Here is a 49,565-nt window from a genome sequence, read left to right on the forward strand (position 1 = left end):
CGCCCCGGCCGCGCCGCCGTACGCGGCCGTCCCGGCGCAGCCCGCGCCGGTGGCGCCGCCCGCCGGCCCGCGCGGCCGGACCGGTTCGCCGATCATCGATCCGGGCCTGCAGCCCGCGCTGATCACCGCCGGCGTGGCCGCGCTGCTGGCCGGCGGCGCCGCGCTCGGGCAGGTGGCGCTGGCACTGGTGGTGGCGCTGCTCCAGGTGCTGACGGCGGCCGGCTGGTTCCGGCTGAACGGGATGTGGCCGGCCCGCCAGGGCATCGCGCTCGCCGCGCTGGCTGGGCTGACCGCGGACGCGGCGGTGCTGCTGGCGGACTCCGAGGGCAGCGTGGCGGCGGTGGTCGGCACGCTGGGCGGGTTCTTCCTGTTGGTCCTGGTGCTGCAGACGTTCCGCCCCTCGGACCCGAAGGAGCGGTTCTACGCGCTGACGGTGCTCGGCTCGGCCACGGTGGTGACGGCGCTGTGCACCTCGCTGCTGGTGGCCGACTGGGTGCCGGCCGGGGTGGGCGCGGTCGCGCTGGCCACCGTGCTGGCCGCGGCGCCGCTGCCCGGTCCGAAGCTGCTGGGCCCGGTGCTGGGCCTGGCGGCGGCGGTGCTGCTGGGTCTGCTGGTGGGCGCGCCGCCGGCGCTGGGGGTGCTGGCGGGGCTGGGTGCGCTGGTCGGCCGACGCGTCGCGGCGTACGACTTCCCGTCCCGGTTCGTGCACATGACGGCGGGTGTGGCGTTGCCGCTGGCGGTGGCCTCGCCGCTGATCTGGATCGCCACGGACCTGCTGGCCGGCTGACACCCGGTCGACGACCGCGCGTCCCGCTCCGGAACCATGCTCCGGGGCGGGACGTCGTACGGTCGGGCGGGAACGGCCTCGGCCGGGGGCCGCCATGGAACACCGGGCAGGGAACGCCGGCGGGGAACGCCGGGCGAGGAACACCGAACGAGGACAGCGAACGACAAGGGCGACCGGCGACGACGGGGAGTGCGATGCGCGGATGGCTGAAGGCGACGATCGGCCTGGTGGTGCTCGCCGGCCTGCTGGTCGGCGCCGACCGGATCGCGGTCGGGGTGGCCGAGGACCAGGCCGCCGACCGGATGGTGAGCAGCGGCCGGATGAGCCAGCGGCCGGACATCTCGATCGAGGGCTTCCCGTTCCTCACCCAGGCGCTGTCGATGAAGCTGGACGACGTCCGGATCTCCTCCGACGGCCTGACCGTCGGCGACGGCGGCCGCCAGGTGGCGCTGCGCTCCTTCAAGGCCCGGCTGTCCGGCGTCACGGTGAGCGACAGCCTGAAGAGCGCCACGGTGGACAGCGGCACCGGCAGCGGCCTGATCTCGTACGCGGACCTCGCGCAGCTGCTGCCGCCGGCCTCCCAGCTGATGTCGGGGGCGGGCAAGCTGCCGGTGGGCGGCAACACCCGGCTGGCCCTGTCGTACGGCGGGCCGGGCAAGATCAAGGCCGCGCTGGGGCCGATCGCGGTCGGCGAGGGTTCGCTGCACAACAGCGGGAGCACCGTCACGGTGGACGGCTTCCAGCTCAGCGCGCTGGCCGGGATGTTCGCCGGGGTCACCGACCAGCGGCTGGCGCCGATGAGCTTCACCCTCGACTCGCTCCCGGCCGGGCTGAAGCTGGCCGACAAGGACGGGGCGACGCCGCTGCCGGAGGGCGTGCAGCTGACCTTCGAGGGCAAGGGCGTCAAGCTGCTGGGCTGACCGGCCGGTCACTTCCACTCCCGTGCCGTCCCCTCCGTCCGCCCCCTCCCTCCGTTCCTTCCGTTTCTTCCGTCTCCTGCGTTCCGCTCCGCGAGACGCGCCGTCCGGCGCGGATCGCGGAGCGGTGTCGTTTCCGCCCGTTGTGGGCCGCCCGGGGCCGCCGGTCCGGGGCGGGACGGCCGCCCCGCAGGCCATGAAAGAGTCAAATCTCGGCATTCGGGCTATTCAGTCTCGACATTCGGTACGCTGATGACAGCGGGCCTTCGGTGTCCCTAGCATCGTCGACATGAAGCGACAGACGGATCTCACGAAGCGGCGGGCGGTCGACCTGTGCCGCGTGGCCGCCTGTCTGTGTCGAATGCGCTAACTCGGCGTTTTGGCTGGGCAGTTGAAGCCCGCCGCCGATTTTCCCGGTGACCTTGCCCGGCCACCCCGGCCGGCCGTCGCCGCCGCACCCCGCAGCTCCCCGCCCGGTCGGCCCGGACCACCACCCTCGTCCCAGTATTCGGACAGGAATTCGGACCGCAGTCGCCCGGGTACCCAGCAGCACCTCCCGAGCAGAACCTTCCGCACACCGCCCTCGGATGGAGAACACCACCATGAGCCGCAGCGACGTCCTGGTCGACGCCGACTGGGTCCAGGCCCACCTGGACGACCCGAAGGTCGTCATCGTCGAGGTCGACGAGGACACCTCCGCGTACGACAAGAACCACATCCGCAACGCCGTCCGGATCGACTGGAAGCAGGACCTCCAGGACCCGGTCCGCCGCGACTTCATCGACCAGGCCGGCTTCGACGCGCTGCTCAGCGCCAAGGGCATCGCCAACGACGACACCGTCGTGCTCTACGGCGGCAACAACAACTGGTTCGCCTCGTACGCCTACTGGTACTTCAAGCTGTACGGCCACGGTGACGTCCGCCTGCTGGACGGCGGCCGCAAGAAGTGGGAGCTGGACTCCCGCGACCTGGTCGCCGAGGTGCCGGCCCGCGAGGCCACCGAGTACCGGGCGCAGGCCGTCGACTCCTCGATCCGCGCCTTCCGCGACGACGTGCTCGCGGCCATCGGCCAGCTCAACCTGGTCGACGTCCGTTCGCCCGACGAGTTCTCCGGCAAGCTGCTCGCCCCGGCGCACCTCCCGCAGGAGCAGTCGCAGCGCCCCGGCCACGTGCCGAGCGCCCGCAACATCCCGTGGGCCAAGAACGCCAACGACGACGGCACCTTCAAGAGCGACGACGAGCTCAAGGCGCTGTACGAGGCCGAGGGCATCGACCTGGCGAAGGACACCATCGCCTACTGCCGCATCGGCGAGCGCTCCGCGCTCACCTGGTTCGTCCTGCACGAGCTGCTCGGCCAGGAGAACGTCAAGAACTACGACGGTTCGTGGACCGAGTACGGCAGCCTCGTCGGCGTGCCGATCGAGCTCGGCAGCAACTGAGCCCGCGGCTCGACCGTCGTCAGAAGGGAAGACAAGACATGTGCGGTGCGAAGGCCGGCGGCCCGGACCTGGCAGGAGTTGACGTGGCGAACGAAACGATCATCCAGGGTTCGGTGACCCGCGACGGTGAGCCGGTCAACGGCTACGTCCGGCTGCTCGACGAGGGGGGCGAGTTCACGGCCGAGGTGCCCACCTCGGCGACCGGCCAGTTCCGGTTCTTCGCCCGCCCGGGCAAGTGGACCCTGCGCGCGCTGGTGCCGGGCCAGACCGTGGACCGTCAGGTGGTGGCCTCCCAGGGCACCGCCGTCGAGGTCGCGATCGCGGTCTGATCGGCGCCCGATCGACCCGATCCACCTGATCCGCCCGATCCACCAGATCCGCGGACGAAGTACACCGAGGGCCCTGCCGCGGCAGGGCCCTCGGTCGTACCGTGGAGGCGTGCAGACAAGGCGGCGGCGGCACTACTACTTCGCCCTGATGGGCGTCTGCCTGGGCCTGTTCGTGCTGGCCTGGGGCGTGGTGAGGTTCTTCTCCGTGCCCGCCGCGATCGGCATGTGCGTGGTCGCGATGGTGATCCCGCCGGCCGCCGCGGTGTTCGCCAACAAGCGGGACCCGGACGACGACTGGTGGAACGACCCGCGCTGGGACGACCCGAAGTGGGACGATCCCGGACACGACCGGGACCGCCCCGACCACGAGGAGCACCCGTAGGCGTCAGTAGACGAGTGCCTGGACGTTGTCCGCCATGATCTCGCTGACGAAGACCTGCGCGCCCGCGATCCGGACGCCCTCGACGGTGTCCTGCTGCACGATCCCCCGGCGGGCCGCACACTGGGTGCACAGCGTCACCGAGCCGCTCGCGAGGATCGCCTCCAGCAGGTCCGGAAGCGGTGCCGCGTGCGGCAGTTCGAACTCCGCCGCCCGCCCCGGCAGGGCGAACCAGGAGGACTCCCCGGTCAGCCAGAGCGAGACCTCGATCCCGCTGGCGACGGCCACCGCCGCGACGGTGAACGCCTGCGAACACCGCTCCGGCGCATCGGCCCCGGCGGTGACCTTGATGACGAGTTTCTTCGACATGGCGCCACCTTAGAGGGCTCGCGGCCCCCGCTCGCCGTCATCCCAGGATCCCTTGGGGAAACCTTGGACGGCGGGGGAGAGTCGGCGCGAACGATGACGTGGTGGGGCTCACCGCGACCGGCCGATGACCGGCGGATAGAGTGAGCGGCAGCAAAATCCACCACACTGTCGCCGCCTGGGAGCCACCCGTGTCCGGTCTGGAAATCTTCTTCGACGGTCTGCTGGCCCTCATGGCCGTGCTGATCACCTGGTTCGCCATCTTCTCGGTGATGAAGCTCTACCAGGGCCAGCGCTGATCCTGCCGTACGGTTGAGGCAGCCCACACCGACGACGACAGCGACCAGGAACATGATCGAGATCCCCTCTGACCTCCACAAGGACGTCGTCCCGCTCGCCTTCCTCCTCGGCACCTGGGAGGGCGCGGGCGTTTACGCCCCGTTGCCAGATGAAGAGGGCCCTGGCGCCGAGAAGTGCAACTTCGGCCAGGAGATCGTGATCCGGCACGACGGCCGGCCCTTCCTGGAGTTCCGCTCCCGCACCTGGGTGCTGGACAACGAGGGCGAGAAGGTCCGTCCGCTGGAGAACGAGCACGCGTTCTGGCGCATCACCAGCAACCACGACGGCACCAGCGGCGTCCGCGGGATCGAGATCTCCTCCGTCCGCGACGACGGCACCGTGGAGATCTGGTACGGCGAGCTGGCCGACGGCAAGCCGCAGATCGACGTCTCCACGGACGCGGTCGCCCGGATCGAGGGCTCGCCGGAGTACTCGGGCGGCAAGCGGCTGTACGGCTTCGTCAACGAGGAGCTGCTCTGGGTCGGCGAGAAGGCCGCCCCGAACGTGCCGCTGCGCCCGTACATGTCGGCCCAGCTGAAGAAGGTGCTCAGCCCGGCCCAGCTGATCAAGGACATCAACGACCTGCCGGACGACGGCATCGCGTTCTTCAAGTGAGCCCGGCGCTCCGCTGAGCGGTACGGCTTTCGCGTGAGGTAGGGACCGGCCGCCGGCCGGTCCCTACACTTGCCTCAGGACCCCCGACCTTGGCAGGGACAGCACCGTGGCGGACACCGGCACCACCGACTGGCAGCTCTCCGGCGACTGGAAGGCCGACCTGCGCGAACGCGGCTACCGGCTGACCCCGCAGCGGCAGCTCGTACTCGAAGCCGTCGACCGCCTCGACCACGCCACCCCCGACGAGATCCTCTGCCACGTCCGGCAGACCGCGAGCGGCGTCAACATCTCCACCGTCTACCGGACCCTGGAGCTGCTGGAGGAACTCGGCCTGGTCTCGCACGCCCACCTCGGCCACGGCGCCCCGACCTACCACCTGGCCGGCCGCCACCACCACCTGCACCTGGTCTGCCGGGACTGCGACAAGGTCTCCGAGACCGGCACCGAGATCGCCGAGCCGCTGATCAGCAGCCTGCGCGAACAGCACGGATTCGACACCGACCTCAAGCACTTCGCCATCTTCGGCCGCTGCGCCGACTGCACCGCCAAGCTCGCGGACGGCCGGTCGTAAGCTGGCCGGTATGAAGAGCCCGCTGCTGAGCCTGCCCGGAGCCGTCCCCGCCGAAGGCGCCGACGAGGGCGTCGCCGCCCACTACGGCGACATCTTCCGCGAGCAACGCAACCTCGCGCAGGGCACCGGCTTCGTCGACCTCTCGCACCGCGGCGTGCTCACCGTCACCGGCCAGGACCGCCTGGCCTGGCTGCACCTGCTGCTCACCCAGCACGTCAGCGCGCTGGCGCCGCAGGAGGCCACCGAGGCGCTGGTGCTCTCCCCGAACGGGCACGTCGAGCACGCGCTCTACCTGGTCGACGACGGCACCACCACCTGGGCGCACGTCGAGCCGGGCACCCAGGAGGCGCTGCTGGGCTACCTGGAGAGCATGAAGTTCTTCTACCGGGTGGAGGTCGCCGACGCGACCGCCGAGTACGCCGTGGTGTACCTGCCGGCGGGCTCCACCGCCTCCGTCGAGGGCGTCGCGGCGGTGCGTGAACTCCCGTACGGGCGCGACCTGTTCGTGCCGCGCGCCGAGTTGGCGAAGCTGACCGCCGGGTACGGCCCGGCGGCGGGGGTCTGGGCGTACGAGGCGCTGCGGATCGAGGGCCACCGGCCGCGGCTGGGCTTCGAGACCGACCACCGGACCATCCCGCACGAGGTGGACTGGCTGCGCACCGCCGTCCACCTGCAGAAGGGCTGCTACCGCGGACAGGAGACCGTCGCCCGGGTGCACAACCTGGGCCGGCCGCCGCGCCGCCTGGTCTTCCTGCACCTGGACGGCACCGAGGAGACGCTGCCCCCGCACGGGACGCAGGTGCGGCTGGCCGCGGAGCCGGACGGGCGCCCGCTCGGCTTCGTCACCTCCTCGGCCCGCCACCACGAGCTGGGGCCGATCGCGCTGGCGATCGTCAAGCGGAACGTCCCGGTGGACGCGGTGCTGCTGGCCGGGACGGTGCCGGGCACCCAGGACGTGATCGTCCCGCAGTAGCCCGTGCGCCCGGCTGCGGTCAGACCTCCACGAGGACGGTGAACGGGCCGTCGTTCACCAGCGCCACCTGCATGTCGGCGCCGAACCGGCCCGTCTCCACCTTGGCGCCGAGCGCGCGCAGTTGGGCGACCACCTCGTCCACCAGGGGCTCGGCGACCGGGCCGGGGGCGGCGGCGTTCCAGGTCGGGCGGCGGCCCTTGCGGGCGTCGCCGTAGAGGGTGAACTGGCTGATCACCAGCAGCGGGGCCCCGAGGTCGGAGCAGGACTGCTCGACGCCCTCGTCGTCGGCGGGCAGCAGCCGCAGCGTCCACAGCTTGCGGGCCAGTTGGGCCGCCTTGGCCGGGGTGTCCTCGTGGGTGACGCCGACCAGGACGCAGAGCCCGGGCCCCTCGATCGCGCCGACGGTCTCTCCGGCCACGGTCACCCTGGCCTCGGTCACTCGCTGCACCACTGCTCGCGTGCCGCCATTGTGCCGGAGGCCCGGGGCGTGCCCGCCGGGCACCCGGTGCCGTGCCCGGCGGCACCCCGGGGCGTGCGGGAGGGGCGCGTGTGCAGGTGGTGCACGCTGGGTGGTGCACGCCTGCGCGGGGTCGGGCGCCGCTCTTCCTGCGGAAAGGTCCGGTCATATCAGCCACCCCCGTTCGCCAGGGGGCCGTTCGGGTGCACGGGCGGTGCGCCCGCGCCGGGCGGGGTGGCACGCTGGTGGACCGTACGGAGGGCCCGGCGCGCCATATGGTCCGCCGCACCGGGCCGGGCTCGGCCGGGAGGTCGAGCCGGTAGGTCAGGCGTTCTGGCGGCATCGCCCCGGTGGGTGGTTGCGGCCGGGAACCGGAACCTTCGGGGGTGGCCGGGCGTGCCAACGGACGGGACGCGTGAGCCCGTCGGGGGACGGGCCGGACCGGCGGCAGGGACGCAGTGCCGCGAGCGGGCGGGATCGGACGACGGCAGGTGGGTTGGTTGATGGACGCGAGCAGCGCGGCGTGGGACCGGTCCGGGCACGTGGCGGAGGTCGCCGGGGGCGCCGGGGCCCTGGGCACGGCGATAGAGCCCGACCTGGAGCGGCTGGGCCTGGACCAGCTGCGGATCCTGCGCCGGGAGACCCTGGAGCAGGAGGCCGACCTCTCCTACCTGCGGCGGCTGCTGCACGGGCGGATGGACATCCTGCGCGCCGAACTCGACCGCCGGCCCGGCGGCCCGCCCCGGCCGGCCGGACCGCCCGGGGCAGGCGGCGCCGACGGGCCCCCCGGCGACCTGCTGGACCGCCTCCCGGCCATCCTGACCGACGCGCCCTCCACCGTGCGGCGCTCGGCCCGGCACGTCACGCTCGGGCCGCCGCGCGGCCACGAGTCCCAGCTGGAGGCGGCCGAGCTGATGGGGGACGTCCAGCTCGCCGACCTGGCCGCGCACCCGGCGGAGGAGCTGCTGGCCGCGCTGGAGCGGCTGCGCGCGCACGAGCGCGAGGTGTCCGGGCGGCGGCAGCGGCTGCTGCGGACGGCCGACGGTTGCAGCGCGGAGATCACCCGCAGGTACCGTGATGGGGAAGCACGGGTCGAGGACCTGCTCGCAGGGGGGCCGCTCTGACCGGGTGAGGTACCACGGGCGGGCGGGGCCCGGTCCACCCTCACCCCCGGAAGGCTCCCGCCATGTCCCAGTCCGCCACCCCGCCCGTCGTCCTCGCCGAGGTCATACGCTCGGGCTTCACCGAGGGCCGCCACCACGGCTCCCTGGTGCTGCTCGCCGCCGACGGCTCGGTGGAGTTCGCGCTCGGCGACCCCGACGCTCCGGTCTTCCCCCGGTCGACCGCCAAGCCGTTCCAGGCGGTGGCCACGCTGCGGGCCGGGCTGGCGATCGAGGGCGAGCTGCTGGCGCTGGCCGCCTCCAGCCACTCCGCAGAATCGTTTCATCTCGATGCTGTCCGGGCCATCCTGAGCTCCGCCGGGCTCGACGAGTCCGCCCTGCGCACCCCGGCCGACCTCCCGCTGGACGAGACCGAGGCGGAATTGCTGCTCGGCTCCGGCGGCCGCCGCGCCCCCGTCCTGATGGACTGCTCCGGCAAGCACGCCGGCTGGCTCGCCGCCTGCGTCGCCAACGGCTGGGACACCGCGAGCTACCTCGACCCCGGGCACCCGATCCAGCTGCTGGCCCGCGAGGCCTTGGAGGAGGGCACCGGCGAGACCGCCACGCACGCCGGGGTGGACGGCTGCGGCGCGCCGCTGCTGGCCGTCACGCTGACCGGCCTGGCACGCGGCTACCGCGGCCTGGTGCTGGCCGCCGAGGGCACGGCGCCCCGCCGGGTGGCCGACGCGATGCGCGCCCACCCCGAGTACGTGGCCGGCACCCGCCGGGCCGACACCTGGCTGATGCGGGCCGTCCCCGGCGCGCTGTCCAAGATGGGCGCCGAGGCCGTCCAGGTGGTGGCGCTGCCGGACGGGCGGGCGCTCGCCTTCAAGATCGACGACGGCGGCGAGCGGGCCCGCGGCCCGGTGCTGGCGGCCGCACTGCGCCGGCTCGGGGTGACCGGCGCGGACGAGACCGTCGAGCGGATCGGGGCGGCCCCGCTGCTGGGCGGCGGCGTCCCGGTCGGGCAGGTGCGGGCGGCCTTCTAGCGGCCTCCCACGGCCTCCCGGGGGCCTGCAAGGGGCCTCCCCGGGGCCTGTCGCGGCCTGCAAGGGGCCTGGCAGCGGCCTTCCAGGGGATGCGGGGCGGCCGGAGGCGGCCGTCGGCGTGCGGGCGGAGCGGCGGCGGTGCACGGTGGACCGGGGGCCGTCGCACAGCTGAGGGAGTCCGCCATGACTGACCACGTGTACCGGGTGACCGAGATCGTCGGATCCTCGACCGAGAGCGTCGACGCCGCGATCCGCAACGGGGTGGAGCGGGCCTCCCGGACGCTGCGCAACCTCGACTGGTTCGAGGTGACGCAGGTCCGGGGCCACCTGGAGGACGGCGGGGTGAAGCACTACCAGGTCGGACTGAAGCTCGGCTTCCGGCTGGAGGACTGAGCCCGCTTCCGCGGCCCGGCCCAGGCCCGCTCGCAGCCCGTCCCGCAGCCCCGCTCCACAGCCCCGCCGTCGGCCCCGGCCGCCCGGTCAGCGTTCGGGCAGCACCAGCGGCACCCCGGTGCGCGGGTGCGCCAGCACCTCGACCGGGTGGCCGTACACCTCGCTGAGCAGCGGGGCGCGCAGCACCTCGGCGACCGGCCCGTCGGCGACCGTCGACCCGGCGTTCAGCAGCACCACCCGGTCCGCGTAGGCCGCCGCCAGGGACAGGTCGTGCAGCACCACGACCACGCCGTCCCCGGCGGCGGCTCGCTCCCGGGCGACCCGCAGCACCAGCTCCTGGTGGCGCAGGTCGAGGGCGGCGGTCGGCTCGTCCAGCAGCAGCAGCGGGGCGCGCTGGGCCAGCACCCGGGCCAGCGCCACCCGGGCCCGCTCGCCGCCGGACAGGGCGGTGAACGGGCGCCCGGCGAAGGCGGCGGACTCGGTGGCGGCCATCGCCTCGGCGACCACGGCCTCGTCCTCGGCGGCGGCGGCCGTGCCGGTCCAGGGGGCGCGGCCCATCCGGACCACCTCGTCGGCGGGGAACGGGAAGGACAGCGCGGCGGACTGCGGCAGCAGCGCGCGGTGCAGGGCGAGCTCGGCGGCGCCGTAGCCGGCCAGCGGGCGGCCGCGCAGCCGGACCTCGCCGCCGTCCGGCCGGACGTCGCCGGCCAGGACGGACAGCAGGGTGGACTTGCCGGCGCCGTTCGGTCCGAGCAGCGCGACCACCTCTCCGGCGGCGACCCGCACCGACGCGCCGTCCAGCAGGGCGCGCCCGCCGATGGTCAGCCGGACGGTCTCGGCGGTCAGCAACTCGCTTCCGGGCAGGGGCCGTTCGGGCACCTCCCGGGGGGTTCGCAATCTCATGCCCAGCCTCCCTGCCTGGTCCTGGTGCGGCGCAGCAGCCAGAAGAAGAACGGACTGCCGATCAGTGCGGTGAGCACCCCGAGCGGCAGCTCGGCCGGCTCGGCGACGGTGCGGGCGGCGAGGTCGGCGGCCACCAGGACCAGCGCGCCGCCGAGCGCCGAGGCGGGCAGCAGGAAGCGGTGGCCGGGCCCGGCCAGCATCCGCAGCAGGTGCGGGACGACCAGCCCGACGAAGCCGATGATGCCGCTGACCGCGACGGCCGCGGCGGTGAGCAGCGCGACGACGGTGATCAGCACCAGCCGCATCCGTTCGACGTCCACCCCGAGGTGGCGGGCCGGGCGTTCGCCGAGGGCCAGCAGGTCCAGCTTGCGGGCGTACAGCGGGGCGACGGCCAGGCCGACGGCGGCGAACGGCAGGACGGCGAGCACCTTGCCCCAGGTGGCCTGGGAGAGCGAGCCGAGCTGCCAGAAGGTGACCTGGCTGATCGCGGCGGAGTCGGCGGTGAACAGGAAGATCCCGATCAGCGCGCCGCAGAAGGCGTTCACGGCGACCCCGGTGAGGATCAGCGTGACCACCTCGGTGCGTCCGCCGGAGCGGGCCATCAGGTACACGGCGAAGACGGTCAGCAGGCCGCTGGCGAAGGCGAAGGCGGTGATCGTCCAGCTGCCGAGGGCGTCCAGGCCGAGCACGATGCAGGCCACCGCGCCGACCGCGCCGCCCGAGGAGACGCCGATCACGGCGGGCTCGGCCAGCGGGTTGCCGAACACGCCCTGCATCAGCGCCCCGGCGCAGCCGAGCGAGCCGCCGACCAGCAGGGCGAGCACCACCCGGGGGAGCCGGACGTTCCACAGCACCGACTCGGGCACCCGGTCCAGGGCGTGCCCGCCGAGGCCGAGCCGGTGGGCGGCGGAGGCCAGGATGTCGCCGAGCGGGATGCGGTAGGCGCCGATGCCGGCGGCGAGCAGGGCGCAGAGCACCAGGGCGGCGGCGAGCCCGGCGGTGATCAGGGTGGTCCTGCTGACGGCGGGCGCGGTCTTCGCCCGTACGGCGGTGGTCACTTGGCGTCCGCCGGGTAGAGCTGGGCGGCGATCTCGCGGAGCACCTGGGGGGTGCGCGGGCCGTAGCTGAGCAGTTGGCCGTCCTCGATCGAGACGATCCGGCGGTCGAGGCCGGCCGGGGTCTGGGCGACGCCGGGCAGCTTGAGCAGGCCGTCGACGCCGCCGACCGAGTCCAGGCCCTTGCTCATCACCAGGATGGCGTCGGGCGCGGCCTTGACCAGGGCCTCGCTGGTGAGCGGGGTGAAGTCGCCGGTGAGGCCGGCGGCGGTGCCGGCGTCCTGGCCGCCGACCGCCTCGATCAGCGAGCCGGCGCCGGAGGCGGGCCCGCCGAGCAGGTAGACGGAGGCGCTGCCGCGCAGGTAGAGGAAGGCGACCTTGGGGTGGCGGGCGGCGGCCGGGGCGGCGGCCCTGGCCTCGTCGATCCGCTGTTCGGTGCGCTCCTTCAACTGCCGTCCGGCGTCCGGGACTCCGAGGGCGGCGGCGACGGTGTCGATGCGCGGGCCGACGTCGGCGAGCCGCTTGGCGTCGTCCAGGACGAGCAGCGGGACGCCGGCCGCGCGGATCTGCGCGATGGCCTCGGCCGGGCCGGTGGAGCGGTCGGCGAGGACGACGGTGGGGTGCAGCGACAGCACGCCCTCGGCGGACACGTCGTGGGCCTGGGTGATCACCGGCAGGGCGGTGGCCTGCTGGAAGGTGGTGGAGACGTCCCGGGCGACCACCTTGGGGCCGAGGCCGAGGCTGAACACCAGCTCGGAGAGGCTGCCGTTGAGCGGGATGATCCGCTCGGCGCTGGTGACGGTGACCTGGCGGCCGTCGACGGAGGCGGTGGTGGCCGGGAGCTGCGGGACGGGTTCGACGGGCAGCGGCTCGACCGCGTCGGGGGCCCGGGAGGAGCTCGCCGCGGCCGCTCCGGTGGTGGTGCCGGACGGGCCGCAGGCGGTGAGGGCGAGCAGCAGGCCGAGGGCGAGCAGCAGGAGGGCGGGCCCGCGGGCCGCCCCGGTTCGGATCGTACTGCTGCTCAACGCGCTTCCCTTCGATGGGAGTTGTCGCCGCTCCGGTCCTGGTGGAGGGGTTGCGGCGGGACTCTTGACTCATATATTAGGTTAGCCTTACCTGAGTTCCGCAAGGGGGTCGGCGCCACGCCCGACCCCTTCCTTGCCGCGTCCTTCACCGCCACTGACCGCACCCCGCCGAGGAGTGATCCGCCGTGCCCCTGTCCAGCCGGCTCCGCCGTCTGGCCGCCACCCTGGTGGCCGCCCTCGCCGCCCTGCTGGCGGTGGGCCTCTCACCCGGCCCGGCGCACGCGGCGGAGGGCAAGGTCGCCGGCGGGCGGCTGGACTGGGGCATCAAGCAGTCCTTCCTGACGTACATCACCGGTCCCATCGCCAAGGGGAGTTGGACGCTCAACGGCGGCGCGGCCACGGTCGGCGGCAGCACCTTCCGGTTCCACTCCGCGACCGGCGGCTACGACCCGGCGACCGGTGCGCTGACCGCCGCCTTCTCCGGCGGGGTCCGGTTCACCGGGCACCAGGAGAACGGCGCCAACGCGCTCGACCTGAGCCTCGCCCGGCTCACCGTCCGGGCCGTCCAGGGCGGCGCGGCCGGGCTGTACGCCGACGTCAGCAGCAAGTCCAAGGACACCGGGCAGGTCAGCAGCGCGAGCCAGGCCAAACTGGCCGAGCTCTCACTGGCCGGCGTCGACCTGCGCGGCGCGGCCGGCACCCTGACGCTCAGCAACGTGCCGGGCACCCTCACCGACGCCGGGGCCAAGGCCTTCGGCAACTTCTACCCCGCCGGGACGGCCCTGGACCCGCTCACCCTCTCGGTCAACCTGCCCGCCGCGCAGCCGACTTCGCCGGCCCCGTCGCCGACCGCCGCGGCCACCCCCTCGGCGGCCGCCGTGCCGACGCCGTCGGCGACCGCCGAGACCCCGTCCGCCGAGACCCCGACCACCCCGCCCGGCGCCCAGGCCCCCGCCAGGACCGAGTTCGCCAACGGCGCCCTCGACTGGGGCGTGCGCCGCACCTTCCGCGACTACGTCACCGGCGCGATCGCCCAGGGCCGCTGGGAACTCGGCGCCGGCGCGGCGGACGGCGGCGCCTACTTCCGCTGGACCCCGGCCAAGGGCGGCTACGACCCCGCCAACGGCGACCTCACCGCCGCCTTCACCGGCACCGTGCGCTTCACCGGGCTGCGCAGCGGCGACACCTACGGCCTGGACCTCACCCTCGCCAACCCGGGCGTCACCGTGGCCGGCGGCCAGGGCCGACTGGTCGCGGACGTCTCCGGCCGGACCCCGGACGGCGCCACCCAGCAGCTCACCGGCGTCGAGCTGGCCGCCTTCGACCCGGCCGGCCTCAAGCCCGAGGGCGGCCTGCTGAAGGCCGTCGAGGTGCCGCTGAAGCTCACCGAGGGCGGCGCCAAGGCCTTCGGCGGCCTCTACCCGGCCGGCACCGAAATGGACCCGCTGAGCTTCGCCGTCGCGCTCGACCCGGCCGCGGCGCTGCCCCCGCTGCCCGACCTCGGCAGCGCCCCGGCCACCGCGCCGAGCGCCACCGCGACCCCCGCCACCAGCCCCTCCGCCGCGCCCGTCGCCTCCTCCTCCCCGGGCGGCTTCCCGGTGGCGGCCGTGGCCGGCGGCGCCGTGCTGGTGGCCGCGCTCGCCGTGACCGGCGGCCTGCTCGTCCGGCGCCGCCGCGCGGCCGCCGCGTCGGGCGCGGGCGCCGACGGCGGCCCCGGCGATGCGCCGGGCCCCGGCGACGCGGCCTGACACCCCGGAGCGTCCCCCCGCTCCCTCCCCCCGCCCCATCCGAACGGAGTACCCACCATGTCCCGCAACCGCACCCGGCTGGCCGCCCTCGCGGCCGCCACCGCCGGCCTCGGCCTGACCGCCCTCGGCGCCCCCGCACTGGCCTTCGGCGCGGGCGGCCCCGGCAGCGTCACGTACGACACCGGCGCGCTGGACTGGGGCGTGAAGGCCAGCTTCCGCAGCTACGTCAGCGGCCCGGCCTCCCAGGGCGGCGCCATCGAACTGACCGGCGGCGCCACCACCAACGCCGACGGCACCTTCCACTTCGGCCTGGCGAACGCCACGTACGACCTCGCCACCCACGCGCTGAGCTCCTCCTTCACCGGCGGGGTCCGCTTCACCGCCCACCACGGCGCGCTGGACGTCGCCCTCAGCGACCTCAAGGTCACCACCGCCGGGACGACCGGCACGCTCACCGCCGACACCGCGTCCAAGGAGTCGATGGGCGCCACCGAGGTCACCCGACGGGACGACGTGCCGCTGGTGACGTTCACCGTCGGGCGGGACACCACCACCGGGGTGCCGACGGCGGCGAAGCTGACCGAGCAGGGCGCCAAGGCCTTCGCGGGCTTCTACGCGGCCGGGACGGACATGGACCCGCTGTCGCTGCTGCTGAAGCAGAGCCCGGCGACGCCGTCGCCGACGGCCACGGCGACCGTCACCGCTTCGCCGACGGCCCCGACCCCGACCCCGACATCGACCCCGACCGCCACGGGCACGCCGACCGCCTCGCCGTCCGCCACCGGCACGCCGTCGGCCACGCCCTCCGCCACGCCGTCGGCCACCGCGACGCCGTCCGCGACGCAGTCGCCGAGCGCCACCGCCTCGCCGTCCACGAGCGCCACCCCGTCCGCGACCGGGACCCCGGCGCCCACCGGTGCCCCCGGCCGGCTGCCGGTGCTGAACGGCACCCTCGACTGGACGGTCAAGGAGAGCTTCCGCGCGTACCTGGCCACCCCGATGGCGAGCGGCAAGGTCGAGTTCGGCGGCGGCGCGGCCGACTACCGCTTCGGCGGCGCCACCGGCGGCTACAACACCGCCGACCACTCGCTGACCGCCGCGTTCGACGGCTCGGTCCGCTTCCTCGGCCACCCCGGCAAGGACGGCTGGGCGCTCGACACCACGCTCTCCAAGCTGGGCCTGACGATCGACCAGGGCGGCGCCTTCCTGACCGCCGACGTGAACGGCAAGTCCCCCGACGGCAAGGCGACGTCGCTGAGCGGCGCGCGGATCGCCAAGCTGGACGTGCCCGCCTCCGCCCTGAAGCCGGTCAACGGCGTGGTGACGCTCTCCGGCGTCCCGGCCACGCTCACCGCCGAGGGCGTCCCGGTGTTCTCCAACTACCCGGCGGGCACGGCCCTGGACCCGGTCAGCGCCACCCTGGCGTTCGACAAGGACGCCAAGCTGCCGGCCACCCCGCCGACCGCCGGGTCCGGTGCCGGCGCCGGTGCTGGTGGCGCCGACCAGCCTGCCGGAGGCCAGGGTTCGGGCACCGGCGCGGTCGGCGGCGCCTCGCTGACCACCGGCGGCGGCTTGACCGGTGCGGGCGGTGCGGGCGGCGTGCTGGCCGCCACCGGTTCGCAGACCCCGGTGGTCCCGCTGCTGGCCACCGCGGCCGGTCTGCTGCTGGTCGGCGGCAGCGCCACCGTGCTGGTGCGCACCCGGCGCGGCGCGCGCTCCTGACGCACCCCCGGGACGCGCGACGGCCCCGGCGAGCAACCGCTCGCCGGGGCCGGCCCGTTGGCGCACCCGGGCGGGTGCGTCTTACGGGAAACGTTCAGGCGCTCAGCGGGTAGCGCGCGTCCAGGTCCCGGAAGACCGCGCCGTTGAGCACGAAGGCCCGCTTGCACTCCTCGACCACCCGGCGCCGCTCCACCTCGTCCATCGCCAGCCCGGCCGCGTCCAGCCGGGCCCGGTAGTCGCGCTTGAAGGCGGCCGGGTTGTCGACCTCCTCGAAGACGTAGAACCGCACGCCGTCGCCCTTGCGCTCGAAGCCCCAGGTCTTCTCGGCGATGCCGCGGATGATCTGACCGCCGGACAGGTCGCCCAGGTAGCGGGTGTAGTGGTGCGCGATGTACCCGGCCGGCCACGTCTCGGCCAGTTCCTCCACCCGCGCGACGTACGCGGCGGTGGCGGGCAGCGGCGCCAGGCCGTCCTGCCAGTCCGGCCCGCGCAGGTGCGCCAGGTCGCGCTCGATGGCGGCGGTGCGCAGCAGCGCCCGGTCGATGAAGGGCCCGGCGAGCGGGTGCTCCGCCAGGTGTCCGGCGCGGCTCTCCAGGGCCCGGTAGACGTACCAGAGCTGGCCGGTGAGGTCGGCGTAGGCCTCGATGCCGAGCCGTCCGCCCAGCAGGTGGCTCATGAACGAGGACTGTTCCGCGGCCTCGTGCTCCTCGCTGCTGGCGGTGCGGAGCGCGGTGGAGAACGGGACGGGCTCGGGCGTGGGCATGCGGCCTCCAGGATCGGATTCGGCCCCGACTGTTTTGGTTAGCCTAACCTAACAAGCCGTCTTGCCGACAGGCTGTCGGCAAGACGGCCGCTCCCGGCCCCGGACACGGCGAAGGCCGGGGCCCGCGGACGAATCCGCGAACCCCGGCCTCCGGCTGCCCCGACCTACCTCGAACTGCTCAGAACGATCTGATCGAACGAGATCGGAACGACGGCTCAGTGACCGCCCTGCTCCGCCAGACGCTTGATCGAAGCGGTGACCTCGGCCTCGGCCTCGGCGCGGCCGACCCAGTTGGCGCCCTCGACGGACTTGCCGGGCTCCAGGTCCTTGTAGACCTCGAAGAAGTGCTGGATCTCCAGGCGGTCGAACTCCGACACGTGGTGGATGTCCCGCAGGTGCTCCCAGCGCGGGTCGGTGGCCGGAACGCACAGCAGCTTGTCGTCGCCGCCGGCCTCGTCGGTCATCTGGAACATGCCGATGGCGCGGCACTTGATGAGGCAACCCGGGAAGGTCGGCTCGTCCAGGATCACCAGCGCGTCCAGCGGGTCGCCGTCCTCGCCGAGCGTGCCCTCCACGTAGCCGTAGTCGGCCGGGTAGCGGGTCGAGGTGAAGAGCATCCGGTCGAGCCGCAGCCGGCCGCTCTCGTGGTCGACCTCGTACTTGTTACGAGAGCCCTTCGGGATTTCGATAAGGACGTCGAATTCCAACGGTTCCTCCAAGGTAGGGACTGACAGAATCCAAGTGTCTCCTACGGGAGTGAGTGCTCGGGAAAGGGGCCGGTCGGTGGGAACAGGGGTCGGGGCGGCGCGCCGCCGCAGGGGGACGGCCGCCGGACTGTTCGGAGCGGCCCTGCTGGTCGCCGGAACGGTCCTGACCTCGGGCGGAGCGTACGCGCAGCCCTCCCCGGGCCCCGGCGGCCACAGCACCGAGCACGGCGAGGGCGACGGCCGGGGCGACGGCCGGGACGGCCGCGACGGCCGCGACGGTGGGAAGGGCGGTCGGGGGAGGGGCGACGGCAAGCCCGGACCGGGCGACACCCCGGCCACCCGCCCGGCCGAACAGCCCACCGCCCCCGGCACCGCCGCCGGCTTCACGCCCAGCGGCACCGGCTCCGTGGGCCCCACCGGCTCCGCCGCCGCCCCGGGTGGCGGCGCCCGCCCGGCCCCCGCCCCCGGCGCCGTCCTGGCCACCGTCGAGGCAGGCGGCTCCGCCGCCGCACCCACCGCCCAGGGCCTCCAGCAGGCGCTCGCCGCCGCCGTCGCCGACAAGAGCCTCGGCACCGTCACCTTCGCCGTCGCGGACGCCGCCGGCGGTCAACTCCTGTACGGCTCCGGCGAGAACACCCCGGGCACCCCCGCCTCCACCACCAAGCTGGCCACCGCGATCGCGGCCCTGTCGCTGATCCCCGGCGACACCCGGCTGACCACCCGGGTGGTCCGGGGCGCGGACCCCGGCACGATCACCCTGGTCGGCGGCGGCGACCCGACGCTCACCGCGCTGCCCGCCGACCAGGTCCAGATCGGTGGTCAGGCGGCCGATGCCGACACCGCCCCCGCCTCGCTCGACGCCCTGGCCCGGCAGACCGCCGCCGCCCTCAAGGCCGCCGGCACCACCACCGTCAAGCTCGACTACGACCTGTCGATGTACGCGGGCAACCCGCAGCACAAGAACCACGACGCGCAGAACATCGCCCTGGTCGTCCCGCTGATGGCCGACGAGGGCAGGGTGGACCCCAAGAGCCGTGACGAGGCGCCGGCCCGGGTCGCCGACCCGGCCGGGAAGGCCGCCGAGAGCTTCGCCGCCCTGCTCAAGGCCCAGGGCGTCACCGTCGAGGGCACGGCCAAGCCCGCCGCCGCCCCGGCCGCCCCCGCCGCCACCGTCCTCGGCCGGGTGGACTCGCCGACCGTCGCCCGGCTGGTCGAGCGCATGCTCACCACCTCCGACAACCAGCTCGCCGAGGCGATGGCCCGTCAGGCGGCCCTCGCCGCAGGCCAGCCGGCCGGCTTCGAGGGCGCCGCCACCGCCGTCACCCGGGAACTCGCCAAGCTCGGCGTGCCGATGACGGGCGTGTCCCTGAACGACGGCAGCGGACTGCACCCGGGCAACGCCGTCCCGCCGGCCGTCCTCGTCCAACTCCTCGCCCTGGCCGCCTCCGACCAGCACCCGGCCCTGCGCCCGGTCCTCACCGGCCTGCCCATCGCCGGCTTCACCGGCACCCTCGGCAAGCGCTACGGGAGCGGTTCGGGGGCCGCCGCCGCGGCCGGCCTGATCCGCGCCAAGACCGGCACCCTCAGCGGCGTCAACACCCTCGCCGGCACCGTCGTCGACGCCGACGGCCGCCTTCTCGCCTTCGCCGTCATGACCCGCACCACGGCCCCCGCCGACACCGCCCGCGCCGCCATGGACCGCATCGCCGCCCGCCTCGCCACCTGCGGCTGCCGCTGACCCGCCCGCGCCCCCGCCCCGGGCCCCGCCGGGGGCGGGGTGAGGGTGTTCGTCGCGGGTGGCTGCCGCTGGTGGGTGGGAGCACGTACGGTGAGGGCATGACGAGCGCGAGTGGCGGTGCTGGCATGGTCGACTGGAATCTCGCGGTCGCAACCGCGACCAGGTTGGTGCGGCCGGGGCCGGAGGTGAGTCGGGCGGAGGCGGCGGCCGTGGTCGCCGAACTGCGCCGGCACGCGCTGGAGGCCGAGGAGCACGTCCGGGCGTTCACGGGGATGCGGTCGAGCAGTCTGACGGCGGCCACCGCGACGCCGGTCCTGGTGGTGGACCGCCCGGGCTGGGTGCGGGCGAACGTGGCCGGCTTCCGCACGGTGGTCCAGCCGCTGGTGGAGAAGCTCCAGGCGCGCCGGGCGAGCAGCCCGACGGCGGGGGTGTTCGGCGCGGTGGGGGAGAAGGCCACCGGCATCGAGGTGGGCGCGCTGCTGGCGTTCCTGGCCGGGAAGGTGCTCGGCCAGTACGAGACCTTCGCCCCGGCGGAGCCTTCGCTGGAGGCCCCGGACAGCCCGGCGGCGCTGTTCGACAAGCCGCGGCTGGGGCCGGAGGGCCCGGGGCCGGGCCGGCTGCTGCTGGTGGCGCCGAACATCGTGCACGTCGAGCGGGAGCTGGACGTCGACCCGTCCGACTTCCGGCTCTGGGTCTGCCTGCACGAGGAGACGCACCGGACGCAGTTCACCGCGGTGCCGTGGCTGCGCGACCACATCCAGTCCGAGGTGCAGTCCTTCCTGGCGGAGACGGACGTGGATCCGGGCGCCCTGCTGGACCGGCTGCGGGACGCGGCGGGTTCGCTCGGCGGCGGGCTGCCGGGTGTCGGGGGCCGGGAGGGCGTGCCGTCGGCGGGGCTGATGGAGGTCGTCCAGTCGCCGGCGCAGCGCGAGATCCTGGGCCGGCTGACGGCGGTGATGTCGCTGCTGGAGGGCCACGCGGACGTGGTGATGGACGGGGTCGGCCCGGCGGTGGTGCCGACGGTGGCGGAGATCCGGGAGAAGTTCCAGCAGCGCCGGGACCGCGGGGCGAACCGGCTCGACCTGCTGTTGCGCCGGCTGCTCGGCATGGACGCCAAGCTGCGCCAGTACCAGGACGGCGCGGTGTTCGTGCGCGGGGTGGTGGAGCGGGTCGGCATGGAGGGCTTCAACCGGGTCTGGACCTCCCCGAACACGCTGCCGACCAAGGAGGAGATCCACGATCCGGCCGCCTGGGTCGCCCGCGTCGCCCGCTGAGGCGGGCGCGGACGGGGCTCGGACCCCAAGCGCCGCGCGGTGGTCGGTGGTGGTCAAACCCGCTCGTACGAGTGGTCCAATCGGGCAGCCGGAGGGTGAAGATACGTTTCTCCATTCACCCGAACGTGGGACGGTGGTCGTACCGGTGGCGCGGGTGGCGTAGCGGGGTGCTCCTTTCTGCCACCATCTGTGAGCGCCCGGTAACAGGGCGCTCATGAAGCTGCGCGGCCCAGCCGCGCGAGCCGCCGTCCTGTCCCCTCCGTCGAGGAGTCGTCCGCCGTGGGTCCACACCCCGCAGTCGCAGCGATACGCCTGGCCGTCCGCCGCACGCTCACCGACCTCGCCGCCGAGGCCGGTACCACCTTCACCGCGCCCGTGCGCGAGCCCCGCGAGCGCCCGGCCGGGGCGCCCCTGGTGGGCGCCGCCGTCGGCACCACCCTGATCGGCAACGCCGCCCGGCACCCGTCCGGACTGCCCCGGACCCCGGCCGCCCCCGGCTCCCCGCTGGTGCTGGTCGCCGTCAGCGGCGGCGCCGACTCGATGGCGCTGGCCATCGCCGCCGCCTTCGAAGCCCCCAAGATCGGCCTGCGGGTCGGCGCCGTCACCGTGGACCACGGCCTGCAGCCCGGCTCCGCCGACCGGGCCGCCCAGGTGGCCGAACGGCTGCGCTCGCTCGGCCTGGACCCGGTCGAGGCGATCCCGGTGCGCGTCGGCCGGTCCGGCGGCCCGGAGGCCGCCGCCCGGGACGCCCGCTACGCGGCCCTGGACGCGGCCGCCGAACGGCTCGGCGCGGTCGCGGTGCTGCTCGGCCACACCCGGGACGACCAGGCCGAGACGGTGCTGCTGGGCCTGGCGCGCGGTTCGGGCTCCCGCTCGCTGGCCGGGATGCCGGCGCAGAAGGGCCGCTACCGCCGCCCGCTGCTGGAGCTGGACCGGGCGGCCACCCGGCAGGCCTGCTCCGCCCAGGCGATCCCGGTCTGGGACGACCCGCACAACTGTGATCCCGCCTACACCCGCTCCCGGGTCCGGCACGAGGTGCTGCCGGTGCTGGAGAAGCACCTGGGCGGCGGGGTGGTCGAGGCGCTGGCCCGCACCGCCCGGCTGTTCCGCGACGACGCGGACGCCCTCGACCAGTGGGCCTCCCTGGCCGAACGCGACCTCCGGACGGGTGAGGGCGCCCTGGACGCCGTGAAACTCGCCGAACTCCCGCCCGCGGTCCGCCGCCGGGTGCTGCGCCGGGCCGCGCTGCGGGCGGGCTGCCCGGCCGGGGACCTGTTCGCGCGGCACCTGGAGACGATCGACCTGCTGGTCACCGGATGGCGCGGCCAGGGGCCGCTGCACCTACCCGGGGGCGTCGAGGCCACCCGCAGGTGTGGCACGCTGGTCTTTCGGCGGCAGGGCGACTGACGGGCGGGCATGTCCCGGGGTAGTCGGCCGCCGGCCACACAGACCCCGAACGTTTGAGGACGTATCCCCGGTGGACCAGAACGACATGGGCGCTGACCTCGCGAAGGTGCTCATCAGCAAGGACGAGATCGACGCCAAGCTCCTGGAGCTGGCCGAGCGCATCGACCGGGACTACGCAGGCAAGGACCTGCTGATCGTCGGCGTCCTCAAGGGGGCTGTGATGGTCATGGCCGACCTCGCCCGGGCCCTGCACTCGCAGGTCACCATGGACTGGATGGCGGTGTCCTCCTACGGCATGGGCACCAAGTCCTCCGGCGTGGTCCGCATCCTGAAGGACCTGGACACCGACATCGCCGGCCGGGACGTCCTGATCGTCGAGGACATCATCGACTCCGGTCTGACCCTGTCCTGGCTGCTGGGCAACCTGAGCTCGCGCGGCCCGGCCTCGCTGGAGGTCTGCGCCCTGCTGCGCAAGCCGGACGCGGCCAAGGTCGAGATCGACGTGAAGTACGTCGGTTTCGACATTCCGAACGAGTTCGTGGTCGGCTACGGCCTGGACTACGCGGAGAAGCTGCGTAACCTGCCCTTCATCGGGACGCTCGCTCCGCACGTCTACGGGGGCTGAGGACTCCGTTCGGGCTACGGATGGGAACAGGAGCCGGTTCCCGCCCGTTGGACCGGGGGGACCAAGAACGACGGCCGTGTCGCTGCGCTCCCGCCATGCGCGGGTGTGACTGCGGTACGGTCCATTAAAACCGCTCTTCACATGAGCACCGACCAGGATGCGCCGGCGGCACCCAGCCCGCGGCGCCGTTGAGTGGCAGGAGGGACGGGGCGGCAACGCCCCGCATGGATGGACGTCAAGCGATACTTCCGTGCGCCGATCATGTGGATCGTGCTGGCCGTCCTCGCCGTCATCGTCTTGATGCAGGTCGTTTCGGATTCGAACGGCTACAAGACGGTGGACACCGGGCAGGTCGTCGCGGCGATCGACGCCAAGCAGGTCAAGTCGGCGCAGATCACCACTGGTGACTCGAACACCATCAAGATCCAGCTGAAGGACGGCGCCACGCTGTCCAACGCCGGTACCGGCAAGACGCCGTCCGGCAGCAAGTTCCAGGCCTCGTACATCGGCGACCAGGGTGTTGCGATCGCCGACAAGCTCCAGGCCCAGATCAACGACAACGACCAGAGCACGCTCGCCGAGGGCTACACCATCAGCCCCGAGAAGCAGAGCACCTTCGTCAGCCTGCTGCTGTCGATGCTCCCGATCGTCATCATCGTCCTGGTCTTCCTGTTCCTGATGAATCAGATGCAGGGCGGCGGCTCCCGGGTCATGCAGTTCGGCAAGTCCAAGGCCAAGCTGCTCACCAAGGACACCCCGAAGACGACCTTCGCGGACGTCGCGGGCGCCGACGAGGCGGTCGAGGAGCTCCACGAGATCAAGGAGTTCCTCCAGGAGCCAGCCAAGTTCCAGGCCGTCGGCGCCAAGATCCCCAAGGGTGTGCTGCTCTACGGCCCGCCCGGTACCGGCAAGACCCTGCTGGCGCGTGCCGTCGCGGGCGAGGCCGGGGTGCCGTTCTACTCGATCTCCGGCTCGGACTTCGTCGAGATGTTCGTGGGTGTCGGCGCCAGCCGCGTCCGCGACCTCTTCGAGCAGGCCAAGGCGAACGCCCCGGCGATCGTCTTCGTCGACGAGATCGACGCCGTCGGCCGGCACCGCGGTGCGGGTCTGGGCGGCGGTCACGACGAGCGCGAGCAGACCCTCAACCAGCTGCTGGTCGAGATGGACGGCTTCGACGTCAAGGGTGGCGTGATCCTGATCGCGGCCACCAACCGCCCCGACATCCTGGACCCGGCGCTGCTGCGCCCGGGCCGCTTCGACCGTCAGATCTCGGTCGAGCGCCCCGACCTCCAGGGCCGGCTGGACATCCTCAAGGTGCACCAGAAGGGCAAGCCGATCGCGCCCGACGTCGACCTCTCGGCCGTCGCCAAGCGCACCCCCGGCTTCACCGGCGCGGACCTGTCGAACGTCCTCAACGAGGCCGCTCTGCTGACGGCCCGTTCGGACAAGAAGCTGATCGACAACGGCATCCTGGACGAGGCGATCGACCGCGTCGTGGCCGGTCCGCAGAAGCGCACTCGGATCATGTCCGAGCGGGAGAAGAAGATCACCGCGTACCACGAGGGCGGCCACGCCCTGGTGGCGGCGGCGTGCCCCAACAGCGACCCGGTGCACAAGATCACGATCCTCTCGCGCGGCCGGGCCCTCGGCTACACCATGGTGCTGCCGGACGAGGACAAGTACTCCACCACCCGCAACGAGATGCTCGACCAGCTGGCCTACATGCTGGGCGGGCGCGCGGCGGAGGAGCTGGTCTTCCACGACCCGACCACCGGTGCGTCGAACGACATCGAGAAGGCCACCGCCACCGCCCGGGCCATGGTGACCCAGTACGGCATGACCGAGCGGCTCGGCGCCATCAAGTTCGGCTCGGACAACGCGGAGCCGTTCCTGGGCCGTGAGATGGGCCACCAGCGCGACTACTCGGAAGAGGTCGCCGGGCTGGTGGACGAAGAGGTCAAGAAGCTCATCGAGAACGCGCACAACGAGGCCTGGGAGATCCTGGTCGAGAACCGCGACGTGCTCGACAACCTGGTTCTGGAGCTCCTGGAGAAGGAGACCCTGAACAAGGAGCAGATCGCGGAGATCTTCGCCACGATCGTCCGGCGCCCGGCCCGGCCGGCCTGGACGGGCTCGTCCCGTCGCACGCCGTCCACCCGGCCTCCGGTGCAGTCCCCGAAGGAGCTGGCGCTCACCAACGGCGCCGCCGCGATCGACACCGCCCCGGTGGACATCGTGAAGCTCCCGCCGCTGCCGAGCGCGGAGCCGCCCGCCGAGGGCTGATCCCGCGCACCGTACGGAATGGATGCCGCGTCACCGGGGTTTGTACCCTGGAGACGCGGCATCCGTGCTGTTCAGCAAAGTCGTCCCAAGTAAGCGAGGCCCGCATGATCGACCCGGTGACGCTCGACGGTCCACCCACCGTCGGGACCTTCGACCAGAAGCGGGCCGAGAACGCCATCCGCGAGCTGTTGCTCGCCGTGGGTGAGGACCCGGACCGCGAGGGGCTGCTGGAGACCCCGGCCCGGGTCGCGCGCGCCTACAAGGAGATATTCGCGGGCCTCTGGCAGGAGCCCGAGGACGTCCTCACCACCACCTTCGACCTCGGGCACGACGAGATGGTGCTCGTGAAGGACATCGAGCTGACGTCCGTCTGCGAGCACCACCTGGTGCCGTTCCGCGGCGTGGCGCACGTCGGGTACATCCCGTCCGCCAGCGGCAAGATCACCGGCCTGTCCAAGCTGGCCCGGCTGGTGGACGTCTACGCCCGCCGCCCCCAGGTGCAGGAGCGGCTGACCAGCCAGGTGGCCGACGCGCTGATGCGGATCCTGGAGCCGCGCGGGGCGATCGTCGTGGTCGAGTGCGAGCACATGTGCATGTCGATGCGCGGCATCCGCAAGCCCGGCGCCAAGACCATCACCTCGTGCGTCCGCGGCCAGCTGCGCGACCCGGCGACCCGGGCCGAGGCGATGAGCCTCATCATCGGCCGATAGCGCAACGGCCGGCCGGTCCCTCGGACCGGCCGGCCGTCGCCTGCCCGCGCCACCCGCCCGCGTCAGCCGAGCCGCTCGCCGATCCACTCCAGCGAGGACGGCAGCTCACGGGTCCAGCTGTCGAAGTTGTGGCCGCCGTCGTCCAGGTAGAGCGAGTCGACCTTGAACTGCGGGTTGGCCGCGGCGACCTGCTGGGCGTGGCCGACGAACTGGAGGGTCTGCGCGAAGTCGCCCTCCTTGCGGGAGGAGACCACCAGCAGCGAGAGGGCGGGGGCCGGGAGGTTCGTCAGCCGCCAGTCGAGGTCGCTCTGCTGCGCCAGGACGGCGTCGCCGGCGAACAGGTCGCCGCCGGTGAACTGGTCCTCCTTGACCTTGTACTCGCTGTGCAGGCCCACCCCGCTGCCGTAGACGTTCGGGAAGCGCATCGCCAGCCGCAGCGCGCAGCTGCCCCCGGTCGAGTAGCCGAAGACGGACCAGGAGGCGGCCGAGCGGCCGGTCCGGTAGGCGGTGCGGAGCGCCTCCGGCAGGTCCTTGGTGAACCAGGTCTCGGCGCGCGGGCCGCCGGGGACGTCCACGCACTCGGTGTCGCGCGGTGGGGCGACCGTCGGGCGGGCCATGACCACGATGGTCGGCGGCATCTTGCCGGACTTCTGCAGCTCGCCCGCGGTGCGCAGGACGGGCAGCTCCTTGATCAGGTTGAGCGTGGTGCCGGGGAAGCCGGAGATGGCGACCAGGACGGGGAAGCGGACCAGGGCGAACTTCGGGTCGAAGTACTCGGGCGGCAGATAGACGAACAGCTGGTCGGACAGCCCGGTCTCCTTGCCGGTGACCCGGACCGATTCGACCTTGCCGGTCTCCTCGGGCGGGCCCTTGGGCAGGTCGGTGACGGTCTCCAGACCGCCCTCGGTGGTCGGCTGGACCGGCGTGTCCGAGGCCGAGGTGCCGCCCTTGTGGTTCTCGTTGCTGGTCAGCGCGAGCTTGGTGCTGCCGGGGCTGAGCAGGTCATCCCACGAGGTGTAGAACCCGAAGGAGTTGTTCACCGCCAGCGCCAGCACGGCCACGACCGCGACTTGAGTGACGGTCAGCAGGCCGATCCGGCCGAGGACGGGCAGCGGGCGCTGGCGCGCCAGCCGCGGCCAGAGCCACAGGGTGGTGACGAGAGCCGCGGCGCCGAGTGCGAGCAGCGAGTTCACCAGTGCGTCGCTGGTCAGTTCCATGCAGTCGGCCTTCCGATGGGACACTGTCGGTGCACGCCTCATCGTCTGGCGGCCCGTCAGCTCCGGCCACCGCGACTAGGCTGTCCGGATGCCCGGGCGAGCTGGGAGGGCGGGGGGAGCTGCAGGCAACCGGCGCCCTAGAATGCGGCGTCCACCGTACGTACGGCGTACCGGAGGACCCTGCCGCGCCACGCGGCGGCAGGCCTTCGGCTCCGTCCCCGGCTCCACCGCAGCGCGCCCACGGCACCGGTTTACCGACCGTTTCCGGATCCTTGGTATGCGCATTGCCTGATGAAGGAAAAGGCATTGAAGGTCCATCACACGTGCTCCCCCGGAGTGACCGGACGGCGTCCCGCAGCCTCTACGCTGAGCTTCCATGAGCGTTCCCGTGTCCGTTGAGCCGAGCCCCGAGCAGCCGCGTCGTCGACGCGGCCTGCAGACGCTTCGCACCCAGGCGGCGGCCGTTCCGAGGGCCTGGCTGCCCCGCGCGGTCGGGTACGCCTGTCTGCTGATCGGCCTGGTCGACATCGCCAGCGCGGTGTTCCCCAAGCTCCGGCACTCCAAGATGCACACCTTCACCGGGCAGCTGCCCGGCGGCACCACCTCGCTGGCCGCGGTCGGGACGATGATGGTCGGCCTGCTGCTGGTGCTGCTCGCGCACGCGCTGCGCCGGCGCAAGCGGCGGGCCTGGCGGGCGGTGTGCGTGCTGCTGCCGGTCGGCGCCGCGCTGCACATCGTGCGCTGGCACCAGGTCGGCCCGGCCGTGGTCTCGCTGGCGGTCTTCGTGGTGATGCTGGTGCACCAGCGCGAGTTCTACGCCAAGGCCGACCCGCGCACCCGCTGGCGGGCGCTGGTCAACCTGATCGTGATGGGCGCCGTCAGCGTGCTGCTCGGCCTGCTGATCGTGAGCACCCGGACCAAGTACGAGATCGGCTACCCGGCCCTGCCCGAGCGCCTCCAGCACGTCGTGTACGGGCTGTTCGGCTTCGAGGGGCCGATCCGGTACAACAACGTCCGGATGTCCGACCTGGTCGCCTACCTGCTCGGCGGGCTGGGCCTGCTGACCGCCTTCACCACCGCCTACCTGGCGCTGCGCCCGGGCAAGCCCAAGCCGGAGCTGACCCCGGAGGACGAGGAGAAGGTCCGCGAGCTGCTCACCCGGCACGGCGAGCGCGACTCGCTCGGCTACTTCGCGCTGCGCCGCGACAAGAGCGTGCTGTTCTCGCCCACCGGCAAGGCCGCGATCTCCTACCGGGTGGTCTCCGGCGTGATGCTCGCCTCCGGCGACCCGGTCGGCGACGTCGAGGCCTGGCCGGGCGCGATCAAGGTGTTCATGGCCGAGGCCCGCGAGCACGCCTGGGTGCCGGCCGTGATGGGCTGCAGCGAGGTCGGCGGCGAGGTCTGGACCCGCGAGGCGGACCTGGACGCGCTGGAGCTGGGCGACGAGGCGATCGTCGACACCGCCACCTTCTCGCTCGCCGGCCGGGCCATGCGCAACGTCCGCCAGATGGTCAAGCGGATCGAGCGCAACGGCTACTCCTGCCAGGTGCGCCGGGTCCGCGACCTCAGCGTGGAGGAGAAGCACCGGATCGCCGACGCCGCCGCCCGCTGGCGCGGCACCGACACCGAGCGCGGCTTCTCGATGGCCCTCGGGCGCTTCGGCGACCCGCTGGACGACGACTGCGTGGTGGTCACCGCCCACAAGGCCCCGGAGGAGGGCGAGAGCGGCGACGACCTGAAGGCCGTGCTGCACTTCGTGCCCTGGGGGCCGGACGGCATCTCGCTGGAGCTGATGCGCCGCGACCGCGCGGCCGACCCGGGCCTGAACGAGCTGCTGATCGTCGCCGCCCTCCAGGCCGTGCCCGCGATGGGCGTGCGCCGGGTGTCGCTCAACTTCGCGATGTTCCGCTCGGCGCTGGCCCGCGGCGAGCGGATCGGCGCCGGCCCGGTGCTGCGGGCCTGGCGCGGACTGCTGGTGTTCCTCTCGCGCTGGTTCCAGATCGAATCGCTGTACAAGTTCAACGCCAAGTTCCAGCCCGAGTGGGAACCGCGCTTCCTGGTCTTCCCGAACACCCGGGACCTGCCGCGGATCGGCTTCGCCGCGATGCAGGCCGAGGCCTTCATCACCCTCGGCATGCCGCGCTTCGGCCGGCGGCGCCAGCGGGAGGGCCTGATGCCCACCCCGGGCGCCCGCGACGTCACCGAGGCCGCCTGAGGCACCGCCGCGACCAACGGGGCCCCCGCCGAGAATCCTCGGCGGGGGCCCCGTTCGATAATGGGCACATGAGCAACTCGCCGTCCTTCTCGCTGCCGGCCGGACTGCCGCGGCTCGACCGCTGCGCCGTGATGGGTGTGGTCAACGTCACGCCCGACTCCTTCTCGGACGGCGGCCTCTGGCACGACCCCGCCAAGGCGATCGCGCACGGGCTCGCCCTGCGCGCCCGCGGTGCGGACCTGGTGGACGTCGGGGGCGAGTCCACCCGGCCCGGCTCGCAGCGGGTGCCCGAGGAGGAGGAGCTGCGCCGGGTGCTGCCGGTGGTGCGCGAGCTCGTCGCGGCCGGGGTCGTGGTGTCGGTCGACACCATGCGGGCCTCCGTCGCCGAGCAGGCCGTGGCGGCCGGTGCCGCGCTCGTCAACGACGTCTCCGGCGGGCTCGCCGACCCGGCGATGGCACAGGTGGTCGCCGACACCGGCGCGCCCTTCGTGGTGATGCACTGGCGCGGCCAGTCCGCGGACATGGAGCGGCTGGCGGTCTACCGGGACGTGGTGGCGGACGTCGTCGCCGAGCTGGCCGTCCGGGTGGACGCGCTGCTGGCGGCCGGGGTCAAGGAGGACCAGCTGATCCTCGACCCGGGGCTCGGCTTCGCCAAGACCCCCGAGCACAACTGGGCGCTGCTCGGCCGGCTGGACGCGCTCACCGCGCTCGGCCGTCCCGTCCTCGTCGCCGCATCGCGCAAGCGGTTCCTGGGTACGCTGCTGGCCGACCCGCAATCCGGGGCGCTGCGCCCGGCCCGGGAGCGCGACGACGCGACCGCCGCGGTGTCGGTGCTGTCGGCCCAGGCCGGCGCCTGGGCGGTGCGGGTGCACGACGTGTCCGGCACGGCGGACGCCGTCCGGGTGGTCGCGGCCTGGCAGCACGCGGCCCGGCAAGGGGTGAGGGAGGGTCTGTGACAGGTGACGGCAGGCTGAGCGGCGGAACGGCCGGCCAGGCCCGCGAGGCGGACCTGGAGGCGGTGCTCGCGGCGAACCAGGCGCTCTACCAGGCACTGGAGGAGGGGGACCTGGAGGCGGTCGAGGACGCCTGGCTGGGCGCCGCGGACGCGGACGACAAGGGCGGCGTGGTGTGCGTGCACCCCGGCTGGCCGGTGCTGCGCGGGCGGGCGCAGGTGACCCGCTCGTACATGCTGATCATGATGAACACGGAGTACATCCAGTTCTTCCTGACCGATGTCGAGGCCGAGGTCCACGGAGATGTGGCCCTTGTCACGTGCACCGAGAACATCCTCTCCGGCGGCGAGGCGGAGGAGGAGGGGGAACTCGGTCCGCTGGTCGGCGGAAAGGTCGTATCCACGAATCTGTTCCGCCGTACCCCGGGCGGGTGGAAGCTCTGGTCGCACCACGGTTCACCCGTTCTGACCAGCGGCGACGACGAGGACGAGGACTGATTCGGGCGGCCTTCGGAAAACGCCGCCGGGAGGTCGCCCGGGAATTCCCGAGTGGTCACCGAACGTTCACGTCAATCGCCATTCCGGTGCGCGTGGCGACGGTTCGTGCCGGGTAGGACGGTCAGACGTTGTCAGCGCCCGCGGGTAGATTCGAAACGGAGTGGCGGGTGTGCTGCCCGCCTTCGCCCCGCCCGTCCATGCCATTCTCCGGGTGGGGCCCGTCCGACTGGGAGCAGTGATTCGTTTGCTGGACCGCGTCACCCTGCGGGGGCTGCGTGCCCGGGGCAACCACGGCGTCTTCGAGCGCGAGCGCATCGAGGGCCAGACCTTCGTGGTCGACCTCGTGCTGTACCTGGACACCCGCCCCGCCGCGTCCGGCGACGACCTCACCCGCACGGCGCACTACGGCCTCGTGGCCGAGGAGGTCACCGCGATCATCGCCGGGGAGCCGGTCGACCTGATCGAGACCCTGGCCCAGCGCATCGCCGACCAGTGCCTGAAGCACGAAGCGGTCGAGGAGGTCGAGGTGACCGTGCACAAGCCCGACGCCCCGATCACCGTGCCGTTCGACGACGTGACCGTGACCATTCACCGGGGCCGCGCATGACCGCCGCCGTGCGCCCCGTTCCAGTTGCAGAGGGATCTCGATGAGCACCAGCGACCCGACCGCCTCGCCGACCACGTTCGACCTGGAGAGCCGGGTGGACTCCGCCGACACCACACTGCACAGCCAGCACTGCGCGGTGATCGCACTCGGCAGCAACCTGGGCAACCGCCTGGACACCCTCCAGGGCGCCGTCGACGCGCTCGCCGACACCCCCGGGCTCAAGATCAAGGCCGTCTCCGCGGTCTACGAGACCGAGGCCGTCGGCGGCCCGGACGAACAGCCCAACTACTACAACGCGGTCGTCGTGCTGCGCACCTCGCTGCCGCCGCGCGACCTGCTGGAGCGCGGCAACGCGATCGAGGACGCCTTCGGGCGGGTCCGGACGGTGCACTGGGGTCCGCGGACCCTGGACGTCGACATCCTGGCCTACGAGGGCGTGCTCAGCGACGACCCGCAGCTGCTGCTGCCGCACCCGCGCTCGCACGAGCGGGCCTTCGTGCTCGCCCCCTGGCTGGACGCCCAGCCGGAGGCCGAGGTGCCCGGGCACGGGCAGGTCGGCGCACTGCTGGACGCGCTCGGCGGCCCGGGCGCGCAGGGCGTCCGGCGGCGGGACGACATCCGGCTGACGCTGCCGGAGTGACCGGCCGCGGCCCGGCGGCCCGGTGAGGACGGCCGGGGAACTCGACCGGGGGGCCCGGCCGTACGAGTAGGTGTCCGCCGTTCGCGCGGGTGCCCGCCCGGTCGGGCCCGGTACGGTGGCCTGGCGCCGCCGTGCCGGGCCACCGGGCGACGGCCGGCTCTGGTAACCCCGGGAAGGACCTCCTCCGAGTGAAGCTGCTTCGCCTCCGCCTGCTGGTCGGCATCACCGCTGCTACCACGGCGCTGTCCTGGGCCGGTGCCAAGCTCTGGGCCTCCCTGGACACGCTGCCGGCCGTGCCGGTCGCGGCGCCGGTGGTGCTGGCGGCGGTGGCGGTGGTCCTGTTGGCGACCGCCCTCTCGCTGCGGTCCCGGCTGAAGGCGGTGCGCGAGCGGCAGCCCGGCGCGAAGGGCGTCGACCCGCTGCTGGCGGCCCGGGCGGTGGTGCTGGGGCAGGCCAGCGCGCTGGTCTCGGCGGTGGTCACCGGCGTCTACGCGGGCGCGGGGATCTTCCTGCTGGGCGAGCTGGACGTGTCGGCGCGCAAGGACCAGGCCGTCACGGCCGGGCTCGCGGTGCTGGCGGGGGCCGCGGTGATCGCGGCGGCGCTCTGGTTGCAGCACGTGTGCAAGCTGCCGGAGAACCACGACGATCCGAGCGGCCCGGCGCCCTCGCCCCGCTGAACAGGTCCTTTTTCGTGATCTTGAGTGAAACGCCGGGCACGTGCGGTAAAACTTGCGCACTGTCAAGGGTGGAAGAGGACCCTGGGCTGACACGGCCCCAATTCGCACGCTAGTTTCTTGGCATGTCTCGCGGACGCCACCGTCATTCCTCCGTCCTCGGCCGGATCTTCCCCCCCACCGCCGCCGGCGTGCTGCTCGTCGCTGCGCTGGCGGCCCTGCTCTTCAGTCAGGACGCCGTCCTGGTGCGTTCGGTGGGCGTCGCGGCGGTCGTCGCGACGCTCGGCTTCGCGCTGCTGCTGCGGCAGCGGGACAAGGCGGCCCGGGCGGCCGCCGAGATGGCCGCGGCGCAGCGGCTGCGGGCCGAGGAGCGGTTCGAGGAGCAGCTGGCGGAGGCCGAGTACGCGGCTGAGGTCGCCGAGGAGCGGGCCACCCGGTTCGGGCGGCGGCTGACGGCGGAGAAGTCGCGGCTGGCGAAGGCCGAGACCGAGATCGCCCGGCTGCTGCGGGAGCGGGCCGTGGCGGTGGCCGAGCAGGCGCTCAAGGAGGCCGAGGCGGCCCAGCGGGCGCTCGCCGCGAGCCGCCCCAAGTACCCGGCCAGCCCGGCCGCGTTCGTCCGTGCCGCGTCCGTGCTGCGGGTGCTGGAGCGGCGGGCGGCGGAGCAGGAGGCGCGGCGGGAGCGGACGGCGGGCTCGGCGGTCGCGCTGCGGGCGCGTACGGCGCCGGCCGCTGCGGCCCAGGCGCCCGTGCCCGTGGCTGCCGTGGTGGCGCCCTCGGTGCCGGCGCCGGTGGCCCCTGCGGTGCCGACTCCGGAGCAGGCTCCGGTGGCACAGGCACAGGCACAGGCACAGGCACAGGCACAGGCACAGGACCAGACCCAGGCGTCGGTGCGGCCCGCGCCGGTGCGCCCGGCGCTGACCGCCACGGTCGGGCAGCTCGGCGGGACGCCGTCCGCTCCGGTCGCGGCGCCCGCGCCGGTGGAGCGGCAGCGGCCGCGGTCGGCGCAGTCCGGGGCGGTGCGCGGGCCGGGCTTCAGCTTCTTCGGCCGTGGTGCGGGCGCGGCCGTGCGGGCGGCGGCCCCGGCGCCGGCGGTGGGCAGCGTCGCCGAACTGGGCGAGCGCACGGACCTGGCCGACGTGGTGGGCGACGAGGCGGTGGCCGCGCAGGCGAAGGCCGAGGCGCAGGAGGCCCAGGAGGCTCGCGAGGTGCAGGAGGCCGCGGCCGGCTCGCAGTCGTCGCAGCCGGCGGCCGAGCCTGCGCCGGGCGCGCCCGCGGTGGTGGACCTGACCCCGGAGGACGAGACCGAGCTGATCCAGCTGCCGGAGCTGCGCGCCTCGCGCTAGGGCCGGACAGGACCTGAGTCAGGTCCGGATACGCGAAAGCGGCGCGGGACGTCGGTGTGACCGATGTCCCGCGCCGCTTTCGTTCCGGCGGTGCGCCGGGCCGGGAGGGGCCCGGCGGGGTGTCAGAGCTGGACGCCGAAGTCCTGGGCGATGCCCGCCAGGCCGGAGGCGTAGCCCTGGCCGACGGCGCGGAACTTCCACTCGCCGCCGTTGCGGTAGAGCTCGCCGAAGATCATGGCAGTCTCGGTGGCGGCGTCCTCGGAGAGGTCGTAGCGGGCGATCTCGGCGCCGCCGGCGGCGTTCACCACGCGGATGTACGCGTTGCGGACCTGGCCGAAGCTCTGGCCGCGGGCGACCCCGTCGTAGATGGTGACGGGGAAGGTGATCTTGACGGCCTCGGCCGGCAGGCCGGCCAGGTTGACGTTGAGCGACTCGTCGTCGCCGGCGCCCTCACCGGTGCGGTTGTCACCGGTGTGCACGACGGTGTTGTCCGGGCTGCTGGTGTTGTTGAAGAAGACGAAGTGCCCGTTGGAGAGCACCTTGCCGTCCGCGTTCAGGACGATCGCGCTGGCGTCGAGGTCGAATTCGGTGCCGGTCGTGGTCCGGACGTCCCAGCCCAGGCCGACACTGACCGCGGACAGGCCCGGGGCCTCCTTGGTCAGCGAGACGTTGCCACCCTTGGAGAGGCTCACTGGCATGGCGATTGAAGTCCTTTCGTTCGCTTTTTCCGGGACAACGCCATACTCCGGTGGGTTGGTTCCGCGAAGTCCGTGAATTCTTCGTGGACGCCAATCCTCTGGCAAAGGTCTGACAATGCCCTGGTCAGATCCGGGGGAACCGGCCCTGCAGCGACCAGATGTTCGGATTGTCGGCCAGCTCGGGGTGCATATCGAAGAGGTCGGCGAGGGTGTCCTGGAGGAAGTCCCGGGCCTCGCGCCGCAGCTCGCCGTGGCGGACCACGGCGGGCGGCTCGTCCGGCAGCCAGGTCGCGGTGATCTCGACCCAGTTGAAGCGGCGGGCGAACCGCAGCAGCTCGGTGTTCTGGGTGAAGTCGAGGTCGGCGGTCTGCACCCGGGCGGCCCGGCCGCCGTCCGGGTCGCGGTCCAGTTCCTCGACGATGTCGCACAGTGCCCAGGCGAAGTCGAGCACCGGCACCCACCCCCAGCCGGTGGACAGCTCGGCGCCCTCGGCGTCCAGGTAGACGTCGCCGCAGAACAGGTCGTACCGCAGGGACCGCACCGGGGCGGATCGGTAGTCCGTCTGCGGGGGGTCGGGGAAGCGGTTGGAGAGGGAGTAGCCGAGCTCGATCACGTACGCCATTGTCCGGGCTGCGGGCGGTGGTGCGGAACCGGGCCGCCGGCCGTCGCGGATAACCGGGTGACCGGGCGGTGCGGGCGCGGGATGATGGACGCATGCCCGAGCCCATCCGCGTACGGGGATCGGTGGTCGTCCCCGACGCCGAGCTCGTCTGGCGCTTCTCGCGTTCCTCCGGCCCCGGTGGCCAGCACGTCAACACCTCCGACAGCAAGGTCGAGCTGCGCTACGACCTGGCGGCGTCCAAGGCGCTGCCCGAGGTGTGGCGCGAGCGCGCGCTGGAGCGGCTGGCCGGGCGGCTGGTGGACGGCCGGGTGCTGGTGATCCAGGCCTCGGAGTTCCGCTCGCAGTGGCGCAACCGGGAGGCGGCCGCGGCCCGGCTGTCGGCGGTGCTGACCGAGGCGTGCGCGCCGCCGCCGAAGTCCCGCCGGGCGACCAGGCCGAGCCGGGGGATGGTCGAGCGCCGGCTGTCCAACAAGCGGCGCCGCTCCGAGCTGAAGCAGGGGCGGCAGTCGCCGCGGGGCGGCGAGTAGCCGGGGCGGCTCAGCCGAGGGCGCGGTAGCCGCCGCGGAAGTAGAGCAGCGGCCGGCCGGCCGGGCTGGGCACCGCGGCCTCCAGGACGCGGCCGAGCAGCAGGGTGTGGTCGCCCGCCGGTATCCGCTGCTCGGTGCGGCACTCGACGGTGGCGAGCGCGCCGTCGATCAGCGGGGCGCCGGAGCGCGGGCCGCGGTGGTGCGGGGTGTCCGCGAACAGCAGCCGGTCGCTGAGCCGGCCCTTCATGGCGAAGCGGGAGCCGAGCGCCTTCTGCCCCTCGGTGAGCAGCGAGACCGCCCAGGTGTCGGTGCGGGAGAGCACCTCGTCCATCCGGGAGTCCTCGCGGACCGAGATCAGGACCAGCGGCGGCTCCAGCGACACGGACAGGAAGGACGTGGCGGTCATGCCGACGTCCTCGCCGTCCTCCGGGTCGTGGACGGTCACCAGGCTCACGCCGGAGGCGAGCTGGGAGAGTGCCGCCCGGAACTCGTCGGGCGTGGCGTGGGAGGCAGCTTCGGGCTGCGGGGACGAGTACACGTACCGCACGGTAGTCGGCGGCCGCCGGAATCGGCATCGGGCCGAGGTCGTAGGACCAGCGGCGCACGGGGCGGGGTTGCGGCCGGGTCCGGGACTCACCCTCAGGAGTGAAGCAAGGGGCCTGCCGGGCGGCAGCGGGCTTCAGCGTGAGGCCAATGCGGTCGACCAAAGGAAATATTCCGATAGCGCTTTATGTCCCGCTATGGGGCGGATGAGCTGATTAAGGGTGCATTAGTGTCGTGTGATTTAAGTCACAAGTGATGGCCTATTGCTGACCGAGCGTGCCGAACGCTGTGCTCCCTGTGATTCAGTTCTTCTGGCAATCGGACGATAACCAATCAAGAACTATCCGAAGCAGCCGGGGAGCCCCCGCATGGAAGCCGAGTCGGAGCCGTACGTCCGTCTCGCGACCCTCCGCACCTTGCACCGGGTCGTGGCGGACCTCAACGCTGCCCGCAGCCTGGCGGGCACGCTGCAGGCCGTCGTCGAGGGTGCGGTGCACGGGCTCGGCTTCGACGCCGCCGCGGTCAGCCTGGTCCGCCCGGACGGGGACCTCGTGGTCGCGGCCGTCTGGGAGCTGGAGGAGAGCACCATGGGCGGCCCCTCCGTCCTGCTCGGCCAGGTCGGCTCCCGGGAGTCCTGGGACCGGCTGCTCGGCGTCAGCGACCACTGGGGCACCCTGCGCTTCCTGCCGTACGACCGCGGCTGGGCCGTCGCCAGCGACATCCCGCGCTGGATCGGGGACGGCCCGCTGCCCGTCTACGCCAACGACTGGCACCCCGCCGACGGGCTGCTCGCCCCGATGTACAGCGCCGGCGGCGACCTGCTCGGCGTCCTCTCGGTGGACCGCCCGCGCAGCGGCAAGCGGCCCGGGGCGTGGACCCGCGAGGCGCTGGAGATGTTCTCGCTGCAGGCCTCCATCGCGATCGGCAACGCCCGGCTGCGGGCCGAGATGCAGCGCGCGCTGGCCCGCCTGGAGAAGGAGCAGCAGGCCCTGCGGGCCAGCGAGGAGAGCTTCCGCCAGGCCTTCGAGTACGCGCCCAGCGGGATGGCCATCACCGAACTGCACGGCGCCGGGCGCGGCCAGCTGACCAGGGTCAACGACGCGCTCTGTCGCCTGCTCGGCCGCCCCCGCGCGGTGCTGCGCCAGCAGAGCTTCGCCGACCTCGTGCACCCGGAGGACCGGGCGCTGCTGGAGCGCACCAGCGCCGAGAGCGGCCGGGCGGAACTGCGGCTGTCCCGGCGGGACGGCGGCTACCAGTGGGTGTGCCTGCGCAACTCGATCGTGGCGGACGCGGCCGAGGGCCCGAGCTTCCTGCTCACCCACGTCGAGGACATCGAGGACCGCAAGCGCCACGAGTTCCAGCTCGCCCACCGGGCCAGCCACGACGCGCTCACCGGCCTGCCGAACGGCGCCGAACTGAAGGCCCGGCTGGGCCGCCGGCTCTGCGCCGAGCCGCAGACCGTCGGGGCCCCCGCCGGGCCGGGCGAGCCGGCCTACCCGGCGCCGTACGGCTACCCGGCCGACTCCTACAGCGCGCACGCCGCGTACGACCGGCTGGAGGGCGCGGACCCGTACGGCGGGCCGGTGCACGGCTACGGGACGCCCGAGGGCGGCCCGCCGTACGGCCTCGCCCCGGGCTACGGGGAGCACGTGCACGCGGTGGTCCCGGCCGACCAGGGCCCGGGCGGCGAGGCGTGGTCCGCACCGTTCCGCTCCGGCGTCGCGGCGTCGCTGGACAAGGGGCTCGCGGTGCTCTTCTGCGACCTGGACGGCTTCAAGTCGATCAACGACCGGTTCGGCCACAACGCGGGCGACGCGGTGCTGGTCGAGGTCGCCCGGCGGCTGAGCCAGGCCGTCCGGGACGGCGACACGGTGGCCCGGCTCGGCGGCGACGAGTTCGTCGTGCTGGCCGACGGGATCGGCCGCGAGGAGGCCAAGGACCTGGCCCACCGGCTGCGGGGCGCCATCATCCCGCCGATGCGGATCGACGGCCGGGCGATGCGGGTGGGGGTGAGCCTCGGCGTCGGCTGGGCGGGCTGCGGGATGAGCATCGAGGAGGTGCTGCACACCGCGGACGAGCGGATGTACGACGAGAAGCGGGCCCGGGGCGGCGCGGTGCGCGGCGCGCGGGGCGAGCGCTCGCACCGACGGGCGGGCTGAGCCCGCCGGTCCTGGTTACCCACGGGTTGTCAAGGGCTCTTTTCCGGCTGTCACAAAGGACAGGTAGGGTTCCCGGGTACGACAGCGTCCATGATCTGCGCCGGCGGCCCGCATCCCGGCGGCGCGAACCGGATGGGGGAGTTGACCACCGTGACGACCGCCGGCAACAACGGAGCGCCCGAGGGCGGTGCCCCGCAGGACGACGACCCGTTCGGCTACCTCTACCGCCCGGCGGAGGGTGCCTCCGGGCAGCCGGCCGAGCCACAGCAGGGCGTGCCCCGGACGTCGTACAGCCGTCCGATGGAGGTCGGCCGGGCCCAGTACGGGCAGCAGCCCTACCAGCCGCGGCCGCAGCAGCCCCCGTACGGCCAGCAGGCGGGGCCGCAGCAGGGCTACCCCGGCGGCCAGCAGCCGTACCCGCAGCAACAGCAGCCCGAGCACGGCACCGCGCCCACCCAGCAGACCCGTTACGCCGAGCACTCCCGGCCGCAGCCGGGGGAGGACCGGTCGAGCAGCGGCCGGAGCAAGGGCGCGGTGATCGGCGCGGTCGCGGTGGTCGCGGCCATAGCGATCGGCGCCGGGATCGCGCTCTCCAAGGGCGACCCGGAGGGCGACAAGACCGCCAAGGGCGGCGCCCAGACCACCGCCGCGGCTCCCCCCAGCACCCCGGCGACCGGCAGTTCGTCCCCGACCGCCTCGGCCTCGGCGAGCACCACCGCCCCGGCCGGCCCGTTGACCGTGGACGCGGGCCAGCTCCAGGCCCAGAACGCGCCGTCCGGCAACGGCGTCAAGGGCACCAAGTCCGCCGACGGCAGCTACCTGACGCTCCAGCCGGGCGGCTCGGTGACCTGGAACGGCGAGGTCGCCGCGGCCGGCACCTACAAGCTGAACGTGCACTACAACAACACCGGCGGGGACCTGAAGGGCGCCGCCTCGGTGAACGGCAAGGACTGGCCGAGCGGGCTGCTCTTCAAGAACTACGTGCCCGGCAAGGACCCGGCGTCCTCCTGGTTCAACACCTGGATACTCCCGCAGCTCCAGGCCGGGACGAACAGCATCACCTTCACCGTGCCCTCCGGGTCGATCCTGATCGACCAGATCACCCTCGAACCGAATGCGACCGGCTGACCGGTTGAGCGGCTGACCGGTTGAGCGGCTGAGCCGGAACGCGAGACGGCCGCCCGTCCCCGTGGGGGAAGGGCGGCCGTCGGCGTTCCGGCGCTCCGTCAGGCGGGCTTGACCACGTCGAAGCGCTCGCCGCCGAGGACCCAGCGGCCGCGGCGCATGACGGCGACCAGGTCGTAGCCCTCGGAGTCGAGCACGACCAGGTCGGCCTGCTTGCCGGCCTCCAGCGAGCCGATCGAGTCGGCGAGGCCCAGCAGGCGGGCCGGGGTGGCGGACAGCGACTCGACGGTCTGGTTCAGCGTCAGGCCGTTGACGGTGAGCGAACGCTTGAAGGCGACGTCCAGGGTGAGCGTGGAGCCGGCGATGGCGCCGCCCTCGACCAGCCGGGCGACGCCGTCCTTGACCTCGACCTGGAGCGGGCCGAGCGGGTAGAGGCCGTCGCCCATGCCGGCCGCGCCCATCGCGTCGGTGATCAGGGCGACCCGGGACGCCCCGGCGGTGCCGTAGGCGAGGTCGAGCACGGACGGGTGCAGGTGCACGCCGTCGTTGATCAGCTCGACGGTGACCCGCTCGTCCTCCAGCAGCGCCACGATCGGGCCCGGGGCGCGGTGGGCGATCCCGGGCATGGCGTTGAAGAGGTGGGTGGCGACGCTCGCGCCGGCGTCGATCGCCTCCAGCGTGGTGGCGTAGTCGGAGTCGGTGTGGCCGACGGCGGCGATCACGCCGAGGTCGGCGAGCATCCGCACCGAGTCCAGGCCGCCGGGCAGTTCGGGGGCCAAGGTCACCATCTTCGCGTGGCCCCGGGCGGCGTCGACCAGCTTGCGCACCAGCGCCGGGTCCGGGTCGCGCAGCAGGTCGGGGCGGTGGGCGCCGCAGCGGTTGTGGGAGATGAACGGGCCCTCGAAGTGGATGCCGGCCAGCACGCCGTCCTCGACCAGCTCGGACAGCACGGACGCCTGGCGGGCGACCTCGTCGATCTCCCCGGTGACGGTGGACGCGACCGTGGTGGTGGTGCCGTGCTCCAGGTGCGTACGGGCGGCGAGCAGGGCCTCCTCGGCGATGCCGGAGGCGTAGGAGGCGCCGCCGCCGCCGTGCACGTGCAGGTCGACGAAGCCGGGCACGACGGTGTACCCGGTCAGGTCGAGGTCGCCGGGCCCGCTCTCGCCTCCGAGGCCGGCGATCCGGTCGCCCTCGACGGCCAGGCGGCCGCCCTCGACGACGCCGCCGGGCAGGACCAGCCGGGCGCCGGCCAGTGCGGTACGGTCACGGTCCGCGGTGGTCACGCGGTCACCTCCATGGAGAGCAGATCCCAGGCGAGCAGGCCCGCGCCCAGGGACGCGGCGGTGTCTTTGAGCATGGCGGGTACGACCTTCGGGGGCATCTGGAAGGTCAGGCGCTCGGTGACCGCCGTGCGCAGCGGGCCGAAGAGCGTGTCACCGGCCTCGGCCAGCCCGCCGCCGACGATCACCGTGGACGGGTCGAGCAGGCTCTGGGCGAGCACGATCCCGTCGGCGAGGGCGTCGACGGCGCCCTGCCAGACCGCGAGCGCGCGGTCGTCCCCGGCGTCCACCGCGGCGGCGCAGGATGCCGCGTCGGCGTCGGGGTCGCCGCTGGCCGCGGCCCAGGCACGGGACACGGCGGAGGCGGAGGCGAGCGTCTCCAGACAGCCGCGGGCGCCGCAGCCGCACTGCGGTCCGCCCGGGCGGACCACGACGTGGCCGATCTCGCCGCCGTAGCCGTGCGCGCCGGCCTCGATCCGGCCGCCGATGCCGATGGCACCGGCGATGCCGGTGCCCAGCGCGATGAACAGGAAGCGGTCGACGCCCCGGCCGGCGCCGAGCCGGCCCTCGGCCAGGCCGCCCGAGCGCACGTCGTGGCCGAGTGCGACGGGGATGGCGGCTCCGTCGGGCCCGGCCAGGCGCTCGCCCAGCAGCTTGCGCAGCGGGAGGTCCCGCCAGCCGAGGTTGGCCGAGTAGACCGCGATGCCGTTCCTCTCGTCGATCGTGCCCGGGACGGCGACGCCGGCCGCGAGCGGGGCGACGCCGAAGCGGCCCCGGCCCTCGTCCGCCAGGTCGGCGGCGAAGTCGAGGATGGCGGCGACCACGGCGTCCGTGCCGTGCTCCCGTCCGGTCGGTCGGCGTGCTTCGAACAGCACGGAGCCGTCCTGGGCGAGCAGCGCGGCCTTCATGCCGGTGCCGCCTACATCGAGTGCGATGACGTGCTTCACGGAGGACAGTTTCCCTTGGTCGGGTAGAAGAGGTCTAGTCCAGTTGTCGGATTGGTCTGGTCCAAAGTAGGTGAGCTTTGTCGCAGATGGGGTCGGTGTGAGCGGCTTTGCGTCGGGCGCCTTCCGTTCACCTTCTGTTGCGCATCGTGCAATGACGTCCGCACTTCGATAACTACTCGGCGGGCTCGGCACAGTGGTGTGGACCACCGCCCGGTGGGTTTGGCAGTGTTGCGCCTCCCCCCTCCCGGATTCCCCCGTCCGGTCGCAGTTCTCCCCTGAAGGCGGTACCCGCGTTGAACAGGCGCGCCCACGTTCCCACCCGCGTCCTCGGCACCGCGCTGGCCGGAGCACTGGTACTCACCGCCGTCAGCGCCTGCGGCGGGCAGAACGACGGGCCGGTCACCCTCAAGCTGGTCGCCGCCGACTACGGGGAGAGCGCCGACACCAGCTCCAAGCTCTACTGGGACGAGATCGCGCACGGCTTCGAAGCCGCCAACCCCGGCATCAAGGTCGACGTCGAGGTGGACAGCTGGACCGACATCGGCAAGAAGGTCGACGACATGATCGCGGCCGGCAAGTCCCCCGACCTGCTGCAGACCGGCGGCTTCGCCGACCAGGTCGCGGCGGACCGGCTGTACCCGGCCGCCGACGTGCTCTCGATGGACACCCAGGCCAACTTCCTGGACACCTTCGCGCACGCCGGGCAGGTGCTCGGCACCCAGTACGGCATCCCGTTCGTCTCCTCCTCCCGGGTGCTCTTCTACAACAAGGCCGTCTTCCGCCAGGCCGGCATCACCCAGCCGCCGGCCACCTGGAACGAACTGCGCCAGGACGCCGAGAAGATCAAGGCCAAGGTGCCGGGCGTGACCCCGTACGGGCTGCCGCTCGGGCCGGAGGAGGCGCCGGCCGAGTCCATGCTGTGGACGCTGAGCGGCGGCGGCAGCCTCTCCGACGACGTCGGCAACTACACCATCGACAGCACCCAGAACCAGGCCACCTTCAGCTGGCTGAAGAACAACCTGGTGGCCACCGGGCTGACCTATCCGGACCCGGGCAAGATGAACCGCACCCCGGTCTTCCAGGACTTCGCGGCCGGGAAGGTCGCGATGCTGAACGGGCACCCGACGCTGCTGCGGATGGCCGCCGCCGGGAAGATCGACTTCGGGACGGCGCCGATCCCCAAGAAGGACGGCGTGGGCAAGACCGGCAGCCTCGGCGTCGCGGACTGGATGATGGCGTTCAAGGCCAACGGGCACAAGAACGAGATCAAGAAGTTCCTGTCCTTCGCCTACTCCCGCGAGTTCCAGCTGAAGTTCGACGAGCAGTACAACCTGCTGCCGGTCACCCAGGACGCGTTCAACCAGATGACGTCCGACCCGAAGCACGAGGACCTCAAGCAGTTCGCGGTCGGGCTGACCAACGCCAGCTTCTACCCGTTCGGGGACCCGGCCTGGGGCGACGTCAGCAACCGGATCAAGGCCGGGATCGGGCAGGCCGTCACCGGGGACCCGAAGCAGGCGCTCGCCGGGCTGCAGGACGCGGCGGTCAAGGAGGCGGCCCGGGTCCGCAGGTGAACCCGGGCCGGGGCGCTCTCCAGGGGCGGGGTCTCAGGGTCGGGCTCGTCAGGGTCGGGCTCGTCAGGGGAGCGTGATGGCGTAGGCCTTGCGGAGCGTCTCGTGGACCGTCCAGGTGGTCCGGTCGCCCTCGCGCAGCACGGCGCAGTCGCCCGGGCCGACCTCCAGGGTCGGGCCGCCCTCGACCTCGATGGTGGCCCGGCCGCTGAGCACCACGAACAGCTCGTCGGCCTCCACGTCGGTGACCACGCCCGGGGTGATCTGCCAGATGCCGCGCAGCTGGCGGCCGTCGGAGGACTCGGAGAGGACCAGGCCGGAGACCTCCGGGGTGCCGGAGACGATCTGGGCCGGGTCGAGAGGGTCGGGTTCGAGGTCGGCGGTGGGGATGTGCACGGCGAAGCTGGGCGTGGTCATACCGCCGACGCTAGCCGGGGCGGCCGGGCGCCGGAGGGCGCACAGTGTGTCCGGCTCACGCGGGAGAATGACACTCCGTAGTGATGGCGGAGGTGTCCTGGTGGGCGAGCTGAGTGAGCGGGACCTGGCGGTGCTGGCCCTGGAGGGGCGGCAGTGGCGGACGGCCGGGGCCAAGGAGCGGGCGATCCGGGAGGAGCTGGGGCTCTCCTCCACCCGGTACTACCAGCTGCTGAACGCGCTGCTGGACCGGCCGGAGGCACTGGCGCACGCCCCGGTGCTGGTGAACCGGCTGCGCCGGATCCGGGAGGCCCGGCGGTCCGCGCGGTAGCGGGAGGGGGCCGCGGGGTAGGGCTCGGGCATGGGCTTTGACGAGAAGTGGGTGCCGGTCACGGCTGCCGGGCGGGACGGGCTGCGGGCGATCCTGGCGGCGCCGGGCGAGGCGGTGATCGCGCTGGACTTCGACGGGACGCTGGCGCCGATCGTGGCGGACCCCGATCGGGCGCGGGCGCATCCGGGGGCGGCGGCTGCGCTGCGGGCGCTGGTGCCGGCGGTGCGGGCCGTGGTGGTGGTGACCGGGCGGCCGGCCGCGCTGGCGGCGGAGTACGGCGGCCTGGACGGGCTGCCCGGGGTCGTGGTGCTGGGGCACTACGGCGCCGAGCGCTGGGAGGGCGGCGAGGTGACCGCGCCGCCGGTGCACCCCGGGGTGGCCGGGGCGCGGGCGGCGCTGCCGGGCCTGCTGGCGGCGGCGGGGGCGCCCGAGGGGACGTGGCTGGAGGACAAGGGGCGCTCGCTGGCGGTGCACACCCGGCGCACGGCGGCGCCCGAGGAGGCGCTGGAGCTGCTGCGGGCGCCGGTCGGCGAGCTGGCGGCCGGGCACGGGCTGGTGGTGGAGCCCGGGCGGCTGGTGCTGGAGCTGCGGCCGCCGGGGGTGGACAAGGGCGCGGCGCTGACCGGCTTCCTGCGCGAGCGCGGGGCCGGCTCGGTGCTGTACGCGGGGGACGACCTGGGGGACGTGGCGGCCTTCGCGGCGGTGGAGAAGCTGCGCGGCGAGGGGGTGGCGGGGCTGCTGGTGTGCAGCGGCGCGGTGGGGGACGCGCCGGTGCGCGAGCTCGCCGACCGGGCGGACCTGGTGGTCGCGGGCCCGGCCGGCGTGGTGGAACTGCTCGCGGCGCTCGGCGCGGCCGTCGGCGCGGGCTGAGCCGGGCGGCAGCGCGCGGTCGGGCCGGTTCAGCGCGCGTCGAGCCGGCTCAGAGCGCGTCGAGCCGGTTCACAGCGGGCCGAGCTGGTTCACAGCGCGTTGAGCTGGTCGAGGAACCACTGCTGCGGGGGCAGCGCGGTGGCCGCCGCCGCGAGGCGCTTGGTGCGGTCGGCGCGCTCCTCCTCGGGCATGGTGAGGCCGGCGTGCAGGGCGTCGGCGGTGGCGATGACGTCGTACGGGTTGACGGTGAGCGCGTCCTCGGCGAGTTCGGCGTACGCGCCGGCCTCGCGGGAGAGCACCAGGGCGCAGCCGTGGTCGGACACCACCGGAACCTCCTTGGCGACCAGGTTCATGCCGTCCCGGATCGGGTTGACCAGGGCCACGTCGGCGAGCCGGTAGGCGGCCAGGGAGCGCGGGAAGTCGTCGTCGACGTGCAGGATCAGCGGCTGCCAGGCGGGGGTGGCGAACTCGGCGTTGATGTCCTCGGCGAGCCGTTGGACCTGGGCGGTGTAGGCGCGGTACTCGGCGAGGTCGGTGCGCGAGGGGTAGGCGAAGGCGATGTGCACCACTCGGTCGTGCCATTCGGGGCGGGTGCGCAGCAGGTGCCGGTAGGCCTGGAGGCCGCGGACGATGTTCTTGCTCAGCTCGGTGCGGTCGACCCGGACGATGGTGCGGCGCCCGCCGACGGCCTCGCGGAGGGCGGCGAGGCGTTCGTCGACGTCCGGGCGGTGGGAGCGTTCGCGCAGGAAGTCGGCGTCGGCGCCGAGCGCGTGGACGCCGAGCCGGGTGGTGCGGCCGGCGTGGGTGACGGTCATGGCGTCCCGGTCGACCTCGGCACCGAGCAGGTCGGCGCAGCAGTCGGCGAAGGCCAGCGCCCAGCGGCGGGTCAGGAAGCCGGCCCGGTCGGCGCCCAGGATGCCGGTGAGGACGGCCTCGGCGACGTCGTCGGGCAGCAGCCGGTAGTACTCGGGCGGGGCCCACGGGGTGTGCGAGAAGTGGCCGATCCGCAGGTCGGGGCGGGCGGCGCGGAGCAGTGCCGGGGTCAGCGAGAGGTGGTAGTCCTGGACCAGCACGGCGGCCCCGGGGGCGGCCTCGGCGGCCAGCGCCTCGGCGAAGGCGGTGTTGTAGGCGCGGTAGGCGGCCCACTCGGTGCGGAACCCGGCGTCGAAGGCGGGGGCGGTGGGGGTGGCGTAGAGCAGGTGGTGGACGAACCAGAGGGTGGAGTTGGCGACGCCGTTGTAGGCGCGGGCGAAGGTGTCGGGATCGATGTCCAGCATGCGGACGGCCTGGCCGCCCACGTCGTGCCCGGCGAGGTCGAGGCGGCCGTCCGGGGCCTCTCTGGCGGCCTGTCGGTCGGCGGCGCCGAGGGCGGCGCAGACCCAGACGGCGTCGGGGTCGTCGATGGCGGAGAGGCCGGAGACCAGGCCTCCGCCGCCGCGGCGGAGGGTCAGCGTGCCGTCGTCCGCGGTGCTGAACGACACCGGTCCCCGATTGGAGGCCACCAGGACGGGGGCGGTGCCGGTCGCACTCGAACGTTCGGTCGTGAGATCGCCCATGTTTGGTACGTTGCCTGGGCTCCGGAGCGGCAAACCCTTTCGGTGGGTGTTCAGTGTCGGGTCGCGTACTCGGGCACGGTGTGCATGGGCGGGCGTTCCAGGGCGGTCACCGGGTGGGTGTGGGCGGTGAACTCCCGGCTCTGCGGGTCGCGGGTGAACTGGGTCAGCAGCGGGTGGACGAGGTCGGCCGAGGCCTTCAGCCGGTGCGTGCGGTCGAGGCGTTCGAGGGCGGTGCGGTAGATGGTGGCGGCCATCCGGCCGAGGGCCTGGCCGTCCTGGTGCCGGTGGTGCCGGACGCCGACGTCCACCTGGGCCAGGGCGTCCAGCCCGACCGTCTCCAGCGCGTCGACCAGCAGGCCGAGTTCGACGCCGTAGCCGGTGGGGAAGGGGAGCCGTTCGAGCAGTGCGCGGCGGGCCGCGTACTCGCCGCCGAGCGGCTGGACGAAACCGGCGAGTTCCGGCCAGTGCAGGTTGAGCAGCGGGCGGGCGACCAGTTCGGTGACCCGGCCGCCGCCGGCCGGGACCACCGCCCCCTCCGTCTCCAGCGGCCGGTCGTACATGGCCTTGACCAGCTGGATGTCCGGTTCGGTGAGCAGCGGGCCGAGGATGCCGGAGACGAAGGCCGGGTCGAACTCGCGCAGGTCGGCGTCGACGAAGCAGACGATGTCGCCGCGGGTGACCAGCAGCGAGCGCCAGAGCACCTCGCCCTTGCCGGGGACGGCGGGCAGCCGGGGCAGGATCGCGTCGCGGTACTCCACCCGGGCGCCGGCCCGGGCGGCGACGGCGGCGGTGGCGTCGGCCGAGCCGGAGTCGATCACGACGAGTTCGTCGACCAGCGGGAGGCGCTCCATCAGCTCGCGGCGGATGGTGCGGACGATGTCGCCGACGGTGGCCTCCTCGTCCAGTGCGGGCAGCACCACGCTGACCGTGTGGCCGGTCCGGCGCTTGGCCTCCAGCAGGGCGTGCACCGGCCGGTCGACCGCGCTCCACGAGCGGCGGCGCAGCCAGGACGCCGCCTGCGGGAGCAGCGCGGGGGTCGGTTCGGCGGGCACGGGACTCTCCTCGGCGGGGTCGGTGGGACGCGCCATCTCGCGTGGCGGACGATCCCGTTCGGGGTTGACGCCTTCGGATACAGTCTTCGTACAGCGGCCGGACCTTTGCACGTCGGGGTCGCCGTTGAGCACCACCACAATTTCACAAGCTCATCCAGAGGGACTGAGGGAACGGCCCGTTGACGTCCCGGCAACCTTCTCGCGCGGCTGTCTGTCGACAGGCCCCGGCGGGACAGGTGCCAATTCCGGCCTGTGGCGCGACCGTGCCACGGGGAAGATGAGGAGAGAGGCCTCCGCCATCATGGCTATCGACACTGTCGCACCCGCATCCGTGGACCTCGGCCCCGCCACCGCGCTGTCCTGTCGGGAGTGCGGCACCCGCTTCCCGCTCGGTCCGAGCTTCGCCTGCCTGGAGTGCTTCGGCCCGCTGGAGATCGCGTACGACTTCGGCAGCGAGGGCGCCGAGGCGCTGCGCCGCCGGATCGAGGCCGGCCCGAGTTCGATCTGGCGCTACGCGCCGCTGCTGCCCGTCCCGGCCGACGTCGCCACCAAGCCCAACCTGAACCCCGGTTGGACCCCGCTGGTCAAGGCGGACAACCTGGGCCGCGAGCTGGGCTTCACCGCGCAGCTGCACATCAAGGACGACTCGGGCAACCCGACCCACTCGTTCAAGGACCGCGTGGTGGCCTGCGCCATCGAGGCCGCGCGGGCCTTCGGCTTCACGACGCTCTCCTGCTCCTCCACCGGCAACCTGGCCGGCGCGGTGGGCGCGGCGGCCGCCCGGGCCGGTTTCAAGTCCTGCGTGTTCATCCCGCACGACCTGGAGCAGGGCAAGGTCGTCATGGCCGGGGTGTACGGCGGCGAGCTGGTCGGCATCGAGGGCAACTACGACGACGTGAACCGCTTCTGCTCGGAGCTGATCGGCGATCCGGCCGGTGAGGGCTGGGGCTTCGTCAACGTCAACCTGCGCCCCTACTACGGCGAGGGCTCCAAGACGCTGGCGTACGAGATCTGCGAGCAGCTCGGCTGGCGGCTGCCGGAGCAGATCGTCATCCCGATCGCCTCCGGCTCCCAGCTGACCAAGATCGACAAGGGGCTGCAGGAGCTGATCAGGCTCGGCCTGGTCGAGGACCGGCCGTACCGGGTCTTCGGCGCCCAGGCGGCGGGCTGCTCGCCGGTATCGGCGGCGTTCAAGGCCGGCCAGGACGTGATCCGCCCGGTCAAGCCGGACACCATCGCCAAGTCGCTGGCGATCGGCAACCCGGCGGACGGCCCGTACGTGCTGGACATCGCCCGGCGCACCGGCGGTGCGGTCGAGGACGTCACCGACGCCGAGGTGGTGGACGCGATCCGGCTGCTGGCCCGGACCGAGGGCGTCTTCGCCGAGACCGCGGGCGGGGTGACCGTCGGCGTGCTGAAGAAGCTGGTGGAGACCGGCCAGCTGGACCCGGCCAAGGAGACCGTCGCGATCAACACCGGCGACGGCCTGAAGACCCTGGACGCCGTCGCCGGGGCCGGGATGACCGCCGTCATCCGCCCGACCCTGGCGTCCTTCCACGACGCCGGCCTCGCGTCCGCCTGAAACACCCCCCACCCCGCTGGGTCGCACCCGCTAGGAGAATCATGAGCGCCAACGTCCGTATCCCCACCATCCTGCGCACCTACACCGGCGGCGCCGCCGAGGTGGCCGCCGAGGGCGCCACCCTGGGCGAGGTCATCGCCGACCTGGAGAAGAACCACGCGGGGATCGCCGCCCGCATCCTGGACGACGCCGGCAAGCTGCGCCGTTTCGTCAACGTCTACGTGAACGACGACGACGTGCGCTTCGCCGAGGGCCTGGCGACCGGGATCGCGGCCGGCGCCAGCGTCTCGATCATCCCGGCGGTGGCCGGCGGCTGCTGAGCCGCGCCCCGACCCGGGCACCCCGCCCGAGCCGTTCGTCCGACCGGGCGTGGGGGGGGAGCGGCATACGGTAGTCGTAACGCCGGGAGGGCGCCCCGCCATCAGGGGGGGTTATGTGGGGGGCAGTTGGGGTTTTGGTTTGGGTGGG

The 49,565-nt window shown here is 73.5% G+C and carries 51 protein-coding genes and 1 riboswitch; of the genes, 35 read left to right on the forward strand and 16 right to left on the reverse strand.

The features are described 5' to 3' along the window. The 6 genes from ACFWPT_RS16835 to ACFWPT_RS16860 all read left to right on the forward strand — a co-directional run. Window positions 1-787, forward strand: a 787-nt coding sequence (locus tag ACFWPT_RS16835; RefSeq protein WP_380482406.1) for a hypothetical protein, incomplete at its 5' end; no start/stop codon positions are given. 194 nt (window positions 788-981) lie between these two features. Further along, entirely contained in the window at window positions 982-1,707 is a 726-nt protein-coding gene (locus ACFWPT_RS16840) for a DUF2993 domain-containing protein (protein WP_380378127.1), read from the forward strand. A gap of 286 nt (window positions 1,708-1,993) precedes the next feature. After that, a complete protein-coding gene (locus ACFWPT_RS16845) occupies window positions 1,994-2,074 on the forward strand; it encodes an Ms5788A family Cys-rich leader peptide (protein WP_350517234.1) in 81 nt (26 codons plus the stop codon). A gap of 232 nt (window positions 2,075-2,306) precedes the next feature. Beyond that, entirely contained in the window at window positions 2,307-3,143 is an 837-nt protein-coding gene (locus tag ACFWPT_RS16850; RefSeq protein ID WP_350885168.1) for a sulfurtransferase, read from the forward strand. Between the two features lie 38 nt (window positions 3,144-3,181). Continuing rightward, window positions 3,182-3,472 (forward strand): DUF1416 domain-containing protein, encoded by a 291-nt coding sequence (locus tag ACFWPT_RS16855; RefSeq protein WP_030059605.1) that lies wholly within the window; start codon window positions 3,182-3,184, stop codon window positions 3,470-3,472. Window positions 3,473-3,581: 109 nt separating this feature from the next. Beyond that, the gene (locus ACFWPT_RS16860) at window positions 3,582-3,854 is read left to right on the forward strand and encodes a DUF3099 domain-containing protein (RefSeq protein WP_079135696.1); all 273 of its coding nucleotides are present in this window, start codon (window positions 3,582-3,584) and stop codon (window positions 3,852-3,854) included. Window positions 3,855-3,857: 3 nt separating this feature from the next. Here ACFWPT_RS16860 and ACFWPT_RS16865 read toward each other — a convergent pair whose 3' ends face one another. Then, the gene (locus tag ACFWPT_RS16865) at window positions 3,858-4,220 is read right to left on the reverse strand and encodes a DsrE family protein (RefSeq protein ID WP_063348267.1); all 363 of its coding nucleotides are present in this window, start codon (window positions 4,218-4,220) and stop codon (window positions 3,858-3,860) included. A 348-nt stretch (window positions 4,221-4,568) separates the two neighbouring features. Here ACFWPT_RS16865 and ACFWPT_RS16870 point away from each other — a divergent pair, with 348 nt between their 5' ends. The 3 genes from ACFWPT_RS16870 to ACFWPT_RS16880 all read left to right on the forward strand — a co-directional run bounded on the left by ACFWPT_RS16870 (window position 4,569) and on the right by ACFWPT_RS16880 (window position 6,715). Further along, window positions 4,569-5,171, forward strand: coding sequence for an FABP family protein (locus ACFWPT_RS16870; RefSeq protein ID WP_063348266.1), 603 nt, complete (start codon window positions 4,569-4,571; stop codon window positions 5,169-5,171). Window positions 5,172-5,277: 106 nt separating this feature from the next. Further along, complete coding sequence (locus ACFWPT_RS16875) at window positions 5,278-5,742, forward strand: transcriptional repressor (protein ID WP_363376753.1); 465 nt, start codon at window positions 5,278-5,280, stop codon at window positions 5,740-5,742. Window positions 5,743-5,752: 10 nt separating this feature from the next. After that, window positions 5,753-6,715 (forward strand): YgfZ/GcvT domain-containing protein, encoded by a 963-nt coding sequence (locus ACFWPT_RS16880; RefSeq protein WP_380482409.1) that lies wholly within the window; start codon window positions 5,753-5,755, stop codon window positions 6,713-6,715. 19 nt (window positions 6,716-6,734) lie between these two features. On the opposite strand, the gene dtd is transcribed toward ACFWPT_RS16880, so the two are convergent. Then, window positions 6,735-7,217 (reverse strand): D-aminoacyl-tRNA deacylase, encoded by a 483-nt coding sequence (gene dtd, locus ACFWPT_RS16885; protein ID WP_380482411.1) that lies wholly within the window; start codon window positions 7,215-7,217, stop codon window positions 6,735-6,737. A gap of 458 nt (window positions 7,218-7,675) precedes the next feature. Here dtd and ACFWPT_RS16890 point away from each other — a divergent pair, with 458 nt between their 5' ends. The 3 genes from ACFWPT_RS16890 (at window position 7,676) to ACFWPT_RS16900 (ending at window position 9,714) form a co-directional block, all read left to right on the forward strand. Beyond that, window positions 7,676-8,296: an ABC transporter substrate-binding protein gene (locus tag ACFWPT_RS16890; RefSeq protein WP_380341865.1), complete on the forward strand. Its 621-nt coding sequence runs from the start codon at window positions 7,676-7,678 to the stop codon at window positions 8,294-8,296. A 62-nt stretch (window positions 8,297-8,358) separates the two neighbouring features. Beyond that, window positions 8,359-9,321, forward strand: coding sequence for an asparaginase (locus ACFWPT_RS16895; protein ID WP_063348262.1), 963 nt, complete (start codon window positions 8,359-8,361; stop codon window positions 9,319-9,321). A 183-nt stretch (window positions 9,322-9,504) separates the two neighbouring features. Beyond that, window positions 9,505-9,714 carry a dodecin gene (locus ACFWPT_RS16900; RefSeq protein ID WP_063348261.1) on the forward strand — a complete coding sequence of 70 codons (210 nt, stop codon included), beginning with the start codon at window positions 9,505-9,507 and terminating at the stop codon, window positions 9,712-9,714. 87 nt (window positions 9,715-9,801) lie between these two features. On the opposite strand, the gene ACFWPT_RS16905 is transcribed toward ACFWPT_RS16900, so the two are convergent. The 3 genes from ACFWPT_RS16905 to ACFWPT_RS16915 are packed head-to-tail and all read right to left on the reverse strand — an operon-like array spanning window position 9,802 to window position 12,697. Beyond that, the gene (locus tag ACFWPT_RS16905; RefSeq protein WP_380341872.1) at window positions 9,802-10,617 is read right to left on the reverse strand and encodes a heme ABC transporter ATP-binding protein; all 816 of its coding nucleotides are present in this window, start codon (window positions 10,615-10,617) and stop codon (window positions 9,802-9,804) included. After that, a complete protein-coding gene (locus ACFWPT_RS16910; protein WP_363625016.1) occupies window positions 10,614-11,675 on the reverse strand; it encodes an iron ABC transporter permease in 1,062 nt (353 codons plus the stop codon). Before ACFWPT_RS16910 ends, ACFWPT_RS16905 begins: the two co-directional genes overlap by 4 nt. Next, window positions 11,672-12,697: an ABC transporter substrate-binding protein gene (locus ACFWPT_RS16915; RefSeq protein ID WP_079135695.1), complete on the reverse strand. Its 1,026-nt coding sequence runs from the start codon at window positions 12,695-12,697 to the stop codon at window positions 11,672-11,674. The genes ACFWPT_RS16910 and ACFWPT_RS16915 overlap by 4 nt, the downstream gene beginning before the upstream one ends. 185 nt (window positions 12,698-12,882) lie before the next feature. Between ACFWPT_RS16915 and ACFWPT_RS16920 the strand changes: the two genes are divergently transcribed. Together ACFWPT_RS16920 and ACFWPT_RS16925 are read left to right on the forward strand one after the other, a co-directional pair. Beyond that, complete coding sequence (locus ACFWPT_RS16920; protein ID WP_380378132.1) at window positions 12,883-14,445, forward strand: HtaA domain-containing protein; 1,563 nt, start codon at window positions 12,883-12,885, stop codon at window positions 14,443-14,445. A gap of 57 nt (window positions 14,446-14,502) precedes the next feature. After that, complete coding sequence (locus ACFWPT_RS16925) at window positions 14,503-16,167, forward strand: HtaA domain-containing protein (RefSeq protein WP_380482413.1); 1,665 nt, start codon at window positions 14,503-14,505, stop codon at window positions 16,165-16,167. A 94-nt stretch (window positions 16,168-16,261) separates the two neighbouring features. Here ACFWPT_RS16925 and ACFWPT_RS16930 read toward each other — a convergent pair whose 3' ends face one another. Together ACFWPT_RS16930 and ACFWPT_RS16935 are read right to left on the reverse strand one after the other, a co-directional pair. Beyond that, complete coding sequence (locus tag ACFWPT_RS16930; RefSeq protein ID WP_063348257.1) at window positions 16,262-16,930, reverse strand: heme oxygenase (biliverdin-producing); 669 nt, start codon at window positions 16,928-16,930, stop codon at window positions 16,262-16,264. Between the two features lie 215 nt (window positions 16,931-17,145). After that, window positions 17,146-17,637, reverse strand: a complete 492-nt coding sequence (locus ACFWPT_RS16935) for an inorganic diphosphatase (RefSeq protein ID WP_063348256.1) — start codon at window positions 17,635-17,637, stop codon at window positions 17,146-17,148. A gap of 76 nt (window positions 17,638-17,713) precedes the next feature. Here ACFWPT_RS16935 and dacB point away from each other — a divergent pair, with 76 nt between their 5' ends. The 6 genes from dacB to folE all read left to right on the forward strand — a co-directional run bounded on the left by dacB (window position 17,714) and on the right by folE (window position 25,674). Further along, window positions 17,714-19,375: a D-alanyl-D-alanine carboxypeptidase/D-alanyl-D-alanine-endopeptidase gene (dacB, locus tag ACFWPT_RS16940; RefSeq protein WP_380482415.1), complete on the forward strand. Its 1,662-nt coding sequence runs from the start codon at window positions 17,714-17,716 to the stop codon at window positions 19,373-19,375. A gap of 98 nt (window positions 19,376-19,473) precedes the next feature. Then, on the forward strand, window positions 19,474-20,649 hold the full coding sequence (locus tag ACFWPT_RS16945) for a zinc-dependent metalloprotease (RefSeq protein WP_380482417.1): 1,176 nt from the start codon (window positions 19,474-19,476) through the stop codon (window positions 20,647-20,649). 279 nt (window positions 20,650-20,928) lie between these two features. Beyond that, complete coding sequence (gene tilS / locus ACFWPT_RS16950; protein WP_363376734.1) at window positions 20,929-22,056, forward strand: tRNA lysidine(34) synthetase TilS; 1,128 nt, start codon at window positions 20,929-20,931, stop codon at window positions 22,054-22,056. Window positions 22,057-22,126: 70 nt separating this feature from the next. Beyond that, entirely contained in the window at window positions 22,127-22,681 is a 555-nt protein-coding gene (gene hpt / locus ACFWPT_RS16955) for a hypoxanthine phosphoribosyltransferase (RefSeq protein ID WP_063348252.1), read from the forward strand. Window positions 22,682-22,909: 228 nt separating this feature from the next. Continuing rightward, window positions 22,910-24,964, forward strand: a complete 2,055-nt coding sequence (gene ftsH / locus ACFWPT_RS16960; protein WP_063348251.1) for an ATP-dependent zinc metalloprotease FtsH — start codon at window positions 22,910-22,912, stop codon at window positions 24,962-24,964. 104 nt (window positions 24,965-25,068) lie between these two features. Continuing rightward, window positions 25,069-25,674, forward strand: coding sequence for a GTP cyclohydrolase I FolE (gene folE / locus ACFWPT_RS16965; RefSeq protein WP_063348250.1), 606 nt, complete (start codon window positions 25,069-25,071; stop codon window positions 25,672-25,674). Window positions 25,675-25,736: 62 nt separating this feature from the next. On the opposite strand, the gene ACFWPT_RS16970 is transcribed toward folE, so the two are convergent. Next, window positions 25,737-26,891, reverse strand: a complete 1,155-nt coding sequence (locus ACFWPT_RS16970; RefSeq protein ID WP_380378140.1) for an alpha/beta hydrolase — start codon at window positions 26,889-26,891, stop codon at window positions 25,737-25,739. 376 nt (window positions 26,892-27,267) lie between these two features. Here ACFWPT_RS16970 and ACFWPT_RS16975 point away from each other — a divergent pair, with 376 nt between their 5' ends. From ACFWPT_RS16975 to ACFWPT_RS17005, 7 genes are all read left to right on the forward strand, one after another. Continuing rightward, on the forward strand, window positions 27,268-29,106 hold the full coding sequence (locus ACFWPT_RS16975; protein ID WP_380482419.1) for a phosphatidylglycerol lysyltransferase domain-containing protein: 1,839 nt from the start codon (window positions 27,268-27,270) through the stop codon (window positions 29,104-29,106). A gap of 68 nt (window positions 29,107-29,174) precedes the next feature. After that, window positions 29,175-30,062: a dihydropteroate synthase gene (gene folP / locus ACFWPT_RS16980; RefSeq protein ID WP_063348247.1), complete on the forward strand. Its 888-nt coding sequence runs from the start codon at window positions 29,175-29,177 to the stop codon at window positions 30,060-30,062. Continuing rightward, entirely contained in the window at window positions 30,059-30,556 is a 498-nt protein-coding gene (locus ACFWPT_RS16985) for a nuclear transport factor 2 family protein (protein ID WP_063348246.1), read from the forward strand. The genes folP and ACFWPT_RS16985 overlap by 4 nt, the downstream gene beginning before the upstream one ends. Window positions 30,557-30,803: 247 nt before the next feature. Further along, window positions 30,804-31,163 (forward strand): dihydroneopterin aldolase, encoded by a 360-nt coding sequence (folB, locus tag ACFWPT_RS16990; protein WP_063351209.1) that lies wholly within the window; start codon window positions 30,804-30,806, stop codon window positions 31,161-31,163. A gap of 40 nt (window positions 31,164-31,203) precedes the next feature. Continuing rightward, complete coding sequence (gene folK / locus ACFWPT_RS16995) at window positions 31,204-31,803, forward strand: 2-amino-4-hydroxy-6-hydroxymethyldihydropteridine diphosphokinase (protein ID WP_063348245.1); 600 nt, start codon at window positions 31,204-31,206, stop codon at window positions 31,801-31,803. Window positions 31,804-31,991: 188 nt separating this feature from the next. Beyond that, entirely contained in the window at window positions 31,992-32,480 is a 489-nt protein-coding gene (locus ACFWPT_RS17000) for a DUF3180 domain-containing protein (protein ID WP_063348244.1), read from the forward strand. A 122-nt stretch (window positions 32,481-32,602) separates the two neighbouring features. Next, a complete protein-coding gene (locus ACFWPT_RS17005) occupies window positions 32,603-33,820 on the forward strand; it encodes a hypothetical protein (RefSeq protein ID WP_380482421.1) in 1,218 nt (405 codons plus the stop codon). A gap of 122 nt (window positions 33,821-33,942) precedes the next feature. Here the strand turns inward: ACFWPT_RS17005 and ACFWPT_RS17010 are convergent, their stop codons facing one another. After that, a complete protein-coding gene (locus ACFWPT_RS17010; protein WP_063348242.1) occupies window positions 33,943-34,518 on the reverse strand; it encodes a TerD family protein in 576 nt (191 codons plus the stop codon). A gap of 124 nt (window positions 34,519-34,642) precedes the next feature. Next, window positions 34,643-35,140, reverse strand: coding sequence for a hypothetical protein (locus ACFWPT_RS17015; protein ID WP_380380883.1), 498 nt, complete (start codon window positions 35,138-35,140; stop codon window positions 34,643-34,645). 92 nt (window positions 35,141-35,232) lie between these two features. On the opposite strand from ACFWPT_RS17015, the gene arfB reads away from it, so the two are divergent. Beyond that, the gene (gene arfB / locus ACFWPT_RS17020) at window positions 35,233-35,667 is read left to right on the forward strand and encodes an alternative ribosome rescue aminoacyl-tRNA hydrolase ArfB (protein ID WP_063348241.1); all 435 of its coding nucleotides are present in this window, start codon (window positions 35,233-35,235) and stop codon (window positions 35,665-35,667) included. A 10-nt stretch (window positions 35,668-35,677) separates the two neighbouring features. Here arfB and ACFWPT_RS17025 read toward each other — a convergent pair whose 3' ends face one another. Next, the gene (locus tag ACFWPT_RS17025) at window positions 35,678-36,214 is read right to left on the reverse strand and encodes a flavin reductase family protein (RefSeq protein WP_380341611.1); all 537 of its coding nucleotides are present in this window, start codon (window positions 36,212-36,214) and stop codon (window positions 35,678-35,680) included. A gap of 364 nt (window positions 36,215-36,578) precedes the next feature. Between ACFWPT_RS17025 and ACFWPT_RS17030 the strand changes: the two genes are divergently transcribed. Continuing rightward, a complete protein-coding gene (locus ACFWPT_RS17030) occupies window positions 36,579-38,369 on the forward strand; it encodes a diguanylate cyclase (RefSeq protein ID WP_063348239.1) in 1,791 nt (596 codons plus the stop codon). Between the two features lie 90 nt (window positions 38,370-38,459). Further along, a complete protein-coding gene (locus ACFWPT_RS17035; protein WP_380482424.1) occupies window positions 38,460-39,497 on the forward strand; it encodes a hypothetical protein in 1,038 nt (345 codons plus the stop codon). 98 nt (window positions 39,498-39,595) lie between these two features. Here ACFWPT_RS17035 and nagA read toward each other — a convergent pair whose 3' ends face one another. Further along, entirely contained in the window at window positions 39,596-40,777 is a 1,182-nt protein-coding gene (gene nagA / locus ACFWPT_RS17040) for an N-acetylglucosamine-6-phosphate deacetylase (protein ID WP_380482428.1), read from the reverse strand. Next, window positions 40,774-41,721, reverse strand: coding sequence for an ROK family protein (locus ACFWPT_RS17045; protein ID WP_063348236.1), 948 nt, complete (start codon window positions 41,719-41,721; stop codon window positions 40,774-40,776). The genes nagA and ACFWPT_RS17045 overlap by 4 nt, the downstream gene beginning before the upstream one ends. Window positions 41,722-42,014: 293 nt before the next feature. Here ACFWPT_RS17045 and ACFWPT_RS17050 point away from each other — a divergent pair, with 293 nt between their 5' ends. Then, the gene (locus ACFWPT_RS17050; RefSeq protein ID WP_380482431.1) at window positions 42,015-43,295 is read left to right on the forward strand and encodes an extracellular solute-binding protein; all 1,281 of its coding nucleotides are present in this window, start codon (window positions 42,015-42,017) and stop codon (window positions 43,293-43,295) included. Window positions 43,296-43,358: 63 nt separating this feature from the next. Here the strand turns inward: ACFWPT_RS17050 and ACFWPT_RS17055 are convergent, their stop codons facing one another. Continuing rightward, window positions 43,359-43,709, reverse strand: coding sequence for a cupin domain-containing protein (locus ACFWPT_RS17055; RefSeq protein ID WP_380482434.1), 351 nt, complete (start codon window positions 43,707-43,709; stop codon window positions 43,359-43,361). A 67-nt stretch (window positions 43,710-43,776) separates the two neighbouring features. Here ACFWPT_RS17055 and ACFWPT_RS17060 point away from each other — a divergent pair, with 67 nt between their 5' ends. Together ACFWPT_RS17060 and otsB are read left to right on the forward strand one after the other, a co-directional pair. Then, the gene (locus ACFWPT_RS17060) at window positions 43,777-44,037 is read left to right on the forward strand and encodes a DUF3263 domain-containing protein (protein WP_063348233.1); all 261 of its coding nucleotides are present in this window, start codon (window positions 43,777-43,779) and stop codon (window positions 44,035-44,037) included. Window positions 44,038-44,067: 30 nt separating this feature from the next. Beyond that, window positions 44,068-44,907, forward strand: coding sequence for a trehalose-phosphatase (gene otsB, locus ACFWPT_RS17065; protein WP_063348232.1), 840 nt, complete (start codon window positions 44,068-44,070; stop codon window positions 44,905-44,907). A gap of 89 nt (window positions 44,908-44,996) precedes the next feature. Here otsB and ACFWPT_RS17070 read toward each other — a convergent pair whose 3' ends face one another. Together ACFWPT_RS17070 and ACFWPT_RS17075 are read right to left on the reverse strand one after the other, a co-directional pair. Further along, window positions 44,997-46,463, reverse strand: coding sequence for a trehalose-6-phosphate synthase (locus ACFWPT_RS17070; protein ID WP_380482437.1), 1,467 nt, complete (start codon window positions 46,461-46,463; stop codon window positions 44,997-44,999). A 50-nt stretch (window positions 46,464-46,513) separates the two neighbouring features. Continuing rightward, window positions 46,514-47,515, reverse strand: a complete 1,002-nt coding sequence (locus ACFWPT_RS17075; protein ID WP_244293389.1) for a glucosyl-3-phosphoglycerate synthase — start codon at window positions 47,513-47,515, stop codon at window positions 46,514-46,516. 147 nt (window positions 47,516-47,662) lie between these two features. Further along, window positions 47,663-47,799: riboswitch (SAM riboswitch) on the forward strand. A gap of 17 nt (window positions 47,800-47,816) precedes the next feature. Between ACFWPT_RS17075 and thrC the strand changes: the two genes are divergently transcribed. Together thrC and ACFWPT_RS17085 are read left to right on the forward strand one after the other, a co-directional pair. After that, window positions 47,817-49,097 carry a threonine synthase gene (gene thrC / locus ACFWPT_RS17080; RefSeq protein ID WP_380374802.1) on the forward strand — a complete coding sequence of 427 codons (1,281 nt, stop codon included), beginning with the start codon at window positions 47,817-47,819 and terminating at the stop codon, window positions 49,095-49,097. Between the two features lie 41 nt (window positions 49,098-49,138). Then, window positions 49,139-49,417, forward strand: a complete 279-nt coding sequence (locus tag ACFWPT_RS17085; protein ID WP_063348229.1) for a MoaD/ThiS family protein — start codon at window positions 49,139-49,141, stop codon at window positions 49,415-49,417. The last annotated feature ends 148 nt before the right edge of the window (window positions 49,418-49,565 follow it).

Origin of the sequence: Kitasatospora sp. NPDC058478, assembly GCF_042720345.1 — a bacterium.
In the GTDB taxonomy this organism is placed as follows: Bacteria; Actinomycetota; Actinomycetes; order Streptomycetales; family Streptomycetaceae; genus Kitasatospora.

What these genes read in the sequence shown, in the direction of transcription:
- folK (WP_063348245.1), top strand. Translation starts at nt 31,204, where the DNA reads ATGAGCACCAGCGACCCGACCGCCTCGCCGACCACGTTCGACCTGGAG.
- ACFWPT_RS16855 (WP_030059605.1), top strand. Translation starts at nt 3,182, where the DNA reads ATGTGCGGTGCGAAGGCCGGCGGCCCGGACCTGGCAGGAGTTGACGTG.
- folE (WP_063348250.1), top strand. Translation starts at nt 25,069, where the DNA reads ATGATCGACCCGGTGACGCTCGACGGTCCACCCACCGTCGGGACCTTC.
- ACFWPT_RS16905 (WP_380341872.1), bottom strand. Translation starts at nt 10,617, where the DNA reads ATGAGATTGCGAACCCCCCGGGAGGTGCCCGAACGGCCCCTGCCCGGA.
- ACFWPT_RS16840 (WP_380378127.1), top strand. Translation starts at nt 982, where the DNA reads ATGCGCGGATGGCTGAAGGCGACGATCGGCCTGGTGGTGCTCGCCGGC.
- ACFWPT_RS16880 (WP_380482409.1), top strand. Translation starts at nt 5,753, where the DNA reads ATGAAGAGCCCGCTGCTGAGCCTGCCCGGAGCCGTCCCCGCCGAAGGC.
- ACFWPT_RS16970 (WP_380378140.1), bottom strand. Translation starts at nt 26,891, where the DNA reads ATGGAACTGACCAGCGACGCACTGGTGAACTCGCTGCTCGCACTCGGC.
- arfB (WP_063348241.1), top strand. Translation starts at nt 35,233, where the DNA reads ATGCCCGAGCCCATCCGCGTACGGGGATCGGTGGTCGTCCCCGACGCC.
- ftsH (WP_063348251.1), top strand. Translation starts at nt 22,910, where the DNA reads ATGGACGTCAAGCGATACTTCCGTGCGCCGATCATGTGGATCGTGCTG.
- ACFWPT_RS16945 (WP_380482417.1), top strand. Translation starts at nt 19,474, where the DNA reads ATGACGAGCGCGAGTGGCGGTGCTGGCATGGTCGACTGGAATCTCGCG.
- ACFWPT_RS16925 (WP_380482413.1), top strand. Translation starts at nt 14,503, where the DNA reads ATGTCCCGCAACCGCACCCGGCTGGCCGCCCTCGCGGCCGCCACCGCC.
- ACFWPT_RS16865 (WP_063348267.1), bottom strand. Translation starts at nt 4,220, where the DNA reads ATGTCGAAGAAACTCGTCATCAAGGTCACCGCCGGGGCCGATGCGCCG.
- thrC (WP_380374802.1), top strand. Translation starts at nt 47,817, where the DNA reads ATGGCTATCGACACTGTCGCACCCGCATCCGTGGACCTCGGCCCCGCC.
- ACFWPT_RS17085 (WP_063348229.1), top strand. Translation starts at nt 49,139, where the DNA reads ATGAGCGCCAACGTCCGTATCCCCACCATCCTGCGCACCTACACCGGC.
- ACFWPT_RS17060 (WP_063348233.1), top strand. Translation starts at nt 43,777, where the DNA reads ATGACACTCCGTAGTGATGGCGGAGGTGTCCTGGTGGGCGAGCTGAGT.
- ACFWPT_RS17055 (WP_380482434.1), bottom strand. Translation starts at nt 43,709, where the DNA reads ATGACCACGCCCAGCTTCGCCGTGCACATCCCCACCGCCGACCTCGAA.
- ACFWPT_RS16895 (WP_063348262.1), top strand. Translation starts at nt 8,359, where the DNA reads ATGTCCCAGTCCGCCACCCCGCCCGTCGTCCTCGCCGAGGTCATACGC.
- ACFWPT_RS17015 (WP_380380883.1), bottom strand. Translation starts at nt 35,140, where the DNA reads ATGGCGTACGTGATCGAGCTCGGCTACTCCCTCTCCAACCGCTTCCCC.
- ACFWPT_RS16845 (WP_350517234.1), top strand. Translation starts at nt 1,994, where the DNA reads ATGAAGCGACAGACGGATCTCACGAAGCGGCGGGCGGTCGACCTGTGC.
- ACFWPT_RS16890 (WP_380341865.1), top strand. Translation starts at nt 7,676, where the DNA reads ATGGACGCGAGCAGCGCGGCGTGGGACCGGTCCGGGCACGTGGCGGAG.
- ACFWPT_RS16930 (WP_063348257.1), bottom strand. Translation starts at nt 16,930, where the DNA reads ATGCCCACGCCCGAGCCCGTCCCGTTCTCCACCGCGCTCCGCACCGCC.
- ACFWPT_RS16850 (WP_350885168.1), top strand. Translation starts at nt 2,307, where the DNA reads ATGAGCCGCAGCGACGTCCTGGTCGACGCCGACTGGGTCCAGGCCCAC.
- folP (WP_063348247.1), top strand. Translation starts at nt 29,175, where the DNA reads ATGAGCAACTCGCCGTCCTTCTCGCTGCCGGCCGGACTGCCGCGGCTC.
- ACFWPT_RS16870 (WP_063348266.1), top strand. Translation starts at nt 4,569, where the DNA reads ATGATCGAGATCCCCTCTGACCTCCACAAGGACGTCGTCCCGCTCGCC.
- ACFWPT_RS17010 (WP_063348242.1), bottom strand. Translation starts at nt 34,518, where the DNA reads ATGCCAGTGAGCCTCTCCAAGGGTGGCAACGTCTCGCTGACCAAGGAG.
- ACFWPT_RS17070 (WP_380482437.1), bottom strand. Translation starts at nt 46,463, where the DNA reads ATGGGCGATCTCACGACCGAACGTTCGAGTGCGACCGGCACCGCCCCC.
- ACFWPT_RS17005 (WP_380482421.1), top strand. Translation starts at nt 32,603, where the DNA reads ATGTCTCGCGGACGCCACCGTCATTCCTCCGTCCTCGGCCGGATCTTC.
- otsB (WP_063348232.1), top strand. Translation starts at nt 44,068, where the DNA reads ATGGGCTTTGACGAGAAGTGGGTGCCGGTCACGGCTGCCGGGCGGGAC.
- ACFWPT_RS16900 (WP_063348261.1), top strand. Translation starts at nt 9,505, where the DNA reads ATGACTGACCACGTGTACCGGGTGACCGAGATCGTCGGATCCTCGACC.
- ACFWPT_RS17030 (WP_063348239.1), top strand. Translation starts at nt 36,579, where the DNA reads ATGGAAGCCGAGTCGGAGCCGTACGTCCGTCTCGCGACCCTCCGCACC.
- ACFWPT_RS16975 (WP_380482419.1), top strand. Translation starts at nt 27,268, where the DNA reads ATGAGCGTTCCCGTGTCCGTTGAGCCGAGCCCCGAGCAGCCGCGTCGT.
- ACFWPT_RS17035 (WP_380482424.1), top strand. Translation starts at nt 38,460, where the DNA reads ATGATCTGCGCCGGCGGCCCGCATCCCGGCGGCGCGAACCGGATGGGG.